The following is a 55,856-nucleotide window of genomic DNA, read 5'->3' as shown; positions in this document are numbered from 1 at the left end:
GAGCGACACACGAGGTTCGAACTCGTGACCTCAACCTTGGCAAGGTTGCGCTCTACCAACTGAGCTAGTGTCGCATTGAACGTCTTTCGTCGTTCAGGGCTGCGAATTATAAGAGCATTTTTTTGTGATGCAAGTCCTTATCAGCAAAAAAACCAACTTTTTTTTCGTTTGATGAAAAAGCACACAAAAATACGTTATTTTTCCGCCAGCTACAGCCCTAAACTTATCTTTTTAACAAATATTCGAAGATCAGATAGTAAAAATAGTCTCACGATAATATTTGAGTTCAGCAATAGACTCACGAATGTCATCCAACGCTAGATGGGTTCCTTGTTTAGAAAAACCATCAAGGACTTCCGGTTTCCAACGACGAGTCAATTCTTTTAACGTACTGACATCCACGTATCGGTAATGGAAATACTCTTCAAGTTCCGGCATATGTTTGTAGAGAAAACGTCGGTCTTGACCAATACTATTGCCACAAATCGGTGATTTTCCTTTTGGTACCCATTGCTCTAAAAACGTGATGGTTTGTTTAATGGCTTCCGCTTCATCATACTCACTGTCTTTAACGCGAGCCACCAGCCCACTTGCAGTATGGGTATTAGTGCACCAATCATCCATTTTGGCCAACTCTTCATCCGATTGGTGTATGGCGATTACTGGGCCTTCAGCAAGAATGTTTAACTCGCTGTCCGTCACTATACTGGCGATTTCGATAATTTTGTGTTGCTCAGGATCCAGTCCTGTCATCTCCAAATCAACCCAGATCAAGTTGTCATCACTGAAAGACATAATGCCCTCGTCTATTTGTTTTCTGCTAAAAGAGGTACTATACCGAAATTAAATTCAGTAACCCAAATGGTTTGATGCAAATTGCATCATTGAAATATCGTGGCGAAAAAGAAAAAACTAACCAAAGGTCAGGTGCGTCGTGTACGCAGCAACCAAAAGAAAAAACTGGCAAAGGAAGAAACGCTCCAGTGGGATGAAACCATGCTTGGTGCAGTCAAGCAGGGGCTAGTTATCACGCGTTTTGGGCAGCATGCCGACATTGAAGATCTCGAAACTAAAGAAATTCACCGCTGTAACCTAAGACGCGGCATTGAATCTTTGGTGTCTGGCGATCGCGTTAAATGGCGAGTTGGCCTTGAATCTATGCATGGTATTTCTGGCGTTGTAGAAGCTGTAGAGCCACGAACCTCAATGCTAACTAGACCTGACTACTATGACGGTCTCAAGCCCGTAGCAGCAAATGTTGACCAAATGGTGATCGTCTCTGCTGTAGTGCCAGAGTTATCTTTAAACATCATTGATCGCTATTTGATTGCCTCTGAAACATTAGAAATCGCGCCACTTGTGGTTCTAAATAAAATAGACCTACTTCCAGAGCAAGATCGCGAGACGTTTTACCAACTTTTAGATGTCTACAAGAACATCGGTTACAAAGTACTGTTGGTCAGTAAGGAAAGTGGCGAAGGCATCGAAGAGCTCGAGGCCCACCTAAAAGACAAGATCAATATTTTTGTTGGTCAATCTGGTGTCGGCAAATCAAGCTTGGTTAACGCCCTGATGCCAGAACTCGATGTAGAGGAAGGTGAAGTTTCCACTAACTCTGGTTTAGGCCAACACACCACGACAGCAGCAAGATTGTACCATTTCCCATCAGGCGGCGATCTTATCGACTCTCCAGGGGTACGTGAGTTTGGCTTGTGGCACTTGGAACCAAATGAAGTCACCGAAGCATTTGTTGAGTTCAAGCCCTATCTAGGTGGTTGTAAGTTTAGGGACTGTAAACACCTTGATGATCCTGGTTGCATTCTTCGTGAAGCGGTAGAAGAAGGTAAAATCGACCAAGTACGCTTTGATAACTACCATCGAATTATCGATAGCATGAGCGAAGGCAAAGCGAACCGACAATATTCAAGAAACAAAAAAGCCGATTTGTGATAACCCTAGAACATGGGCGAGATTAACACTCTGACCGTGTATCATTCACAAATTGCTGACATTTAGAGCGAATTACATTAGTATCTCGCGCCCTGAATTAATAACACTCAATTAATGTTGGAATAGTAAACAATGGATAAGATTAAAGTTGGACTGCAATACTGGATACCTCAGCACGGCTTGACCCGTTTGGTAGGTAAACTGGCATCAGCAAAAGCAGGCGGTCTAACAACAGCGATCATTCGTTGGTTTATCAAGCAATATAACGTCAATATGGACGAAGCTTTGCACGCAGATCCGGCTCACTTTAAAACCTTCAATGAGTTTTTTGTGCGTGAGCTGAAACCAGGAATGCGTCCAATTGCTGAAGGTGAAACGGTGATTTCCCATCCTGCAGACGCATGCGTGAGCCAATTTGGGCCAATCACAGATGGTAAGCTCATCCAAGCGAAGAACCACGACTATACCGCGCAGGAGCTACTTGGTGGCAATGCTGATTTAGCGGCTGAATTTGCTGAAGGCGAGTTTGCGACTCTCTATCTATCGCCTAGAGACTACCATCGAGTGCACATGCCATGCGATGGCACCTTGCGTCAGATGATTTATGTTCCAGGCGATCTGTTCTCTGTAAACCCATTGACAGCCGAAAATGTACCAAACCTATTCGCCCGAAATGAGCGCGTTGTGTGTATTTTCGATACTGAGTTTGGGCCAATGGCTCAAGTACTGGTTGGGGCAACAATCGTGGGCAGTATTGAGCTTATCTGGGCTGGCACAGTAACACCACCTCGCGGTAATACTGTTTACACCTGGGACTACCCTGCAGAAGGTGATAAGTCAGTCGTACTGAAGAAAGGCGAAGAAATGGGTCGCTTCAAACTGGGCTCAACGGTCATCAACTTATTTGCTAAAGACAGCATTCGCTTTGATGACAGCATGCAGAATAACGCGCCAACGGTTATGGGCACCCCATACGCTCATCAGCAAAACCAAACGGAAAGTGTGTTACAAGACGACGAATAACAAACTTAAACGGTGCCTAGGCACCGTTTTTTGTTTAGATGATATAACGATACTTCACTTTAAAATCCCGTGATAAATAGCCATTCAGGTTTTGACGCAAAGCAAAACACCTTACGAATCTTCCCTCGACTTTTCAAAACTTTAATACCAGTCTAAGACCCCAAGTAGAATATCTTTTAACCTAGGTGCAGTTTAAATATCCACCATGGTGACCGCCCCTATGCCGAAGATACATACTGGGACACTCATAAAGCTATTCATCTGCTTTTTAGTGCCGTTAGGCGTCCTGATGATGCCTATTGATTGGATTCCGATTGATGACCTCACGCTGATTCAGCACCGATTATTAGCCATCTTTTTACTTGCCGCTTTGCTATGGGTACTCGAGCCAGTACCAGTCTTTGCCACCTCAATTTTGATCATTGCGCTTGAGTTGATCATGATTTCTGACAAAGGACTTCACTTATTCCGCACGCCACCAGCAGGTCATGAACTTGGTGAACTGATGGCTTACACCGATATTTTCAGTGCTTTCTCATCACCTATTATTATTCTGTTTATGGGCGGCTTCGCGCTTGCGATCGCCGCTTCAAAATACGAACTTGATAACAACCTAGCTCGCGTACTGCTTAAACCTTTTGGACAGCAGCCTAAGTTCATTATGCTAGGGTTAATGTTGATTACGGCTGTGTTCTCAATGTTCATGTCTAATACCGCAACAACAGTCATGATGTTAGCCCTTCTTGGTCCTATCGTAGCCTCAGCACCCAAAGGTGACTTGGGTATCAAAGCTTTAGTACTTTGTATTCCGATAGCCGCCAACACCGGGGGGATTGCCACTCCGATCGGAACACCACCAAACGCTATCGCGCTGCAATATCTTACTGGTGAAAACACGATTGATTTCTTGCAATGGATGATGATGGGACTACCGTTTGTCATCGTTCAGCTCACATTAGCTTGGTTCCTACTGCAGAAACTGTTTCCATCTTCTGAAGACAAAATGGTGCTCAAACTGGAAGGCGCTTTCCAGAGAAACTGGCGGGCTATGGTTGTCTATGTCACCTTTGCCACAACGATACTACTATGGATGACCACCAAGCTTCATGGCATGAATACCTATGTAGTTTCTATCATTCCACTTGCTGTATTTACGCTAACAGGCATCATGGGTAAAGATGAACTGAAGCTCATTAACTGGGACGTACTTTGGTTAGTCGCGGGTGGTATCGCCATTGGGATTGGTTTGGATAAAACCGGACTGGCTGCAGCATTAGCGCATGCCATTGATTACGAGTCCCTCTCTCCATTTGCTGTCGTGATTACGCTGTCGATTGTCTGTTGGTTAATGGCTAACTTTATGTCCAATACCGCAACCGCAAACCTGTTAATGCCTATCGCGGCGGCAATCGGTGCATCAATGGAAAGCTTAGCCAGCATTGGCGGTTTACAAGGGTTGCTCGTGGTGGTCGCATTCTCAGCATCCCTCGGTATGATTTTGCCAGTGTCCACACCACCAAACTCCTTGGCGTACTCAACCGGGCTTATAGAAAGTAAAGACATGGCAAAAACCGGTCTTATCATTGGTGTAATCGGCCTGCTCATAGTCTATGCAGCAACGCTCATCCTCACCTGATCATAGGTGAATGAAATCCTCTTGCTTACAAGTAAGAGGATTTCATTGCAGTTTTCACCGTGCCATAGTAAAACCTAATGAATTAACAGGGATAATACACGTTAGGGATAACAATGGGATTTGAATGGCTGGCGTTGATCGCCGCTTTTTTATGGGCGGTATCTAGCATTATTTCCGTCACCCCGGCCAAGCATCTAGGATCCTTTTCCTATAGTCGCTGGCGCATGGGTTGTACCGCAATCATACTCTCCACGATGGCTGCCATTACTGGTGGCTGGTCAAGCGTAGAAGCCAGTCATATTACACCGATGATGCTCTCTGGGCTTATTGGTATCTTTATAGGCGATACCGCCCTGTTCGCCTGCCTAAACCGTATGGGACCGAGACAAGCAGGGCTACTATTTTCCTGCCACGCCGTGTTCTCGGCGGTATTAGGTTACTTCTTATTTGCAGAAACCATGACATCGTTAGAGTTGGTCGGCTCCGCTTTAGTTTTCTCCGGGGTTGCTACGGCTATTTTCTTTGGGCGACGTGGGAAGAGTAACCATAAAGCCAGCGAACTCGAAACCATCAAAGGTAATGTGTGGTTTGGTGTAGGACTTGGTATCACCGCAGCCTTATGTCAGGCTCTTGGTGGAATTATTGCCAAGCCCGTGATGCAAACTTCAGTGGACCCTGTCGCTGCCTCTGCCATACGTATGATCACCGCTTTTATCGCCCATAGCTTGTTTCTATTTACCGGGGCTCGACACGCTAAGAGCATTAACCCTATTACTTGGTCGATATTTGGTATTACGGCACTTAACGGTTTCTTAGCGATGGCGGTAGGCATGACGCTCATTCTGTTTGCATTGCAAACCGGAAATGTGGGGATGGTCGCTTTGCTTTCTTCGACCACGCCGATTATGGTGCTGCCACTACTTTGGTTGTACACCAAGCAGCGCCCCAATAAATATGCTTGGTTAGGTGCCCTATTAGCTGTCGCGGGCACCAGCATATTGGTCAGTTAAGCGCGCGGGAACGGAAACGCAACCACTTCATCAATATGTTTTGCACCAAGTGCTAACATAATGAGGCGGTCAATACCTAAAGCAACGCCAGCACATGCAGGAATGCCTGACTTTAGTGCATCTATTAAATGGTAATCAATTGGCTGCTGAGGAAGTCCCATTTGCTGACGCTTACGATTATCCTCTTCAAAGCGAGCTAATTGTTCGTTTGGGTTGTCTAGCTCATGAAAACCATTCGCTAGTTCTATGCCCTTAAAATAGACTTCAAATCTATCCGCAACACGCTCATCGTTTGGATTGACCTTAGCCAGAGCAGATTGTGAGGCAGGAAAGTCATACACGAACGCAGGAACGACTTGGCCAATCTTGGTTTCGACTCCCATGCTAAAAAGCAATTGCAATAGCGTATCTCGATCTTGTTCTTTATCCGCAATATCACTTAGCCCTAAGCTTCCAGCCGCCGTTCGGAGTTCTGGCATACTCGCTACTAGCGGACACACTCCTAAGTGGGTCATAAAAGCCTGTTGATATGTCATTCGCTCAGCGCCATCACACGCCAACACCATCCTTAACAGTTCATCCATTTCATCCATTAACTGGTGGTGGTCAAAGCCTTCGCGATACCACTCAAGCATGGTGAACTCAGGGTTGTGGTAGCGACCGCTTTCTTCATTGCGGAATGCTTTATTGATTTGATAAATAGAGCCACTGCCCGCCGCCAACAAACGCTTCATATGAAACTCAGGACTAGTCATAAAATACAGCTTACGACCATCCGCATAACCCGGCCCAACAAACTCCGTTTGGAACGTATGTAAATGGATATCTGTCACGGTCGCATGACTCATAGCGGGCGTATCCACTTCCATTACATTCCTTGATAGGAAAAAGTCTCGTATTGAATGGATTATTTGCGCTCTTTTTTTCAGCAAAGCCACAGATGCTGTGGGCTGCCACTCATTGCAAATCATAATTAAACTCATTAGCTCTGTTTATTGATAATTATACGATTGTGGAGATTTCTACTCAATAACGCGTGATTTTAATCACACATCATATAAATACTATGCTTCTCTTTGCATTTCCGGAGCAAAAACCTAACTCAATCAATTTTTTTGCCATACAGCTTATCTAATATAAAACCTTACTCTATAAAAGCTTACTTAAGCATTTAATTATAACTCGCGAGCTAACTCGCTCTCACACACTGGAGGATAACTGTGAAAACAATTACCACAGATATCGCAGTCATCGGCGCAGGCGGCGCCGGTCTTCGTACTGCCATTGCAGCAGCAGAAGCAAACCCAGAAATGGAAGTTGCTCTGATTTCTAAAGTCTACCCAATGCGTTCACATACTGTGGCCGCGGAAGGTGGTTCTGCAGCTGTAATCAAGGATGAAGATAGCCTAGATAACCACTTCAACGATACTGTTGGTGGTGGTGACTGGCTTTGTGAACAGGATGTTGTCGAATATTTCGTAGAAAATGCCACACGTGAAATGATCCAAATGGAACAATGGGGTTGCCCATGGAGCCGTAAGGAAAATGGCGAAGTTAACGTTCGTCGTTTCGGTGGTATGAAGGTTGAACGTACATGGTTTGCCGCTGATAAGACCGGCTTCCATATGCTACACACTCTGTTCCAGACTTCGATGAAGTATGAGCAAATCAAACGATTTGACGAATACTTTGTGGTTGACCTACTTGTCGTTGAAGGCGAGGTTCAAGGTCTGATTGCTATTCATATGTCTGAAGGTGAACTGGTTACCATTAAAGCCAAGTCTGTTGTGCTTGCAACAGGTGGCGCTGGCCGCGTTTATCACTGTAATACCAATGGCGGTATCGTAACAGGTGACGGCATGGCGATGGCCTATCGTCATGGTGTACCACTACGTGACATGGAGTTTGTTCAATATCACCCAACCGGTCTTCCTGGTACAGGTATCCTGATGACAGAGGGCTGTCGTGGTGAAGGTGGTATCATCGTTAACAAGAATGGTTACCGCTACCTACAAGATTACGGCATGGGTCCTGAGACGCCAGTTGGCCAGCCGAAGAACAAATATATGGAACTGGGTCCTCGTGACAAAGTTTCACAAGCATTCTGGCACGAACAGCAAAAAGGCAACACGATCAAGCATCCACTTGGTGATGTTGTGCATCTCGATCTTCGCCACCTTGGTGAAGAGTATCTACAGGAGCGTCTACCGTTTATCTGTGAGCTTGCAAAAGCTTATGTGAACGTTGACCCAGCGAAAGAGCCAATTCCAATCCGTCCTACCGTTCACTACACCATGGGTGGTATTGAAACCAATGGTCAATGTGAAACACGTATTCAAGGCCTATTTGCTGTGGGCGAATGTGCTTCTGTTGGTCTGCACGGTGCTAACCGCCTAGGCTCTAACTCTCTAGCTGAATTCGTGGTATTTGGCCGTGTTGCAGGTGAACAAGCTGTAGAGCGTGCCAAAGCGTTTAAAGGCTGGGATGACGCTGCTATCGCACAACAAGTTGAAGCTGTTGAAGCTCGTATTGCTGCACTAATGAACCAAGAAGGCGATGAAAACTGGGCTGAAATCCGCACTGAAATGGGTCACACCATGGAAGCGGGTTGCGGTATTTACCGTCAAGAAGATCTAATGCAAGCCACGCTTGATAAGATTGCTGAGCTCAAACAGCGTTATAAGAAAATCAGCATCAAAGACAAAGGTAAGGTGTTCAACACTGACCTTCTTTATGCCATTGAAGTGGGTTATGGACTTGAAGTTGCAGAAGCTATGGTTCACTCCGCTATCCTGCGTAAAGAGTCACGTGGCGCACACCAACGTTTAGATGATGGTTGTACTGAGCGTGATGATGTGAACTTCCTTAAGCACTCTCTGGCGTTCTTCCAAGAGGATAACGCGCCAAGCATCGATTACAGCGATGTGAAGATCACTAAGTCTCAACCTAAAGCGCGCTTATACGGTGAAGCAGCAGAAAAAGCTGCCGCGGCAGAAGCGAAAGCATCTCAAGATAACAGTGCGGAGGAGCAAGCATAATGTCAGCTAATCGTATTCAGAAAGTTGAGATCCTGCGTTATGACCCAGAAAAGGACTCAGAACCTTACTTCCAAACATTTGAAGTTCCGTTTGATGAGACCATGTCTGTACTTGATGCGATTGGTTACATCAAAGATCACCTAGATAAAGATCTGTCTTACCGCTGGTCTTGCCGTATGGCAATTTGTGGTTCGTGCGGCATCATGGTGAACGGAGTGCCTAAGTTAGCTTGTAAAAGCTTCCTTCGTGACCATCAAAATGGCCTGAAGATTGAGCCTTTGGCTAACTTCCCTATCGAGAAAGACCTGATTGTCGATATGACGCCGTTCATCGAGCGCCTTGAAGCTATCAAGCCATACATCATCGGTAATGATCGAAAACCAGAAGATGGTACCAACATCCAAACACCTGAGCAAATGGCGAAGTATAAGCAGTTTGCTGGCTGCATTAACTGCGGCCTCTGCTACGCGGCCTGCCCTCAGTTTGGTCTAAACCCAGAGTTCATCGGTCCAGCAGCTCTGACACTTGCTCATCGCTATAACCTTGATAGCCGTGACAATGGTGCCGCAGAGCGTATGAAGATGATCAACGGCGAAAACGGTGCTTGGGGCTGTACTTTTGTGGGCTACTGCTCTGAAGTCTGTCCGAAGAACGTTGACCCTGCAGCAGCGGTTAACCAAGGTAAAGTGGAGTCTTCTAAAGACTTCGTCATTGCAATGCTAAAACCACAGGAGGCGTAGAATGAGTAACAGAAAACCTTATGTTCGTGAAATCAAACGCACGTGGTGGAAAAACCATCCATTCTATCGCTTCTATATGTTGCGTGAAGCGACGGTACTGCCTCTTATTCTATTCACTACCTTCCTGACTTTTGGTTTGGGTGCATTAGTGAAAGGCCCTGAAGCTTGGCAAGGTTGGCTGGAGTTTATGGCAAACCCTATCGTCATCGCGATTAACATCGTGGCACTCGCAGGCAGTCTATTCCATGCTCAAACTTTCTTTAGCATGATGCCGCAAGTTATGCCGATCAAGCTGAAAGGCAAACTGGTCGAAAAGAAAACCATCGTTCTTACTCAGTGGGCAGCGGTAGCCGCTATCTCACTAGTCGTTCTCATCATTGTATAAGGAGTGAATCGTGATTAATCAAAACCCAAAACGCTCTGACGAACCAGTATGGTGGGGACTATTTGGTGCAGGTGGTACTTGGTTTGCCATGATTACACCAGTAACGGTACTTGTGCTTGGTATTCTAGTGCCAATGGGCATTATTAGCCCAGAAGCGATGAGTTATGAACGTGTCGCAGATTTTGCTACAAGCATCATTGGTGCCCTATTCATCATAGCCACATTAGCGCTTCCAATGTGGCATGCGATGCACCGCCTGCATCACGGTATGCACGATCTGAAAATCCACGCGGGCGTAGCAGGTAAAATCGCTTGCTACTTCTTTGCAGGCTTAATCAGCGCACTGTCTGTTATCTTCATCTTTATGATCTAAGCAACAGACACAAACCTCAAAGGCAGCGATATCGCTGCCTTTTTTATTGCCAGTTTTTTTGTGACTCAGCATTTAAGAAGACAAATGCTTACACGCAGAACCCAACTCTCTCTATACAATCCGCGCCGCTTGATAATAAAAAAGAGATGTAACAATGAAGAAGTCTATTTGCGCACTGCTTATTTCTAGTGCACTTTTTGGGTGTGGTTCTACCGTTAATATGACCACATCAGATGCCGTGGCAGCTCAACCAAAACTGATGCTTAAAACGGATGGTACATTTTGGGGCTTTGGTCCTGAGGGCAGTTTTGATCTTGCCGGATTGTATCAAGGTAAATACTCGCGCAGTGCTTCCACTAGCTCTTGATTCAATACCATTAATACCAAAGAAGGAGAGATGGTTGCAGAGGTGACCCGCAAGGATAACGGTAAAACTTGGACGCTCGTTTGCAGTGGTGGCGGTACCAGCGTCGACCTTGGCAGCTTCTCGTTCGGTGGTAACGGTCCCTATGTTTGTGAGATCAGCGAAAATGGTAAGTCGGTTGGTGAGTATCAAATGGCCAGAAAGTCGGAAGCCATTAGTTTGTCCACCGCTAAAAAAGAAACTGGCTTCATTCGCTTAGACAGCACCCATTTTAACGCGGAATCCATCCACGATGGTGAAGGCTTAATGATGAGTGTCGATAATCCACTTGGTTATAGTTTTAGCCGTGGTAGCGTCGAGGTCGCCGCAGCACAAATCAACGGTGCGATTACATTACAAACCTTAGCCAATCTACCTCAAGCAGAAATGGACACCTTAGCGCTTGGCACCGTAGCCAGTGCATTAAGCTGGCGACCACAAGAGTAATTCGCTTCCATTAAAAAAGGTCGCCTAAGCGACCTTTTCTTCATACAGCAAAGAGTAAGCTTACTTAACGCGGCCTACGTACTCACCTGTACGAGTATCAACTTTAATCACTTCACCGATTTGGATGAATAGCGGTACACGTACAACAGCACCTGTTGTTAGTGTTGCTGGTTTACCACCAGTACCCTGCGTATCACCTTTTAGACCTGGATCGGTTTCAGTTACTTCTAACTCAACAAAGTTAGGCGGAGTCACGGTAATTGGGTTACCATTCCAAAGAGTAATCATACAAGTGTTGTTTTCTACCAACCATTTCGCGTTATCGCCAACAGCTTTAACTTCCGCAGCGATTTGTTCGAATGTTTCGCTGTTCATAAAGTGGTAGAATTCACCATCTGTGTATAGGTAATCTAGATCGATGTCCATCACGTCAGCAACTTCAACAGTTTCGCCAGACTTGAAGGTTTTCTCTAGAACTTTACCAGACAGTAGCTTACGAATTTTTACGCGGTTGAATGCCTGACCTTTACCTGGCTTCACGTATTCGTTTTCTAGAATTACGCAAGGCTCGTTATCCAGCATTAATTTAAGGCCGCCTTTAAATTCATTCGTGCTAACAGTAGCCATTGTATCCTCTTAGTGTTCTTCGAGTTAAAATTTAATGTCGCCTATCATAACCCGAAATCTTGTTTCTGTTGAGCAAAACTGGCTCAAACAGCTATCGAATGCGATCTCAGACCCTTATGAACTGCTTAAGCAGCTAGAAATTGATGCGACTCCGTGGGAAAACGGCTTAACCGCTCGACGTCTTTTCCCGATGCGTGTTCCACAAAGCTTTGTCGATCGTATGGAAAAAGGCAACCCGTACGACCCTCTATTAAGGCAAGTTTTACCATTAAGCCAAGAGTTTGAAGTCCACAACGGTTACTCTGAAGATCCTTTAGAAGAGCAAGATGCAGCGGTGCCCGGTCTACTACACAAGTACCACAATCGCGCACTACTAATTGTCAAAGGTGGCTGTGCTGTGAATTGTCGCTACTGCTTCCGTCGTCATTTCCCCTACGAAGATAACAAAGGCGGTAAAGCTAACTGGCAAGTCGCACTCGACTATATTGCGGCTCATCCAGAGATCGACGAGATCATTTTGTCTGGCGGCGATCCACTGATGGCCAAAGATTCTGAGTTAGCATGGCTTGTTCAAAAAGCAGAATCTATTCATCATTTAAAAACACTTCGCATTCACTCCAGATTACCTGTGGTGATCCCAAAGCGCATTACAGAAGAGTTGTGTCAGCTTCTTAAACAGACTCGACTGAATACCATTTTGGTAACGCATATCAACCACGCTAATGAAGTGAATTCTGAATTCTCTGCGTCAATGGCACGTATTAAAGACACGGGCACAACATTGTTGAATCAAGGAGTACTGCTAAAAGGTGTCAATGATTCTGTTGATGCTCAGTTTGAGCTCAGTCATGCGCTGTTTTCTGTGGGTATATTGCCTTATTACCTTCACGTGTTGGATAAGGTTCAAGGCGCGGCACACTTCTTTATTAGCGATGACGACGCCAAAGCCATCATTCAAGGGCTGATTAAACGAGTGTCTGGGTATTTAGTCCCTAAACTGACGCGAGAAGAAGGCGGTAGAGCCAGCAAGACACCACTGGATTTACATCTCGAGTAACCTTTTTCGTCTCGACAAAATATTTTTGTTCGATCAGACGGTCTAATAGTCAGATACTGCGCTTTTTAGGAGGCAATGTGGAACTGACACAGTTATTCAATGCACAACTGCTCGACTTAGGGCCTTTTTCATGGCCTGCACTTGGGGCTTGTATGCTCAACGGTGCCTTAGTAGGCCTCGAACGCCAAACACGCGGAAAACCTGTTGGTATTCGTACTGCGATTCTGATTGTGTCGGGTACGTACTTGTTTATGTCCATGGCCGTATCCCTTTCTCCGAACACGCTTGATCAAGCGCGAGTATTAGGGCAAATCATTACTGGCGTTGGCTTTTTAGGTGCGGGGGTGATGATGACTCAAGACGGGAAAATTCATGGCGTAACCTCAGCGGCCGTTATCTGGGTTTTGGCAGGGTTAGGAATGATGATTGGACTCGGTCATCATAAAGAATCGATCATTCTAACCGTTTTGGCATTAACGGTCCTATTAGGCGTAGATAAGATTGAAAGCAGCTTTAAAAGCTTACGTCGCGGCGTTCATCAGACCATGCAGAATCGTAATCGAATGAGAAAATAAAAAAGCCCTGATTAATCAGGGCTTTTTTGACAAATTAGTTCAAATTACTTCGCAAAGTTGATGATTGGGAAGCACTTGAAGAAACCATTATCTGCGCAGTTGATCAGACCAATCTGAACACCGTCAATTGTGTTGGTTTTATTGAAGAAACCAAACTGGAAGTTAGATTTGTTTGAGAAGCTTGCAAGACCGATATCAGCCATTGTATAGCCTTCAGAGTAGTTGACTGCACTCCAGTTCAGACCTTTCACATCGTTAGTAACGTTAACGGCACCAAGGTTAACACCCGTTGTTGAGCCAGTATTCCAGTTGAAGATACCTAGAGAAGCACCTTTCATCTCTTGAGTTACTTTAGACGCACCGAAGAATAGACCGAAGTTCACACCTGTTGTACGTTGAGTTTCAGACATACCTAGTACAGAGAAGTCGACACCTTTTACTTCATTCACTTGACCATGAAGTACTGCTAAACGAACACCACCAACTGCATTTGCATCTGGTGCGTTAAAGCCGTTTAGTGATGAGAACATAACTGGCGTGCTGTCTGCTAACGCCATTGGTGAAGCTACCGCTGCTGCCACTGCTAGGGCTGAAATGACTTTTTTCATTATATTGTCTCCACTGACATTTTCTTGTTGTCGAATAATAAGTTTAGACGATGCTAAAAAGGACAACCATACGATTTGTCAGTGAAATGTCATATTCAGCAACATTCTCACAAATTACTTGGTTATTATTGAACCAGATACAAAAAAGCCGAAGGTTTCCCTTCGGCTTGTCAGAACATTCTGATGCGGATTACATCATACCAGGCATGCCACCCATACCGCCCATATCAGGCATTGCTGGAGCATCTTTCTGAGGAATATCTGTTACCATTGCTTCCGTTGTGATCATTAGACCAGCAACAGATGCAGCAAATTGAAGTGCAGAACGCGTTACTTTTGTTGGGTCTAGAATGCCCATCTCTAGCATATCGCCGTACTCACCCGTTGCTGCATTGTAACCGTAGCTACCTTCACCCGCTTTCACGTTGTTCGCTACTACAGACTCTTCATCACCTGCGTTTGCAGTGATTTGACGAATTGGTGCTTCCATTGCGCGAAGTGCAACGCGGATACCCACTGTTTGCTCTTCGTTGTCACCTTCAAGACCAGCAACTTTAGATGCCGCACGGATAAGTGCAACACCACCACCAGCCACTACGCCTTCTTCAACAGCAGCACGAGTAGCGTGAAGTGCGTCTTCTACTCGGTCTTTCTTCTCTTTCATTTCAACTTCAGTTGCAGCACCAACTTTGATAACAGCTACACCACCAGCAAGTTTAGCGACACGCTCTTGAAGTTTCTCTTTATCGTAGTCAGACGTTGCTTCTTCGATTTGTTGACGAATTTGTGCAACACGACCTTGAATCATCGCTTCTTCACCCGCGCCATCGATGATGGTTGAGTTTTCTTTAGTGATGGTTACACGCTTAGCTTGACCTAGATCTTCTAGCGTCACTTTCTCAAGGTCTAGACCGATTTCTTCAGAAATTACTGTACCGCCAGTTAGGATAGCGATGTCTTGAAGCATAGACTTACGACGGTCACCGAAACCAGGTGCTTTAACCGCCGCTACTTTTACGATACCACGCATGTTGTTCACAACAAGTGTTGCTAGCGCTTCGCCTTCTACGTCTTCTGCAATGATAAGCAGCGGACGAGATGCTTTAGCTACTGCTTCAAGAGTTGGTAGAAGTTCACGGATGTTCGACACTTTCTTATCGATAAGAAGAATGAACGGGCTCTCTAGATCAACGCTACCAGCTTCTTGGTTGTTGATGAAATAAGGAGATAGGTAACCACGATCGAACTGCATACCTTCTACTACGTCTAGCTCATCTTGTAGAGCCTGACCTTCTTCAACAGTAATAACGCCATCACGACCTACTTTTTCCATTGCTTCGGCAATGATGTTACCAACCGTAGAGTCAGAGTTTGCAGAGATAGTACCAACCTGAGCAATCGCTTTGGTGTCTTTACACTCAACAGACAGAGCTTTTAGCTCTTCAACCGCAGCTGCAACTGCTTTATCGATACCACGCTTAAGGTCCATTGGGTTCATGCCAGCAGCAACCGCTTTTAGGCCTTCAGAAATGATAGATTGAGCCAATACAGTAGCAGTTGTTGTACCGTCACCTGCAGCATCGTTAGCTTGAGAAGCAACTTCTTTCACCATTTGTGCGCCCATGTTCTGGAACTTGTCTTCCAGTTCAATTTCACGCGCTACAGATACACCATCTTTAGTGATGGTTGGTGCACCAAAAGATTTATCTAGAACTACGTTACGACCTTTAGGGCCAAGCGTAACTTTTACTGCGTCAGCTAGAACGTTTACACCTTCTAGCATTTTGATTCGTGCGTCGTTGCCAAACTTAACGTCTTTAGCAGCCATTGTTATTTCCTTATCTAAATTCAGTGGATAGCTTGTTTAGAGTAAAAAATTACTCAACGTCTACTTAATTATTCAACGATAGCCATGATGTCATTTTCAGACATGATCAGAACTTCTTTACCGTCGATCTTTTCTGTTTTCGTGCCGTAGCCTTCAGCAAAGATAACCGTATCACCTACTTTCACGTCCAATGGCTGTACTGTACCGTTTTCTAGAATGCGGCCTTTGCCCACAGCCAAAACAGTACCACGTGTCGATTTTTCTGCAGCAGAACCAGTTAGAACGATGCCGCCAGCAGATTTAGATTCAACTTCTTGGCGCTCAACGATAACTCGGTCGTGTAGAGGACGGATATTCATCGGTCGATTCTCCTGATTATTTTCCATTTAGCTTATTAGATAGCCTTCAAGGCCTTGTGTTGAATATGTTGGGGGCGTTTTCTACGATCCCAAGGGCAGCATGACAAAAAATTGTGACAAAAATAACGAAAATGAGCTTTGGCTAGTGAATGACCTTCCTTACCAAACCCATTCTCGCACCAACTCATCAATTGCTGTATTCTAAGCGCCTGTTTCATCAGCACTGAATGCCATGCAAGATAAACACGGCCTACTTTCCGCTCCCATCTCTACTGTCCTTAGAAACATGACTGTTCCTATGGTATTTGGCATGGTTGCAATCTTGGCATTTAACCTCGTTGATACCTTCTTTATATCGCTGCTTGGTACACAAGCACTGGCCGCTATCAGCTTTACTTTTCCGGTTACGTTTGGAGTCAATTGCATCACCATGGGTATTGGTATGGGACTCTCTACCAATATTGGGCGATTACTGGGACAAGGAAATACTCAAAACGCGGCTCGTTTTGCCACGCACGGATTACTACTCGCGGTGGTACTTGTGACCATTGCTTCAGCATTCGGGCTGCTGACCATAGAGCCACTATTTAAACTGCTTGGAGCTAGCGATGACATCATTCCATTAATCAGCGAGTACATGGTGATCTGGTATTTAACGGTACCATTGCTGGTTATTCCGATGGCGGGAAACAGTGCGATTCGAGCTACTGGTGATACCAAAACCCCCGCAAAGATCATGATGCTGTCCGGTTTCATAAATGGCGTGCTCGACCCTCTGTTGATCTTTGGCATAGGCCCTTTCCCAGAGTTGGGTATTCAAGGTGCTGCCATTGCTAGCGGCATTGCTTGGTTTGGAGCGCTGTCTGGATCACTGTTTGTGCTCATCAAACGCGAAAAGTTATTGGGTAAGCTCAAACCTACGGAAATTTGGCAAGATTGGATCGCTATATTACGCATTGGAACACCATCAGGGCTATCAACGGCCATGTCTCCGATCTCAGGTGCAATTTTAATGAAGATGCTGTCTTCTCATGGCACCGCTGCGGTCGCCGCTTATGGAGCTGCACAGCGCGTTGAGTCGATTCTAATTTTGGTTTTAATCTCGCTAAGCTCTGCACTAACGCCATTTATGTCACAGAACTTTGGCGCCAAACAGCCTGATCGAAGTTTTGCTGGCTTATTTTTGAGTATGCGGTTTTCGATCGTATTCCAGCTGTTTATCTTCGCAATGATGGTACCACTCAGCATTCCAATTTCTGCGCTGTTTTCCCAAGAACAAGCCGTAAGAGACATTCTTTGGCATTACTTACTCGTAGTACCATTCAGCTATGGATTCCAAGGGATCATCATGATGCTGGGTAGTGGTATGAATGCGTTACACGAACCGAACAAAGCCTTTATGTGGAGTGCGATGAGACTGTTTGTCTTCACCTTGCCAGCCGCGGCCCTAGGTAGCCATTATTATGATGTCGAAGGCATGTTTATTGGCGTTGCAGTCGGTAATGTTCTGGGCGGAGTATTGGCGTATCTTTATGCGCTTGGTGTGAGAAAAAAACATCTGTACCAAGCCAGTTAAAAATAAAGCCAAGGCTGATACCTTGGCTCTACGTTTTTGATTCATTTCTCAGGCTTGTTTAAATACCATCACCGCCCATAAAGGTTTGTGACTTACCGTTAAATTGCTGATCCATATCTAGTGATGGTTTATCGGTTTTCGGTTTACCGACAATCTTTGCAGGAACACCAGCAGCAGTAGTATGCGGAGGTACTGGTTGAAGTACCACAGAGCAAGAACCAATTTTGGCTCCCTTACCGACTTCAATATTACCTAGAATCTTCGCCCCAGCGCCAATCATAACGCCTTCACGGATCTTAGGATGTCGATCACCGCACTCTTTACCGGTACCGCCTAGTGTGACGTTCTGCAAGATGGAAACATCATTTTCAACGACAGCGGTTTCACCAATAACAATGCCTGTGGCGTGGTCAAGCATGATTCCTTTACCAATGCGAGCCGCAGGGTGGATGTCTACCTGACACGCAACGGATATTTGATTTTGTAAATAGGTCGCAAGAGCCATACGCCCTTGGTTCCACAGCCAATTGGCGACACGATAGCCTTGTAGTGCATGGTAGCCTTTCAGATAAAGTAGCGGCATTGAGTACATGGCAACCGCAGGATCTCGGTTCACTGTCGCACAAATGTCACAAGCAGCTGCATCAGTAATTGATGGATCAGCATTAAACGCTTGCTCAACCACTTCACGTACTGCCATTGCTGGCATTGACGCAGTCTTCAGCTTATTGGCTAAAATGTAGCTTAATGCTGCACCAAAGCTTTCGTGGTTGATTATGGTGGCATGATAGAAACTCGCAAGCATCGGCTCTTGCTCTGCTTGTTCGCGCGCTTCTCTTACAATGCACTCCCAGACATTCTTTTTTTCACAGTGTTTCATTTCTTGTCCTACGACTGGTACTCAATCACCAACAGAGCGTTATTGCTGCTCCGCTTTTTTATCCCTAGCAAGCAAATCTTGCGCTGCAAGTCTTGCGTCTTTACCTTGATACAGTACTTGATAGATTTGGTCAACAATTGGCATTTCCACACCCATGCGCTGAGATAACAACCATACCTCTTTGGTATTGCGATAACCCTCAACAACCTGACCGATCTCTGTCTGAGCCGTATCCACATCTTTACCCTGACCAAGTGCCAAACCAAAACGGCGGTTACGAGACTGGTTATCAGTACAAGTCAGTACTAGATCACCAAGACCTGCCATACCCATAAAGGTATCCGGCTTAGCACCCAAGGCAGCACCTAGACGTGTCATTTCAGCTAGACCTCGGGTAATCAACGCGGTACGTGCGTTTGCACCAAAACCGATGCCGTCCGACATACCTGCACCAATCGCAATCACGTTTTTCACCGCACCGCCCAATTGCATGCCAGTAAAGTCATCGTTGGCATAAACACGGAAGGTTTTACTACAGTGGATTTTTTCTTGAAGATCAGCCACAAACTCAGCATTTGGAGAAGCCACGGCAATCGCAGTTGGAAGTCCCGCCGCCAACTCTTTGGCAAAAGTAGGTCCAGAAAGCACTGCCAACGGATAGTCATCACCAATAATGTCATGAGCAACATCCTTCAACAGTCGACCCGTTTCAGGCTCTAGCCCCTTGGTTGCCCAGCAGATGCGGCTGTCTTGACGAAGATGAGGCTTGATGCTGTTAAGCACAATACCAAATACATGGCTCGGTACCACAACCAAAAGATCGCGACTGGCTTGAACGGCTTTGTTCAAGTCAGACTCGACAATCAACGTTTCTGGAAATTCAATCCCAGGCAAGAACTCATGATTGGCTCTGTCTGCTTCAAGCTTCGCCATGTGTTCAGGCTCGTGTCCCCAAATCACCACGTTTGCTCCGTTACGAGCAAGAGAGATCGCCAATGAGGTTCCATAAGAACCGGCACCGATAACGGTCATTGCGATTTCTTTTCCATATGCGTTATTCATAACACCACCAAATTTTCGTTATGGCTCAATGTAGTTAGTCTACTCCGTACGGAGCAAATAAAAAATGCACATCGCGATGCGCTGTGCATTTTTATTAGCTAAGTCTATTCACTTCGCTTACTCGTGCAGAAAATATGTTCTGCGAAAAAGGCTTAAGCTTCTGCTTGGCCTTCTTGTTGAGCTTGCTGTTGTAGGTAGTTCATGAACAGAGCGTCAAAGTTAACTGGCGCTAGGTTCAGTTGAGGGAACGTACCTTTCATCGTTAGGCTAGAAATAGTTTCACGAGCATATGGGAATAGGATGTTCGGGCAGAACGCGCCTAAGCAATGTGCAAGTTGACCTGCTTCCATCTGCTCAGCAGTGAAAATACCGCCTTGTTGAACTTCACATAGGAATGCTGTGTCTTCTGCGTTTTTCACAGTCACAGTTAGGCGAAGAACAACTTCATAGATGCCTTGGCCTAGTTCACGGCTTTGAGTGTCAAGATCTAGCTTAACATCTGGGTTCCAATCTTTCTGGAACATATCTGGCGAGTTTGGCGCTTCAAAAGATACGTCTTTTAGAAAGATGCGTTGGATTGCGAAGTTTTGTTGTGCTTCTTGTGGAGCTGCTTCAGCCATGATGTTTTTCCTTAAATACGTCTAAAATTGTCAAAAACGTTTATGAGTTGTCTTGCAGACTATCCGAGCCAATCTTCTATGACTAGGCGAGCCGTTAATTCCGTGGCACTTATCACATCCCTTAGTCATAACTGCCGCGAAATTACTCAAAATTCTCGATTACTTTTTGCCTTTGATCAGTGGCAGGTTCGCTTCGCTCCATGCCGTCAGACCATTTTTCAGCAAGTAAACTTTCTCAAACCCTGCTTTAGCTAGCAGATTCGCGCTCTCTTGCGCTGTTTGACCAGTCTTACATACAACAATGATTGGGTCTGATTTATGGTTTTCAAGGCTTGGGATTGAACCTGACTTAATATCAGACGGCAGCACATTTACCGAGTCAGTAATATGGCCACGCTTGAAGTCGTCTTTTGAACGAATATCAACCACTAAACCATTCTCACGGTTCATCATATGAGTCACTTGCGCAGCCGATACTTCTTTATATGCAGCATTTGCTGATTTGAAGATGTTGGCAATCAGAGCGACGAATAGTGCAACCCACACTAGTGCCATGATCATGTTTTGTTGAAAAAATTCTAAATACTCTTGCATAGCTTGCGCTCTTAATAGTTGAACATTAAATCAGTCGAGGAGTATAGCGGCTTAGTCGTGCTCTGGCGAGAGGGGAAAATGTTTCGAACAAAGAATTGAGATCCCTCTCCTCAACCCAGGCGACATTACTATTGCAGAGATAGAGAAAACCAATTAGCCAAACCTGCTAGTAAAGGCGTATTAATAGAAACAAAGGCGAGGAATCATCCAAAAATAGCGTCTATGATTACCTCACGCGGAAAACTATTAGTGGTTTCAACTGTCCAAAACTGAAAACAAGTAACGGCAATCACAAACATTATTTGATCTGCCACTACAGTTTTGGTTAAAAAGTGTAGTAAAATTACGCTAATTTGTTTTCTGTAAAGTTACTATCGATTTGACGAGGTTATAACTATGTCAGCTAAGAAGCCAATGGCTCTAGTGATTCTTGACGGTTGGGGTTACCGTGAAGACAACGCAAGCAACGCAATCAACAACGCAAAAACTCCAGTTATGGACGGCTTGTGGGCAAACAATCCACGTACACTAATTTCGGCTTCTGGCATGGACGTAGGTCTACCGGATGGTCAAATGGGTAACTCAGAAGTGGGTCACACCAATATTGGTGCTGGTCGCGTGGTATACCAAGACCTTACTCGCATCACAAAATCTATTACTGACGGTGAATTCGGTCAAAACGAAATCCTTGTTGCGGCAATGGATAAAGCTATCGCAGCAGGTAAAGCGGTTCACCTAATGGGTCTTATGTCTCCAGGTGGCGTTCACTCTCACGAAGATCACATCTACGCTGCAGTGAAAATGGCAGCAGAGCGTGGCGCAGAGAAAATCTACCTACACTGCTTCCTAGACGGTCGTGACACACCACCACGTAGCGCGGAAGGTTCACTGCAACGTTTTGACGCTCTATTTGCAGAGCTAGGCAAAGGCCGTGTAGCGTCTCTTGTTGGTCGTTACTATGCAATGGATCGTGATAACAACTGGGATCGCGTAGAAAAAGCGTACGACCTACTGACTCAAGCAGAAGGTGCCTTCACATTTGATTCTGCAGTTGCAGGTCTAGAAGCGGCTTACTCTCGTGATGAAAACGATGAATTCGTTGCACCAACAGAAATTCGTGCAGAAGGCCAAGAGTCAGCTGCTATCGTTGATGGCGATGCCGTTATCTTCATGAACTACCGTGCTGACCGTGCTCGTGAAATTACTCGTGCATTCGTACCTGCATTTGAAGGTTTCGAGCGTAAAGTCTTCCCAGCGGTTGACTTCGTTATGCTGACTCAATACGCAGCTGATATCCCACTTGCGTGTGCATTCCCACCAGCCTCTCTTGAAAACACTTACGGTGAGTGGCTATCTAAAGCAGGCAAAACTCAGCTACGTATTTCTGAGACAGAAAAGTACGCACACGTAACCTTCTTCTTTAACGGTGGTGTTGAGACCGAATTTGACGGCGAAGAGCGTCAACTTGTTGCTTCTCCAAAAGTGGCTACTTATGACCTACAACCAGAGATGAGCTCTGAAGAGCTGACTGAAAAAATGGTTGCGGCTATCAAGTCAGGTAAATACGACACTATTATCTGTAACTATCCAAACGCAGATATGGTTGGCCATACAGGCGTATACGAAGCTGCTGAGCAAGCGATTGAAGCTCTAGACGCAAGTGTAGGTAAGGTGGTTGAAGCGATTAAAGAAGTTGGCGGTCAAATGCTGATCACTGCTGACCACGGTAACGCTGAAATGATGGTGGACCCTGAGACAGGTGGTACTCACACTGCTCACACTAACCTACCAGTACCGCTGATCTACGTTGGTGATAAAGCGGTTGAGTTCAAAGAAGGTGGTAAGCTGTCTGATCTAGCTCCAACTATGCTTTCTATGACTGGCATGGAAATTCCAGCAGAAATGTCTGGCGACGTACTGGTTAAGTAATCAGCTTCGCAAAGTAATGACATAAGCTTGATAAAACGCTGGTGCATACGCATCGGCGTTTTTGTATGCTTGCACCTCTGGCCCTAAGTGTGGATATAATGGTGGTTGCGCATCTGGGCACGAACAGACTTGGTCGGTATTTTTAACGGAAGTAGAATGAAACCCAATAATAAAACGCCTTTCATCCCCTCTATATCGGCATGGATTCTTAGCATCGGGCTTGTTACCTACCCGACTCTCACTTTAGCCAACCAAAATGAACTGACTGGCGTAAAGAGCGAAATTACACGCCAACAGAAAGAACTGTCTGCGCAGCAAAAAGAGCTCGATAAATTACAAAAGTCTTTGCGTCAACAAGAAGTCGGCATTTCCAACATTGAGAAAGAGATAAAATCGACCACCGCTCAACTTGCTCAAGCTAATCGCAACCTCGATAGTTTTCATCAACAAGTCGAAGAGCTCACCGAGCAGAAAAAACAGCAGCAAAAGATCCTCGCCGAGTTGGTGCAAACCTATTACGTGACCAAGCAGAACAACTCAGCCTCGAGTGTGTTTAGTACAAATCCAGATGAAGACCGTATTAGCCAGTACTACCAATATCTTGCCAAAGCACGTGCTGAGACTTTGGAGAAATTAGCACAAACTGAACTGGAGCTGGCAGAGAGTGAACGTGCCCTTGAGCTTGAACGTAATCAAATTGCACAATTACTCGAGCAACAAAAAGACAAGCGAAACTCTCTTTCGAAAAACCAAGCCAGTCGCAAAAGTACGGTATCTAAAATCAGAAAGAGCATCTCAAGCGATAAGACCTACCTAGCTGAACTGCAACGTAATGAAACACGCTTGAAGGCGGAAATTGCCAAAGCCGCTAAGCGCAATCAAGTACCTATGGATGGTCTGGCTCGACAGAAAGGTAAGCTGCCTTGGCCGGTGAAAGGGAAAGTTCTACATAGCTTTGGGACCAAGCAAACTGGACAAGTGAACTGGAAAGGCATGGTTATTCAAGCTAATTACGGAGAATCTATAAAGTCTGTTTATTCTGGTACTGTCGTCTTCGCCGACTATCTACGCGGCTACGGACTGGTAGTACTATTGGACCATGGTAAAGGTGATATGACGCTTTATGGTTATAACCAGACATTGCTGAAAAAAGAAGGGGATAAAGTCTCCGCAGGAGAGACCATCGCACTTGCTGGTGACACGGGCGGTCAATCAAGCTCATCGCTGTATTTCGAAATCCGCCGCAACAGTAAAGTACAAAACCCAAAAAGCTGGCTAAAACGATAACGTAAAGCCAAGTGTGGGTACTTAGCGATAACACTCTTGAGCGACTTGAATCAGTCGCTCTACCTCATGCTCCGGCAACTCATTGATGCCCCCTGCCGCCTCTCGCCCACCACCTGTGGCAAACTGACTACAAACCTCAGGAGCGCCTTGCTTATTGTTCTGCGGAGCCCTGACTGAAACGGTATAACTAGCGCTTTTGCTCGAGCCGCTTCTCGGCACTAACGAAATATGAGCTTGGTCAGGCGCTTCATTCGCCAAGCGATTTATCCAAGTCCCCGACATTCTCCTCGCCGCTGGCGTTGCTGGCAGCTTTACCACTTTCAAGATGTCCGACTCAAAGACAGTTTCCGTTCCCTCTAACGCTATTTCATCACTCTCAAACGCCGATTTAAGAGTATAATACGGAGAAGAGGCGTCTTTCTGGCAATCAAACGGGTCAGGGTACGCCAATAACGCCTGATAAAGGATGACTGGGTCAAAATGCAGATCAGCTAAGCTCTCTCCATAACCGTTGTAATTCACCAAGGTTCCTAATTGCTTGAGAAAGTGTCGTTGCTCGTGCGTGAGTTTAAGCTCATTCGCTAAATGCTCAGCACTACTCAACATATTATCTCCGTAGGCCGCAGCAATCGCCCAAGTTCGATACTGGCCTTGTAATAGCTTATCTACAATCAGTGCGGTGCACGTATTGGCATCAAGGTCGATGTGCGCATCCAAAATATCGCTGTGGGGAATAGTTGATGCTTTGTGGTGATCGATATAAGTAATAGGAACATCATGATCCAAAAGCTCATCTAAGGCGTTTTGGTTTTTATCCATGGAGATGTCGAGCACTGTAACAGAGCCTGCTTCTGCGACGGGGACTCGTTGTAACAGCGCAATATCACGCTTAATCCCTGAGATCAGCTGTGTTTCTTTCGGCTGAGCTAATCGCAATTGCAGCAATGACAAAATACCATCGGCATCGCCATTAAATACATCATAGTGTGCTTTTGCTTTCATTTCGTTATCAGCCATCCCGTCGTCACTCTTCAATTAATCTGGTGTCTAAAACAACAAACCCTACTAAGATAGCAGGGTTTGTAACAAGATGAATTGGCTATATATCATGCCGTTAGAGCGAGCGACTGTCTGTCGACCCCATCATTTTCACACCATCTTCTAGTAGAGACAGCTGTTCACGACCTTTTGCCGTTGATAGTGGCTTCACGACATTGATCATGTGTAGCATGCCCTGCTGAATCACCTCTTCAGTAATTTGAGTTTTCGGCGACATCGCTGATTGGTAGCTCAGCCAACCGACCGCCATCATATGCAGAGTGGTCACCAATGACTTAAGTTCTTTCTCGTTAATCGTCAATAAATCAAGTTCAACAAAGGCTCTTAGGATATTAACTAAGTTACCCTGCAATCGTTCCTGAACCTCAATGTACTCTTCGTGCAGCTTAGGATCACGTTGCAGAATCTCTGGCAGGTTGGCGTAGAAGAAACGATATTTCCACATTAGATTAAAGATAGAATCAAGATAGTGCTTGAGGAGCGCCAAACTTTCTTGCTGACCTTGGATAGGAGTAAAACGTTCAATGAGCTCTTGCGAATACAGCGCAAAGATCTCTCTCACTATCTCTTGTTTATTGCGAAAGTGGTAATAGAGGTTACCTGGGCTAATCTCGATATGAGCAGCAATATGGTTGGTCGTCACGTTGCGCTCGCCATCTAAATTAAATAAGTCGAGGGCGGCATACACTATTTTGTCACGTGTTTTCATTCTAACTTTTCCTTTCCCTAGTTGGGGTTAGTATACGTGCTCAAGTTGTGTACGAAAAGTCATGAGACGGTGAGTCGCACTGGTTAGACCAAATGATATAAAAAAAGCACTCAAATGAGTGCTTTCGAATACGTTTGACGAATGAATTACTCTACTTCGTCCATTTTACCAAGCAGGTTACGAATACGCTCTTGCCATTGGCCGTGCTCACGTTGCATTTGCTCAGTCTTTTGAACCAATTCTTCACGGCTATTACGCAGCTCTTCCGCTTGATTTGCTAGTTGCACTTTTTCTTCTTTCAGTTCTTCAACTTCCATTTGAAGAAGCGCGATTGTGTCAACTGCAGTTTGAATTTTTGCTTCTAGTTGTTCCAGTACTTCAAAAGACATCTCGGCCTACCCTTAATTTAATTCTGTGACATGAAAAGACTTCATACTCTATATTGTCCCATTCTACTCAGCATAGAGAAGATAGACACGCCCTATATTGCAGATTTTTCACCATTCGGTCAAAAAAGCATCGCAAAATGACATAAGCTTTACCTAAAACTTGTCAAACCTTCCCTGCTATCACTTTACTCTGACCTTTCTCCCGGCACTTTCTCAATGAGTAATCATAATTTAGCGACAAGATAGCGACCAAAACCACAAAAAAGCAAACGTTTCCTTTTGGATATGCTAGAATTCGCGCCATAAATCCTTTTGTCATTTTTCATTTAATTGGAGTCAGTATGAAGCGCGATTTAGCAATGGCTTTTTCACGAGTTACCGAAGGTGCCGCCCTAGCAGGTTATAAATGGCTTGGACGTGGCGACAAGAATGCTGCGGATGGTGCCGCAGTAGAAGTCATGCGCAGCCTACTGAACAAAACCGATATCGAAGGTGAAATCGTTATTGGTGAAGGTGAGATTGATGATGCACCTATGCTGTATATCGGTGAGCAAGTTGGTATTGGTGGTGACACTGTTGATATCGCGGTTGACCCTATTGAAGGTACTCGCATGACAGCAATGGGCCAGTCGAATGCACTTGCTGTTCTAGCCGCTGGTGAAAAAGGCAGCTTCTTGAAAGCACCTGATATGTACATGGAAAAGTTGGTAGTGGGCCCGGGCGCTAAAGGGGTTATCGACCTAGACAAACCACTTTCTGAAAACTTAACCAACATTGCAGCGGCCTTAGGCAAATCTCTTGATACGCTTGTGGTTACGACACTGGCAAAGCCACGTCATGATGACGTTATCGCTGAAATGCAAGCCATGGGCGTACGTGTTTTTGCTGTGCCAGATGGTGATGTAGCCGCGTCTATTCTGACTTGTATGCCGGATAGTGAAGTAGATGTTATGTATTGCATTGGTGGCGCACCAGAAGGCGTAGTGTCTGCCGCTGTTATTCGTGCGCTAGATGGTGACATGCATGGTCGCTTACTTCCACGTCATGAAGTGAAAGGCGATAACGAAGAAAACCGTAAAGCGGGTGAACTTGAACTGGAGCGCTGCGCACAAATGGGTGTCAAAGCGAACATTGTGCTTCGCATGGAAGACATGGCGCGTAGTGACAATGTGGTGTTCTCGGCAACAGGCATTACTAAAGGTGACCTGCTTGAAGGCATCACACGTCAGGGCAATATCGCGACTAGTGAAACACTGCTTATTCGTGGCCGCTGCCGTACGATTCGCCGTATTAAATCAACGCACTATTTAGAGCGTAAAGACCCAGAGATTCGCGATATCATTTTATAATCGCCATTATTGAAATAAAGCGCTGGCTGTAGCCAGCGTTTTTTTCATCTATTATGAAGATAGTAAATAATTTGCTTTATTAACCTTATTCGCCATAATACCCCAACTATTGTTATCCATAGGCTGATTTAAGAGAAACGGACGCACTAATGAAAGCCACTGACCAGATTATTGACATCATAAAACGAGAAGGCGCGGTCACCGCTAAACAGATTGCTTCACGTTTAAACATCACCACGATGGGCGCTAGGCAACATTTGCAAGGCCTTGAAGAGGAGGGATTTCTACGTTTTGAAGATGTTAAAGTTAAAGTAGGTCGGCCGAATCGTCATTGGTCACTAACAGCCAAAGGGCATGCTCAGTTTTCAGATCGCCACAGTGATTTAACGGTTCAGTTTATTGATGCAATTGAACAAGTGTTTGGTGCTGAAGGACTCAATAAAGTATCCAAAGAGCGCGAGACGAACACCCTCACGACTTATCGTCCTCATTTTGACAGCCTTCCCGACCTACAAAGTAAAGTAGAGAAACTCACTGAACTGCGCGATAAGGATGGGTATATGGCTGAATTTCAACAGGTTGAAGATGGCTTTGTCTTAATTGAAAATCATTGCCCAATCTGTAAAGCCGCACAACGCTGTGAAACTCTCTGTCAGTCTGAGCTGAATGTCTTTCAAGCCCTCGTTGGTAACGATATTTTGGTTCAACGAGACGAACATATTGTTCAAGGTGCTCGTCGCTGCGTATATACCTTTAGCAACAGAAGCTAACTTCAATAAACAGCTCATAGTAACGTTGCTGGCTCGTCTCACTCCTGAGACTATTTACAGTTTTATTTTGTCTTTTCTCATTAACTCCTACGCTAATTATATGCATGGAGATTCTTTTGGTGAGGAACGCACATGGTAACGCCTATTACTCTGCCGTCATTCGATGAACTAGCCGCAATGGCCAAGGAGAGCCCCGAGAAGTTGAGTCGACTGCGCCACGACTTGTCCCAGCAGTTTATCTCTACCTGTTCTGATGAGATGCAGCCGCGACTGCACGCTCAACAATCTCACATTGAACGGGTTTTACAGCGCGCCAAAAATCCCATTCACGCCAATGTGTTATTACGTCAGGAATTGCATCGTCAAATTGTTAAATTCTCGCAAGCCTTAAATGGAGAAGCGTCAGAGAGCAACAAAAGCGCCGATATTTTGCCTTTCTCTAAGCCTGAAGAATGGCGCTAAACCAACAAAAAAGGGAAGCCATGCTTCCCTTTTTGATTGTTCGTCAATTTTATTGAGGCTCTCGCCCATACTGGTTTTCGCCTTCAGTGCCTTTCATAAAGCCACATTCAACTAGTATCCACAAACCACAAGCCAACGCAGCAAAGGAGATAAGACTTTGTACCATGGACGGCTGAGCTGCGGTTGCTGGATCCAATGTCGGCAGGCTCATTCGACCAAAGACCAATGGGATATTCAGCAATAGCCACCAACTCGATTTATTACGGTCATGCCAACGCTTTGCCGTAATCGCTAAATCTGGAATCAAGATAATGAGCAAGAAGATTGGCAACAAAATATGTACCAATGCTGGGAACAGTACGTTCATACCTTGAGCAAAAATCATAATGGCAAGGTAATAACAGACATTCCACATCCAGAATGTTTTGCGTCCCACACGACCTTGAAACGAAAACAGTAACGATTTAAACGACATCACATAATCTCTTTTTAATTGGTAATTTTTTGAAAGCAGCTTTTATCCATATCACGAACATTGACCGTCAAGCTCTTGATATGTCCCGCCTGCTCTCGAAGTACTTCCATTAACTTTCTCGAAAGCTCTCTTTTCTGTTCCTCAGTGCGACCTGACAAAAGTTCAAAGCTAATATGAACAAAATCTTCACTGTCTCCATACTCACCAATCAACCAATTGTGGCTACGTAAAGAGCGTGATTTCACAGAATCTTTCTCGAATAATCCACAGTTTAGCGTGACTCTGTGTAAGTCTTCCAGCAACCCCTGAACATTCAGTCTTTCGTCCGCTGTATTTGAGTACTCTAGTACAAGGTTTGGCATGGTACATCCCTATTTTTAACCATCAAGCGACAAGGTATAACAAGCTATAAGGAAAATTCCGAGAAGTATTCTATTATTCTGTTTACTGGATCACTGAGGTGAGCTTCTGGGCTTGTTTACTAGGATAAAACGTCAAAGCGATAAAGAAATGACCCCAATCATGATCTACATGAATTAATCTGTTATATTCTTTCGTAATCACGTTTATTTTTTACATTCGTTTTTTACAAACACTGATTTTGGAGAAAATCTCATGCGTCAACCTGTAGTTATGGGTAACTGGAAACTCAACGGCAGCAAAGCAATGGTAACTGAGCTGCTAACTGGCCTAAACGCTGAACTTGAAGGCGTAACTGGTGTAGACGTGGCGGTAGCTCCACCTGCACTATACATCGACCTAGCAGAGCGCGTAATCGCTGAAGGCGGCAACAAGATCATTCTTGGTGCGCAAAACACAGACCTAAACAACAGCGGTGCATTCACTGGCGACATGTCTCCAGAAATGCTTAAAGACTTTGGTGCTTCTCACATCATCATTGGTCACTCAGAGCGTCGTGAATACCACAACGAATCTGACGAGTTCATCGCTAAGAAATTTGCTTTCCTAAAAGAAAATGGCCTGAAGCCAGTTTTCTGTATCGGTGAATCTGAAGCTCAAAACGAAGCAGGCGAAACTGAAGCAGTTTGCGCACGTCAAATCAACGCAGTAATCGACGCATACGGTGTTGAAGCGCTAAACGACGCTATCATCGCATACGAGCCAATCTGGGCTATCGGTACTGGTAAAGCAGCAACAGCTGAAGATGCGCAACGCATCCACGCTTCTATCCGCGCTCTAATCGCAGAAAAAGACGCTGCAGTTGCTGAGCAAGTAATCATTCAATACGGTGGTTCTGTTAAGCCAGAGAACGCTGAAGCATACTTCTCACAACCAGACATCGACGGTGCTCTAGTTGGTGGTGCATCTCTAGATGCTAAGAGCTTCGCAGCAATCGCTAAAGCAGCGGCAGCAGCAAAAGCTAAGTAATCGCTTATCGTATTACTGAAAAACAGGCTCAATCGAGCCTGTTTTTTTTATGACTTAATTTTATTGAGGCAAATAAAAACCGCGACTTAAGCCGCGGTTTTTATCTTTAGAATCGCTGTCAGTTAGAACAACTCTTCTGCAACCTTGAATAAGTCGTCGCGAACTGGACGCTTCATGTTCTCGATCGCATCAATGATGTCATGGTGTACCAATTGCTCTTTCTGGATACCCACACAACGACCACCATGACCTTCCATTAGAAGGTGTACTGCATAGTTACCCATGCGAGACGCTAGTACGCGGTCAAACGCAGTTGGACGACCACCACGTTGGATGTGACCTAGAACCGTTGCACGAGTTTCACGACCAGTTGCAGTCTCAATTTCTTTAGCCAGCTCGTTAGCATCCATCATCAGCTCAGTCAACGCGATAATAGCGTGCTTCTTACCTTTCGCAATACCGTCTTGGATATTGTTGATAAGCTGATCTTTGTTCAAGCCAGTTTCTGGTGTGATGATGTACTCACAACCACCAGCAATCGCAGACATAAGCGTTAAGTCACCGCAATGGCGACCCATGATTTCAACGATTGAGATGCGTTGGTGAGATGAAGACGTATCACGTAGACGGTCAATCGCATCAATAACAGTGTTCAGTGCTGTTAGGTAACCAATGGTGTAGTCAGTACCTGCGATATCGTTATCGATAGTGCCTGGTAGACCAATACATGGGTAACCCATTTCAGTCAGCTTCTTCGCACCCATGTACGAACCGTCACCACCGATAACCACTAGAGCATCGATACCGTGTTTCTTAAGGTTTTCAATCGCTTTTTCGCGGACTTCCACTTCTTTAAACTCTGGGAAGCGTGCAGAACCTAAGAAAGTGCCACCACGGTTAATAACGTCAGAAACGCTTGAACGATCCAGCTTTTGGATGCGATCTTCGTACAGACCTAGGTAACCGTCGTATACGCCGTATACTTCTAAATCCGCTGACAAAGCCGTACGAACCACGCCACGTACCGCAGCATTCATACCTGGTGCATCACCACCACTTGTCAAAACACCGATTTTCTTAATCATGCTCACCCTCGATTTGGCAATCTAATTTCAATTTTGAGTGCACCGCCTGGTAGCGATACACGGAATTTGTTGTTATTGCTACGATTTTTCGATGTGTTCCCCAAAACATCACCGACGTAACTTTATTACTTATGTAAGAGTATTACAGTTTATAAGAACTATTGTGTTGATTCACATCAGAATCGCACTTTTTTATCATGAGCCTTGATAATAGACAATCGATTTTGAAGTTGCCATTCTCAATGCTTTCACAGTCACTTTTGTTTACGTATTGGTTACCAGCCCTGCTCTTTTTGCTGTTTTTCTTCCGACAGTACAACAGAGTATGGATCTTGATGGATAATGACATCCGCTTCAGGAAACTCCAGCATTAATCGCTCTTCTGCACAATCGGCAATTTTATGAGCATCAATCAGGCGCAAGTTATCATCTAACTCTAAATGCAGTTGAATAAAACGCACTGGTCCAGACATTCGTGTTCGTAGTTGGTGGACGCCGATGACACCTTCAACCTCGTTACACACTTCTCGAATTCTGACGAGTTCCTCTTCGGGAAGCTGCCTATCAAGCAATGACTGTATTGCTTCATAAGCCATCTTAACGGCGCTTACCAGTATGAAGATACCAATGCCGATGGCAAATACTGAGTCTGCTTGACCTATGCCATACCAACTCAAGGCGAGCGCGATCATAATAGCTGCGTTCATATACAAGTCAGTTTGATAGTGTAACGAGTCCGCCGCTATCGCCTGACTGCCTGTTTCGCGCACCACGTAGTTCTGAAATGCAACTAGACCAGAGGTGACCACTAGCGCAAAAAAGCTGACATAAATGCCAAGCTCAGGCGAATTCAATTCATGAGGTCTAAAGAATCGTTCAACACCGTTTAAGATAAGAAAGCAAGCGGAACCAGAAATGAACATAGCTTGTGCTAGAGCAGCTAACGACTCCGCCTTACCATGCCCAAAAGTATGTTCTTTGTCAGCAGGTTGCAGTGAGTAACGCACCACCAGCAAGTTAACCACTGATGCTGCAATATCTAGCAGTGAGTCGATCACTGACGCTAGCAGACTAACAGAACCTGTTATCCACCATGTAATCACTTTAGTAATAAGAAGGATAGTCGCGATCGTGGTAGCAGCCCATGCTGCGGTAGTCACCAACTTAGCGTAGTTGCCCTTTGTCATGCTTGCACTCGTTCCCTGTCTTGTTGCTAACACGGTATAAGTATACTGATAAATGATGACAAAAATAGAAAAAGCGTGCTGGATGTCACACCAAATGGTGACAAATATTCGGACAAGGCTCTGAAGACAGAATTCTTTAGTGCATCGTATAAACAAAAGCCCCTCTGACTAGGAAGCTCAGAGGGGCTATATATTATCGAGCCAAGATTTCGTTATGATTACTGAGCAGCACGCTTCTCCGCACGAGACTCCATTTTAGAGAAACACTTTTCCATTCGCTCTTGCTGAAGCTCTTTGAACTTCACTTTTTGCTCTGGCGTTAGAATATTAAGCATTTCATGTTGCTTCTCAAGCATTTGAACACGACGCTCTGTTTGTTGCTGTACCATTTCTGAAGCCAGAGCGTTCGCTGCATCCGCATCAAAGTTGTCAGCAAGTACTAGATCTTGCATCTTTTGTTGGCGAGCTTGCATTTCTGCTTTCTTAGCAGCAAAGTCACCCGAGAATTTCGCTTTCATGGCTTCTTTGTTTGCCTGACGAAGTTCTTTCATTTGCTCTTTCTGAGCATCCGTCAAGTCAAGTTCACGGAACATACGCTTACCATCGAAGCCACCGCACATCCCTTCACCGCCTTTACCATGATGACCACCTTTGCCACCACCGTATGCCAATGCGCTTGCTGAACCTAATGCTAGTGGAAGAACCGTTGCAGCGATAACCAGTTTTTTTGAAAATTTCATAATCTTTACCCTTATGTGATTCATACCATGGCTGCCTCTGCAGCGCTTGAGTATAGAATAGGGTCTGGTGAGTAAAGTAACGTACAGTGAGCGTAAAGAATCGTAAAGATCGCTTTTTCTGATATTTAACGCTTTATTATTACAAGGCACAGGACAAGATAGAGGTAGTTTATGGCACACATACTTATCATTGATGACGATACCGAGCTAACCAGCTTACTTAAAGACATCTTGAGCTTTGAAGGATTTGAGATCTCTGAGGCTAATGACGGAATCGCCGGATTAGAAGCAATGCATCAGGATATCGATCTGGTATTGATGGATGTCATGATGCCACGGCTCAATGGTATGGATACCCTAAAGAAACTGCGCGAAAAGTGGGAAACCCCTGTTTTGATGCTGACGGCTAAAGGTGAGGAAATAGATCGTGTTATCGGTCTAGAGCTTGGCGCCGATGACTACTTACCGAAACCGTTTAGTGATCGAGAACTGCTCGCTCGCATTAAAGCGATTCTTCGCCGCACTCAATCTAAGCCAGAATCAGCCACTGCTGATTGCCTTTCGTTCGACGACATTCAAGTTTTCCCAGGCAAACAAGAAGCTCACTGCCAAGGGCAGTTACTGGACTTAACTACTACAGAGTTTGCACTGTTACACTATTTCGTACAAAAACCAGGGGAGACCTTAACCAAAGAGTCTCTCAGTCTTGATGTGCTAGGGAAAAGGTTGTCTGCTTTCGATCGCGCCGTCGATATGCATGTCTCGAATTTACGTAAAAAACTCCCAGAAAAAGCCGATGGCAAACCACGTATCAAGACACTACGTGGACGCGGATATTTGTTGGTTAAGGAGTAATGATGAAACTGCCCAAGATAACCAGCCTTTATGGCCGTATCTTTGCCATATTCTGGTTTACCATGTTGTTGGTCCTCATTGCGGTACTTGCTTTGCCGCACCTTGATCCGCGCGTCACTAAAGAGATCTCCGGAGAGCCACTACAACAGTTATTGTCCCTAAGAGATAAAGTAGAGAAACGTTTTGAAGGACAAGCCAACCTTGGGCGCATTATCTATCAGCTTGATAAACCTGAACCTAAACATATGGGTAACCGTAAGCCACGTAGCCCAAGTATGTTTATCGTCGATCAAGAAGGTAATATTCTCAGTACGCAAAAACACCCAGATTTTAAGACCAAAATCCTCAAGAATTTTATCACCTCTGTCGACTCATTCGATACACCGATGCAGAAATTGTATGGCCGCTACATGCTCGCAGGTCCCGTTCCAATTAAGTTAGCCAACCAAGATTTTTATCTTTATATAGGCTTACGTTGGACTGAGCCGCCACCGTTCTTACTGCGAATGTTTGATAAGCCATTCCAACTGCTATTTGCCGTGATGGCGGTCAGTACCCCACTACTCTTGTGGCTCGCATGGGCACTAAGCCAACCCGCAAGAAGATTGGAGCGTGCAGCGAAGCGAGTGGCAAACGGTGAGTTCAAACAGGATCCTGAGTTGGAAAAAGGCACATCCGAGTTCAAGCAAGCAGGCAGCAGCTTTAACCAAATGGTAATGGCCGTAAATCAAATGATCTCTGGACAGCAGCGTTTATTGTCCGATATTTCTCATGAACTACGCTCGCCACTCACTCGCTTGAGAATGGCAACGGCACTCGCAACTCGTAAGCAAGGTGAAAGCCAAGAACTGTTGCGTATTGATACTGAAGCACAACGGTTAGAACAGATGATTGGCGAGCTTTTAGAGCTGTCACGCATGAACACTGACAGCCATGTAACACGCGAATCACAACCAGCTAGCAGCTTATGGGAAGAGATCTTCAGCGATGCGGAGTTTGAAGCAGAGCAAGTAGGCAAGACCTTACGCTTTACCACTATCCCAGACGTCACAGTCACTGGTAACCCCAAACTGCTCATGAGTGCTATTGAGAACATCGTAAGAAATGCCATTCGCTACGGCACAACCACTATTGATATTACCCTGTCTACTCATAAAGAGACATTGCTGATTACTGTGGAGGATGACGGTCCAGGCGTACCAGATGACGAGCTACAAGATATTTTCCGTCCTTTCTACCGCGTATCAACAGCTCGCGATAGAGATTCCGGAGGCACGGGTTTGGGACTTGCTATAACACAGAGCGCAATCTTGCAGCATAGTGGTCAGATAACAGCATCGCGAAGCCATTTAGGAGGTTTAAAGATGCATGTTGAGCTCCCGCTATAAAGTCGGCACGAAACTGACATTGTATTTATACTCAAATAGGCGCGGTATGTGGTAGCCTCGACGTCTTGCTCAAACACAGAATAAAGAGAACTCAGCCGATGAAAATCTTCAGCAACTTTGAAAGTGGCAATATCCAAGTAGTCAAAGCCGATGACAAAGATGATATCCAAGTTAAAATCGTCAACGACAATCAGTCAGAATTTTATCAGTGGTTTCACTTTCGCTTGGAGTCAACACCTGAGCTAGCACACACTATTAAGATCATAGACTTAGCTAAGTCAGCCTATCCAGAGGGCTGGAAGGGATACGATATTGTCGCGTCCTACGATCGTGAGGAGTGGTTCCGTATTCCTTGTGACTTTGACGGTGACACCTTGAGCTGTAGCTTCCTTCCAGAGAGAAGTTCAATGTACTTCGCTTACTTTGCTCCCTACAGCTACGATCGCCATCTCGACTTATTACACATGGCTCAAAACGAACACCACTGTACCCTTGAAACTCTAGGCCATACTCTTGATGGTAACGATATGTCGTTGCTAACGTTTGGTGAGCCCGAAGAAGGTAAGAAGAACATTTGGATCATTGCACGCCAGCATCCAGGTGAGTCTATGGCGGAATGGTTTATTGAAGGCCTAATTCAGCGTCTTGTTGATGACAGCGACACCGCCGCTCAAGCCTTACTTGAGCAAGCCGTTGTGTATGTGGTACCAAATATGAACCCTGATGGCAGCATTCGCGGCCACCTTAGAACCAATGCAGTGGGCGTGAACCTTAACCGTGAATGGCAAACGCCTTCTATGGAACAGAGTCCTGAAGTCTATCTAGTACGTGAACGTATGCTGCAAACCGGTGTGGATATGTTCCTTGATATTCACGGTGACGAAGCAATTCCATACAACTTTGCTGCTGGCTCTGAAGGGATCCCATCTTATGATGAGCGCTTAGCATCACTGGAATCAGCGTTCAAACAGGCACTACTGACTATCACACCTGAGTTCCAAGACGACTATGGCTATGATAAGGACGAACCGGGTAAGGCTAACCTAACGGTTGGCTCTAATTGGGTTGCAGAGCAATTTAAGTGCTTGTCTTACACCATTGAAATGCCATTTAAGGATAACAACAACTATCCAGATCCTTTCTACGGTTGGTCACCAGAACGAAGTATTATGTTTGGTCGTGATATGTTGGCAGCGACATTAGCGGTCACTGATAAGCTGTAATCTGGGAACGAACATCGTTTTTTTGTTCTCTCGTCATTACCTATTTACATATGCATGTGCAAGCAGGAATTTTCTTAAGGTCGAGTGATCGCTTTAGGTAGATCCCTGCCTGCGCAGGGATGACGCGATTATCAAGGTGACGTTATGCTTCGGGATGACGTCATTATTGTAATTAGTCGCCTCACGTTCTCATCACTTCGGGTATACTCATCTCATTATTTTATTTGAGTCGACACCCTATATGTTTGATATTGCCCTTTACGAGCCTGAAATTGCTCCAAACACCGGAAATATTATCCGACTTTGTGCCAACTGTGGCGCGAACCTACACCTAATCGAGCCGCTTGGTTTTGATTTAGAAGAGAAGAAAGTGCGTCGCGCCGGTCTCGACTATCATGATCTAGCTCGCGTCAAACGTCATAAAGACTACGCCGCCTTTATCGCTTACCTTGAAGAGAACAATCCGAACTACCGCTTGTTTGCTTGCACCACAAAAACCACCGGCCATCACACGGATGCGAAGTACCAGCAAGGTGATGTATTGCTATTTGGACCAGAGACTCGCGGCCTGCCCGCAGAAGTGATTGAAAGTCTACCAATGGAGCAACGCATTCGCATTCCGATGATGCCAGATGCGCGCAGTTTAAACCTATCCAATGCGGTGGCGATTATTGCCTATGAAGCGTGGCGACAGTTTGGTTTTGAAGGGGCGGTTTAAGCCCTTTTTAGCGAGAGCGTTAACCGAGCCTGAAATTCAGGCAATAAAAAACCCAGCACTAGGCTGGGTTTTCAATACATAACAAGAAGAAACCTATCAATTACTTGATTTTAGCTTCTTTGTACATAACGTGTTGGCGAACAACTGGATCAAACTTTTTGATCTCAAATTTGCCTGGCATGTTACGCTTGTTCTTGTCAGTTGTGTAGAAGTGACCAGTACCAGCAGATGATACTAGACGAATTTTCTCACGAATGCCTTTAGCCATTGCTTAATTCCTCTTATACGTTCTCGCCACGAGCACGGATATCAACAAGAACAGCATCGATGCCTTTCTTATCAATAATACGCATACCCTTAGCGGTCAGACGTAGTTTAACAAAGCGTTTTTCGCTTTCTACCCAGAAACGATGAGTTTGTAGGTTCGGCAGAAAACGACGCTTGGTAGCATTTCGTGCGTGTGAACGGTTGTTACCCGTTACAGGACGCTTACCAGTTACTTGGCATACTCGGGACATGAATGTCTTCTCCAAATCGTTTCAGCTCGATATCAACCTTGGTGGCCGAACCTCAATTATAAGAGGCCATAACCATTATGGAGTACCCATACAAGGCTATCAAAGGTCGCGCATTATACTAACTTGACATGCATTGCTCAAGACCCGAACAGATCCTTTTTTAAGGATTTGCTGATCTTTTTCACTTTGAGCTGATGTTGGTTGATAATTTAGTGCGCGAATCATAGCAGAAAATCACCAAAACAAAAGCTCTGTATCACAGTTATTACAATAAAATGTACTTTCTTCTATTTAGGCCGTTAAATCCAGCCTCTTTCTGCAAAAGAGACGACTTCCCCATCTCCAACGACAAAATGGTCCAAAACTCGAATATCGACTAAACCGAGTGCATCAGATAACCGTCTAGTGATACGCCTATCGGCTTGGCTGGGCTCTGCCACTCCCGAAGGATGATTATGAGCAAGGATTAAAGCCGCTGCATTATGATGCAGAGCGCGCTTTACCACTTCCCTAGGATAAACAGACGCAGCATCTATCGTACCTTCAAACATTATTTCATCGGCAATGACACGATTCTGGTTGTCTAAGAACAGAACATAGAAAGCTTCTCTATGCCTATCTCGCAGCACACTCATTAAATAGTGTTTAGTCTGCTCTGGACTATTTAAACTATCTCCTCGCTGTATGGTCTCACATAAATAGCGCTGACTCATTTCCAACACAGCTTGCAACTGAACGTATTTTGCTAGCCCCAACCCCTTACGCTGACAAAATGCCTCCTGACTAGCAGTAAACAGAGCTCTTAAGGAACCAAAATCTGACAACAAAGCATCTGCCAGTTGCACTACATTCATGCCTTTTGTTCCAGTACGCAGAAAAATGGCAAGCAGCTCAGCATCACTCAGAGCATGACTGCCTCTATGTAGCAGCTTCTCTCGAGGTAATGATTCACTAGGGAGATGTTTTAGAACCATGATGGATAGTTAAAGTAGAACTTCGGTCTCTGCTTTATTACTTAATTAGCAATAAATAGACAGGAGGCAACAAGTAAGCTGCGAATGAATACTCGTTAGTATGTAACTGCGAGGTTTATCGAACAGCAGTTTTGCAGGTAAGCCCCTTGAAAGTGGCGGGACATCAACGCATTTGGTATCTTAGCCGCAGAAAAATTTAAGGAGCTGGTTATGCAAACATTAGCTGGAAAGAAAATACTATTGGGCATTAGCGGTGGTATCGCAGCCTACAAATGTGCAGAGCTAACGCGTCGACTCATCGAGCGCGGCGCAGAAGTGCAAGTCGTCATGACGAAAGCGGCCAAAGAGTTCATTACCCCTCTCACCATGCAAGCCGTCTCCGGCAGACCAGTCTCCGATAGTTTACTCGACCCCGCTGCCGAAGCTTCCATGGGTCATATTGAATTAGCTAAGTGGGCTGACCTTGTTCTTCTAGCCCCAGCGACTGCCGACCTTATTGCTAGAATATCAGCGGGCATGGGGAATGACTTACTGTCGACGCTGGTTCTGGCTACCGACGCTCCTGTTGCCGTATCACCGGCAATGAATCAACAAATGTACCTTAACGTAGCGACCCAAGAAAACATCGCCACACTCGCGCGTCGAGAAATGATGATCTGGGGACCCGCTGCTGGTGAACAAGCCTGTGGTGACGTTGGTCCAGGACGCATGCTTGAGCCAATGCAATTGGTCGAGAAATGTGAGCAGTTCTTTGGTCCTAAGCCATTGTCGGGCAAGTCGGTTGTGATCACCGCAGGCCCAACTCGTGAGGCTATCGATCCTGTCCGTTATATTTCTAACCACAGCTCTGGAAAAATGGGCTTCGCTTTGGCTCAAGCGGCACAGCAGCTCGGAGCTGAGGTTACGTTGATTTCAGGTCCAGTTTCTCTCCAAACGCCAAATGGAGTAAAACGCATTAACGTTGTCAGTGCCGAAGAGATGCATCAAGCGGCTATGGCCAATGCCACCCATCACGATATTTTCATTGGCTGCGCCGCTGTAGCCGACTATCGCCCTGTCGATATTGCCGCTCAAAAAATCAAGAAAACTGCAGATAACGATGATATGCATATCTCTATGGTGAAGAATCCTGACATCATTGCCTCAGTGGCTTCGTTATCAGCATCACGTCCTTTTACTGTAGGTTTTGCCGCTGAGACACAAGATGTCGAGGCATACGCCTTAGATAAGCTACAACGTAAGAATCTGGATATGATTTGTGCAAATGATGTATCTATCGCTGGTCAAGGCTTTAACAGTGACTCAAATGCGATTACCGTATATTGGCAAGGCGGTAGCAAGTCATTAGGCAGCGCAATGAAAACTGAGTTAAGTCACGCCATTTTGGAAGCTATCTCAGAGCAGCTAGCATAAATCTAATGAGACAAGGTGGCACAGGCTGTTTGTGTTACTCATAGGCAAACTGCTTATCACAGAGTGCCTTTCCGTTAATGTACTCTCCAAAACAGAGATTGTTACACAGTTCAACCATTTACCACGTTGAACTGTGTAGTTATAAGCCGCTTAGGTACACTAACAGATCTACTTATGGGCGATATCGTGCTGAAATTGGCATGCAGTAATCAAAAGGAAAAGGATTTATGTCCGCTACGAAAAAGTCGAATAGAAAAGAGGAAATCCTTCAAGCACTCGCTCAAATGCTTGAGTCTAATGAAGGAACATCTCGCATCACCACCGCAAAGCTTGCCAAGCAAGTTGGGGTGTCTGAAGCAGCCCTCTATCGTCATTTTCCCAGCAAAGCCCGTATGTTCGAAGGGCTTATCGAGTTTATTGAAGAATCTTTAATGTCTCGAATTAACCGCATTCTCGATGAAGAAAAAGACACACTGACACGTATTCGTCTGGTACTTCAATTGATACTCGTTTTCTCCGAACGCAACCCAGGATTAAGTCGCATTCTTTCTGGTCATGCTCTAATGTTTGAGAATGAACGATTACGCGACCGAATTAATCAGCTTTATGAAAGAATTGAGACATCTTTGCGTCAAATCCTTCGTGAGCGCAAAATTCGCGAAGGTAAAAGCTTCCCTGTTGATGATAAAATTCTAGCAGCACAACTGCTTGGTCAAGTTGAAGGTAGCTTAAACCGCTTTGTTCGCTCTGACTTTAAATACACGCCAACGTCCACATTTGATGAATACTGGGCGTTACTCAAACTACAATTGCAGTAAACCGAATGAAAACAGATAAAAAGCCAGACTTTACCTTGTCGTTACTTCATCCTAAATATTGGGGAGTATGGTTCGGGTTTGGTCTACTGGCGCTGATTGTAAATTTGCTTCCTTATTCACTCCTCTTCAAGTTAGGCCGAGGTTTGGGCAAATTTGGGATGCGCTATGGCAAGAAAAGAGCGAAAGTCGCTCGGCGAAACCTTGAGCTCGCTTTTCCTGAGATGAATGAGCAAGAGCTTGATCGTTTTGTTGAAGAGAACTTTAAAAACTCCGGTATGGCTCTGATTGAAACAGGAATTACTTGGTTTTGGCCAACATGGCGCTTCAAGCGTATTTTGGTTGCAAAAGATATCAGTGCACTTGAAAAGCATGAAGCTGAAGGTAAAGGTGTACTGCTGTGTTGTGTACATGCGTTAAATCTCGAAATTACCGCTCGAGCTTTCGCAGTATTAGGGCTTCCTGGTTACGGAGCTTATCGTCCTCACAGTAACCCTGCGTATGAGTTCATTCAATACCGTGGAAGAACACGTAATGGTAATAAACTGATCTATCGAACTGACCTAAAATCGATGATCCGCGTTATGCGTCAAGGCCATCGTTTGTTCTATTTACCTGATCAGGATTATGGTCACAATAAGTCAGTGTTTGTTCCACTATTTGCGGTCAAAGACGCCTGCACAACAACAGGAACCAGTATTCTAGCTTACACCAGTAAGTGTGCCATTGTTCCTGGGTCAGGGTTTAGAACTAGCGAAGGCAAATATGAAATCATCGCGGCTGAATCCATAGAAGGCGACTACCCTAAGAAAGATGAGACTGCCGCAGCCGCTTACATGAATAAGTATGTTGAGCAAATTATCCTACGTGCGCCAGAGCAATGGTTGTGGATGCACAAACGGTTCAAATCGCTGCCAGATAAAACTCTTACAGACTCAAGGTATCAATAAGCTCAAAGGTAATGAATGAGTAATCAACAACACGTAGATAAGAACCTCTACAATCCTACATTCCAATGGGCATTCTTACACCCAAAACACTGGGGAACTTGGCTCGGTATTCTCTTTGCTGTTTTACTGGCTTTTGTACCCGCTAAACCACGCGATAAATTTGCCCGATACATCTCTGGTATTATCGTCGGCAAAAATGGTCGTGTAGTCAGGCGTACTCGCCTCAATCTACAAAAGTGTTTTCCAGAAAAGTCCGAGCAAGAGATCCAGCATATTGTCGAAGAGACGTTTGCTAAAGCAGGTCAATACTTGTTGGGGTATTCAGAGTTTTTGATTCGCTCAACTAAACACAACCAGCAGCGTGGCGTTATGATCGGTGAAGAAAATCTGATGCCTTTATTAGATGCTGGTGAGAATGTGATTATCTTAGCACCACACGCATGGGCTGTTGATTACCCGGCGGTGATGCTCGCTGCGCAAGGTTACAAAGTCGCAACGATCATGAAGCCACAAAACAACCCTATTGGTGACTGGCTGATGCATGTTCAGCGTATGCAATATGGTGGTCGTATCTTTGCTCGTAGTGCTGGAGTGAAACCATTCGTGCGCTCTATCAAAGATGGGTATATCGGATATTGGCTGCCTGATGAGGACCATGGCCCACAAAACTCAGTATTTGTGCCTTTCTTTGCCACAGAAAAAGCCACATTAAAAGGCTTTGGCAAAATGTCTAGATTATCGCGAGCAAAAGTAGTGCCCGTCCTGCCTGCCTATAACGACAAAACCAGCAAATACGAAGTGCATATTCTGCCTGCTATCGATAACTTCCCTACGGGTGATGAAGAGCAAGATGCACGAGCGATGAATAAAGCGATTGAAGATTTGCTACGAGATAAACCTGAACAGTATATGTGGAACTTATACCTTCTCGAAACCCAACGTGATGGTGTTCGTATCTACGACAATATCTAGTCACCAAGCATCAATCAAAAACAAAAGCGCTTGCCTCGGCAAGCGCTTTTGTTTGAATACAAGACACAAGATTACTGCTGACAATGGGAGCAAAAAAACGTGTTTCTCTGCCCGATTTTCATTTGTTCTATTGGTTCTCCGCACTGATGGCAAGGTTCGTTAGCTCGTCCATAGACTTGCAACTCTTGAGCAAAGTATCCTGGCTTACCATCCGATTGAGAAAAATCTTTTAACGTCGTACCACCTTGAGTGATCGCTTGTGCTAAAACACGCTTTATTTCTGAAACGAGTAACTGCCACTGAGTCAAAGTCACTTTATAAGCAGGTGTTGTTGGGTGTATTCCAGCGCTAAACAATGACTCACAAGCGTATATATTGCCTACCCCCACAACATTGGCGTTGTTCATAATGAAGGTTTTTACCGCCACACGTTTGTTTCTTGCTTTCTCCGACATCCAATCGGCACAAAACTCTTCAGTCAATGGCTCAGGACCACAGTTCGCTAGGAGTTCATGAGATTCTCCAGGCGCACACCAAAGCCAAGCTCCAAAGCGACGTGGATCGTTGTAACGCATCACTTTACCGTTACTCAAAACCAAATCAACGTGATCGTGTTTCTCCGCTTCAGGTGGGTTCTCAAGAACACGTAAACTTCCCGACATACCAAGGTGAACAATTGCCGTTCCTTTGTCAGTGTCTATCAGCAAATATTTAGCTCGACGACGAATCGACGTGATCGCTTGCCCATGTAACTGATGAATTTCTTGTGGGATCAACCAGCGCAATTGTCTTTGGCGTACCACAATTTCTTTAATGGTCTCATCCAATAAGTGTGGACTGATCCCAAGACGAGACACTTCTACTTCAGGTAACTCTGGCATAAGAGCCCTTTATTGATTGGATTCGGTAGGTATTAGACTACTGGCTTCAAAGCTGACTGCAACCCAATTTTCATCGTAGGTATTCAGCAGCCAGAATTTTTCAAGCTGATAGGCCGTAATACGTTGAGGCTCTTCTTTCTCTTGATACCACACCTCGACCGTCATTGGGTTTTCCAATACAGGTTTTAGTTTGGCGTAGGTCTTCTCATCTACAGGTGTCCCCTGAATGGCTCGCCAACGCTGAATGACACTAGCTGCGTCTGACGTCCATTTTTCAGGAATGGCATGCCAAGTCTCGTCATCAAGATAAAACTGTATGCCTGCGTAGTTGATTTCAATTGGACTGGCATTTGGATCTAGCACCAACCCAGTTAAAACCTGAGGCTCGACATCTTGCTCAATAAGATACTGCTTAATGAGATTTGGCGCCGCCATCAACAACATAAACGCCGAGATGGCGATAATTAATATGTTGTTCCAACGACGCTTGGTGAGCTTGAAACGTTTGAATATCACGTTAGTTTAACTTATTACGATCATCGTCATCCTTACGCTCGTATTCACCTTCAAAAGTATTGCCATCTTGGTGCTTGTCGAAAGGATTTTGTTGGAAAGGATCATGACCTTGGAAGCCGCCTTGGTGAAACCCTCCGTTAGACATGGTTTTCACTACCATTTTACTCATCAAATATTTCGCTATCGCCGCACGCGGTGCCGGTAATAGGACTAACATGCCAAGTGCATCCGTCATAAAGCCAGGGGTAAGCAATAGGACACCCGATACCGCTAGCATGACACCTTCAACAATTTGTTGTGCAGGCATTTCACCTTGCTGAAGTCGCGTTTGCACCGACATTAGCGTTTGCAAACCTTGGCTTCTTACTAAAGACGCACCCACAAAAGCCGTTAGTAAAACTAACCCGATTGTTGGCCACAATCCTAGGAAACCACCGACTTGAATAAACAACCCAATTTCGATAATTGGTACAAAAATAAACAGTAATAATAATATCGGAAACACAACGTCCTCCTTGGTTTGATGTCAGTTTACGCTGACCTAGAACCAAACCACAAATAAAATGCTCAGTTTCACCTGCTTAAAGCACAGATTTAGTTTTACAAAGTATAAATTTGAACAATAAATTCATGAATTTTTTTGATGGTTATCGCATCTCCGACTCGTTACGCAACGTTGTGCAAACTTTCGGTGAAAAAGGTGATCTGGATACTATTTTTATGTGCTACTTTGAGTAATATGTACCCCATAAGTCAGGACGTAATAACTAGCCAATTATTCTGGCGAATGGATTCTTAAAACAGATTTGGCAAATATACTGTAATCAACGCAGAACAATAATCTAAGGATCCAAAATATGGCTACAACCACACACGCTAATCCTGTAGCAACTCAAGCCACTCGTATTGAAGAAGATCTATTAGGCCAACGTCATGTCCCGGCGGATGCTTATTATGGCATTCACACGCTGCGCGCTATCGAAAACTTTAATATCTCCAACGTTACCATTTCTGATGTACCCGACTTTGTTCGCGGTATGGTAATGACCAAGAAAGCAGCCGCATTAGCCAACAGAGAACTAGGCGTCATTCCAAAAGACATCGCGCAATTCATCATTCAAGCATGTGATGTTATTTTGGAAACTGGCAAGTGCATGGACCAATTCCCATCTGACGTGTTCCAAGGCGGCGCAGGCACTTCTGTCAACATGAACACCAACGAAGTCATTGCTAACGTTGCGCTAGAGCTGATGGGTAAAGAAAAGGGTCAATATGAGTTCATCAACCCTAATGACCATGTAAATAAGAGCCAGTCTACCAACTGTGCGTACCCAACAGGGTTCCGCATCGCGGTTTACAACAGTGTTCGTAAACTCATTGATGCTATCGAGTATCTAAAAGGTTCATTTGAAGACAAGAGCCAAGAGTTCTCTACGATTCTAAAAATGGGCCGTACCCAGCTACAAGATGCCGTTCCTATGACTGTGGGCCAAGAATTCCATGCTTGGGCTGTCACTTTGAACGAAGAAATTCGTAACCTAGACTACACCTCCAAGTTACTGCTTGAAGTAAACCTAGGCGCAACAGCCATCGGTACAGGCCTAAACGCTGCTGAAGGTTATCAAGAGTTAGCCGTTAAACACCTAACTGAAGTCACAGGACTAGAATGTGTTCCAGCTGAAGATTTGATTGAAGCAACGTCAGACTGTGGCGCTTACGTAATGACACACGGCGCTCTAAAACGTTTGGCGGTTAAGCTATCTAAGATCTGTAATGATCTTCGTTTGTTGTCTTCAGGCCCACGTACAGGCTTGAACGAGCTGAACCTACCTGAGCTTCAAGCTGGTTCATCCATTATGCCAGCTAAAGTAAACCCTGTAGTGCCTGAGGTGGTTAACCAAGTGTGCTTCAAAGTACTTGGTAATGACAACACTATCTCATTTGCAGCAGAGGGTGGACAGCTTCAGCTTAACGTGATGGAGCCAGTCATTGCACAAAGCATGTTTGAGTCTCTCGATATTCTGAAGAATGCCTGCATTAACCTTCGTGATAAATGTGTAGATGGCATCACCGTTAATAAAGAAATCTGTGAGGGCTATGTCTTTAACTCTATTGGTATTGTGACTTACCTCAATCCTTATATTGGTCACCACGAAGGCGACATTGTGGGTAAGATTTGTGCTGAAACTGGTAAGAGTGTTCGTGAAGTAGTGCTTGAGAGAGGGCTACTTTCAGAAGAAGAGCTCGATGACATATTCTCAGTAGACAATCTGATGAAACCTCAGTATAAAGCGAAACGCTACGAGTAATACTGCAGTTAAGGCTCTCCTTTTGGGGAGCCTTTTTAGTTGTTACTTTGCCAAATTAAAGACTTTATAAAATTCAAATAACACGACATAAACAAATATCTTCCGTCATTTACACAAATGACCCAAAGATATAATGCGAGGAATTGCTATGGTTGCTATAGAACTGGCCGTCGTACTGCTATTTATCTATTTAGGTGCACGTATAGGCGGTATTGGAATTGGTTTAGCGGGTGGTGCGGGTGTTATTGCCCTATCTTTAGTCTTAGGCGTACCGACAAGCCAAGCTTACATCCCGGTGGATGTTATTCTAATTATCATGTCGGTCATTACTGCGATTGCCGCAATGCAAGTTGCTGGTGGCATGGACTGGTTAGTACAAGTTGCTGAAGATTTTCTTCGCAAACATCCAGAAAGGATTACCTTTTACGCTCCAATTGTAACTTTCTTGATGACACTCATGGCTGGTACAGGTCATACCGCGTTCTCTACACTACCTGTAATTGCCGAAGTGGCAAAAGGTCAGGGCGTTCGTCCATCTCGCCCGCTTTCAATCGCCGTTGTCGCTTCCCAAATCGCAATTACAGCGTCTCCAATCTCAGCCGCAGTTGTCGCTTTTGCAGCTATGCTAGCGCCAATGGGCGTTGATTACTTAACACTTCTTGCGGTTTGTATCCCAACCACCTTTATCGCTTGTATGGTCGGTGCGTTTGTTGCCAACTTTATGGGTAGCGAGCTTAAAGATGATCCGGTTTATCAAGAGCGCTTGGCTCAAGGTCTTATCAAACTAAACACTGCTCAAAAACGTGAGATCCTACCGACAGCGAAGAAAGCAACCTACATCTTCCTAGGTGCGATTGCCTTCGTTGTTTGTTACGCAGCGGCTATCTCTGGCTCTATTGGTTTGATTGAAGACCCTGCACTTGGACGTAACGAAGCAATTATGACGGTGATGTTAGCAGCGGCAGCCATCATCACGCTAACCACTAAGATCGATGCGTCTAAAATTCCTTCAGCAGCCACCTTCCGCTCGGGCATGACAGCATGTGTGTGCGTACTAGGTGTTGCATGGTTAGGCTCAACATTCGTTAACGCACACGTGGACGGCATCAAAGAATTTGCAGGCGCGCTACTTGCTGACTACCCATGGATGCTAGCCCTAGTACTGTTCTTTGCTTCTATGCTGCTTTATTCTCAAGGTGCAACGACAGTTGCACTTATGCCAGCAGCATTGGCGATTGGAGTTGCTCCTCTCACAGCGGTTGCCTCATTTGCAGCGGTTAGTGCACTATTCGTTCTTCCAACGTACCCAACCTTATTGGCGGCGGTAGAAATGGATGACACAGGTTCAACGAGAATCGGTAATCTAGTCTTTAACCACCCATTCTTCATTCCTGGTGTTGCAACTATCGCAACAGCAGTCGCACTAGGCTTTGCCTTTGGCGGCATTTTGATTGGCTAACCTTAGGCTATTCTAAAAAATGAGAGCTGCGTTGATACGCGGCTCTTTTTTTGTCTGAGTTGAAACAAAACAGCCTATCTTCCTGTCCTAAGTTAATATAACCTCAACTTATTCACGATCGCGTTTACTTGGCTTGTATGTACCGAATATTGTCTCCGTTCATCTTACTTTTCGCTATTGCCTTCTCTACCCCGAGCTGGGCGCTATTTGGCAACTCCAATAATGCACCAGCTTTCGCTCCAAATACCGCCAATACTTTTGTCCCTGTTGATGAAGCTTTCCCTATGAACTTCTACCAACAAGGTAATAAAGTGTTCATCGATTGGCAGGTCAAAGAGGACTATTACCTCTATCAAGAGCGCATTGCAATCAGTGGTGAAAATGTCGCTATTGGCAGCATCAAGATGGAAGACGGAACACCGTATAAAGATGAATTTTTTGGTGACGTCAATATATACACAGAACCCCTTTTTGTCGAAGTACCATTGAGTCAATATCAGACTGGAGCCAAGCTCATTGTGCAGTACCAAGGCTGTGCAAAAGCAGGCTTCTGTTATCCACCAGAAACACGTGTCATAGACATCAGTCCATTCGACTTTGACAGTGCAACTCCTCTCGATAACGCGAATGTCGTTAAAACAACAGCTGCGGATACTGCTAACGCCACACCCTCGAAAACTCGAGATAGTGAACTGACTGATAAACTGGCTCAAAACTGGTGGACACCTGCATTATTTTTACTATTAGGCATAGGGCTCGCATTCACGCCTTGTGTGCTACCTATGTACCCTATCCTAACCAGCATTGTATTGGGCGGTGGTAAACGCAGCCATAAACAAGCACTGGTATTATCTCTCGTATATGTACAAGGTATGGCGTTAACTTACACACTACTGGGACTAGTCGTCGCCTCTGCTGGTATGCAGTTTCAAGCCGCGATGCAGCATCCGTATGTGTTGATCGGCCTCAGTACTTTGTTTGTCGCGTTATCATTATCTATGTTTGGTTTGTATACCCTACAGCTCCCAAGCGGACTGCAAACTTGGCTCAATAATCTCAGCAATAAGCAGCAAGGTGGCAACTTATTTGGTGTTTTCGCCATGGGAGCTATCTCAGGTTTAGTCTGTTCTCCTTGTACTACGGCTCCGTTATCAGGAGCGTTGTTGTATGTAGCACAAAGTGGAGATTTACTGACTGGCGGTATTGCGCTTTATGCTCTTGCCCTAGGTATGGGTATCCCTCTTATGGCTGCCGCGGTATTTGGAAATAAACTGCTGCCTAAAGCGGGTAATTGGATGGAACGAGTTAAAATACTGTTTGGTTTTGTCTTACTCGCAGCGCCAATCTTTCTACTTGAAAGACTACTGCCTGAGTTTTGGAGTACCGTGCTTTGGTCAGTACTGGGCATCTCTGCCTTTGGTTGGCTTTATCATCAGAAAAACGCACTGCCCTTCGGCGGTTGGAAACAAAGCTGTGTTGGGATACTGGCCATCCTAGGTTTATTTGCTTCAGCACAACCTTTGTTGAACCATTGGTTTGGCTCCACCAGCAATAATGTGAGCAGCGAAGTCACTGTCAGTTTTATTCAGATTAGTAATGTGCAAGAGCTCAATGCGGAACTCACCAAAGCAAAACAAGCCGGAAAACCCGTTATGCTGGACTTCTATGCCGACTGGTGTGTGGCGTGTAAAGAGTTCGAGAAGTACACCTTCCATGATGCCTCGGTTGAGCCCGTGTTGTCTCAGTTTGTGTTACTTCAAGCCGACGTCACTAAAAACCAACCTCAAGATATTGAGTTGCTTAAACAGATGGATGTGCTTGGACTCCCTACGATTGAATTTTGGGATGCAAAAGGCAATGCGGTGTCCAGCGCTCGTCTTACAGGCTTTGTTCCTGCTGAAGATTTTTTGCAACATCTTCGTAAAAACCAGCTGATTGCTACTTTGAGCCCATGATAGACAATAAAAATTCGATTCTCATCAGAGTTTTGCATTGATTCATTTGTTCAAAGAGCCGTCTGAATTAATAATATAAATTAACACTTTCGTAAAAAGTTGAGATGTTATGGAACCCAGCTACACCATTATTATCGCTGATGATCACCCACTCTTTAGGAATGCACTTTTCCAATCAGTGCACATGGCGATAAGTGGTGCCAATCTATTAGAAGCTGATTCCTTGGATTCGCTACTTGGATTGCTTGCCAAGAATGATGAACCAGATTTGATCTTGCTTGATCTTAAAATGCCAGGAGCCAATGGCATGTCCGGACTGATTCACCTACGAGCTGACTATCCGGATATTCCGGTCGTCGTTATCTCTGCTAGTGAAGAGCCCAGTATCGTGTCTCAAGCTAAAACGCATGGCGCTTTTGGTTTTATTCCTAAATCCAGTGACATGCGTGAACTGATTAATGCTTTGAATCAGGTGTTGAACGGAGAACCTTATTTCCCTGCTGAGCTTTTGATTGATAGTGCTGAGAACAACGACCTTGCGGAAAAGCTGGCGACACTTACTCCACAACAATACAAAGTATTAGGCATGTTGTCTGATGGTTTACTGAACAAGCAAATTGCTTATGATTTGAATGTCTCTGAAGCTACAATCAAAGCACATATGACGGCGATATTTAGAAAACTTGGTGTAAAGAATCGTACTCAAGCGGTGATTCTATTGCAGCAAATGGAATCCGACAGCTAGCTCTTTCCGCTCCTCAACTCGCTTCACTACTCCCTTTAGAGCTAGTTACTATGCGCTCTGAAGGGGATTTCATGCAGTATTTGCAATAAATTCCTACCTCATTCAACTACTTTTATTTCCAATCTTATCGATAAACGTTAGACCTTTGGCTAATTTAACATCAAATTAACATCACACTTTTCATACCGAAATTCAGCAAAGCTTTGTTTTGTATATGCTTAATCATTTTCTTCTGTCGACTAAAGTTGCACTGAGTTATCGCCTTTAGCCTGCTACCTTATAAAACGTAACAATACGTTAACACCACACAGAAGGAGAAGGCCATGGCGTTCGAATCATCAGAACAAGCTCAAGCCTATTGGAAGGAAAATCTAGGAATCATGGGATCCCTATTAGCCGTTTGGTTCATCGTATCTTACGGCGCAGGAATCCTGTTTGTTGACGCACTTAACGCTATTCAGTTTGGCGGATTTAAACTGGGCTTCTGGTTTGCACAACAAGGTTCAATCTACACCTTTGTTGCACTGATTTTTGTTTATGTCGCTCGCATGAACGCTCTCGACAAGAAATATAACGTACAGGAAGACTAAGAGGCACACTAATGGATATTCAAACTTGGACGTTTATTCTTGTTGGTATTACCTTCGCGCTCTATATCGGTATCGCGATTTGGGCACGCGCAGGTTCAACAAGTGAATTTTATGTCGCTGGCGGTGGTGTTCACCCTGTAGCGAACGGTATGGCTACGGCAGCTGACTGGATGTCGGCCGCATCATTTATCTCAATGGCAGGTATTATCTCATTCATCGGTTACGATGGTGCGGTGTATCTAATGGGTTGGACAGGTGGTTATGTTCTACTTGCTCTATGTCTAGCACCATACCTACGTAAGTTCGGCAAATTTACCGTGCCTGACTTTATCGGTGATCGTTACTACTCTAAAACGGCACGTATGGTAGCAGTATTCTGCGCAATTTTCGTTTCTTTCACTTACGTGGCTGGACAGATGCGTGGCGTTGGTGTTGTATTCTCTCGATTCCTAGAGGTAGATATTAACCTTGGTATCGTTATCGGTATGGCGATCGTCTTCTTCTACGCGGTAATGGGTGGGATGAAAGGCATCACGTATACTCAGGTGGCGCAATACTGTGTGTTAATCTTTGCATTCTTAGTACCAGCCGTGTTTACTTCACTCATGATGACAGGCTCAGTCTTCCCACAAGTGGGCTTTGGCTCAACTATCTCGGGCTCTGAAACCTACTTACTTGATAAACTTGATGGCTTGACTCAAGAGCTTGGCTTTACCGCTTATACTGATGGCTCGAAGAGTATGGTCGACGTCTTCTTTATCTGTGCAGCTCTAATGGTCGGTACTGCGGGTCTACCTCACGTTATTATTCGCTTTTTCACAGTACCTCGCGTAAAAGATGCACGTATCTCAGCAGGTTGGGCACTTGTCTTTATCTCGCTACTTTATACCACTGCGCCTGCAGTAGCAGCCTTCGCTCGCGTTAACATGATTGACACAATCAACGGTCCAGACATGAAAGGTGTCGCAGCAGCTGAAGCACCAAGCTGGTACAAAAACTGGGAAAGCACTGGTCTAGTAGGTTGGGAAGATAAGAACGGTGACGGCAGAATGTTCTACTCAGGCGACGAACGCAATGAGATGAAAATTAACCGTGACATCATCGTACTGGCTTCTCCAGAGCTTGCTCAATTACCAAACTGGGTAGTTGCATTGCTGGCTGCTGGTGGTCTTGCCGCCGCACTTTCTACCGCAGCAGGTCTACTGCTTGTTATCTCAACAGCCGTCTCGCACGACTTGCTCAAGAAAGGGTTTAAGCCCGACATGACCGATAAGCAAGAATTGATGTATGCCCGGATAGGCGCCGCACTCGCCGTAATAGGTGCAGGTTACCTAGGTATCAACCCACCAGGGTTCGTAGCTCAGGTAGTAGCATTCGCCTTCGGCTTAGCAGCGGCTTCCTTCTTCCCTGCGATTATCCTAGGTATCTTCTATAAGAAGATGAATAAAGAAGGTGCGATCGCAGGTATGCTTTCAGGTATCTTGTTCACTGCGGCTTACATCATCTACTTCAAGTTTATAAACCCAGCAGCAAATACACCAGATAATTGGTTATTTGGAATCAGCCCAGAAGGTATCGGTACTCTAGGTATGTGTTTGAACTTCACGGTTTCTATCATCGTTAACAAGTTCACCGCTGAAGTGCCGAAAGAAGTACAAGATATGGTTGAGTCAATCCGCTATCCGAAAGGTGCGGGCGCAGCACACGACCACTAATATAGCGCTAAAACGCTAAAACTAAAAAGCCACCGCAATTGCGGTGGCTTTCTCGTTCAACGCCGAACTTATGAGCGCTCTTTATAAGAGTAATCGACATCGATCACCGCACGATACATGACGTTGCCGCTATTCTCAGCGAACTCCTCGACAGTAACTTGAGCATCTTGGACCTCAATAGAATTACGCAGAAGGTCATTTTCGTTGACACGAAGCTTATACACTAAATCGGTAGAAGGGGTAGATTTCAAATCGTTTACCATTTTGAAGCCAGCTTCATACGCTTGCTCTTTAGTGTTAAAACCTTCTGTACGGAAATCGGCATCACCTACCAAACTCGTAGTAGTTGCCATAGCGGCAGTAGACATAACTAATGATGCTGTAATAAATGCTAGTTTTTTCATGATTTCACCTCATTGTTTCCTTTTGGGGATATCCCCTCACCGTACATACAAATATGTTGGTGTTAAGCCAAGTACTTCAACGGACTCCAACTTACTTACGGTGCATACTTACTAAAAGTTAAGCAACCCAACAGTAGTGACAATACAACGCAAAATGATGTGTATTATCATTAGCAAAATAGTTTGCTACTGTTTCTACGGTCAGATAACCAATTCAGATTAACGTATCTCGATATATAAAGACCGTCGTGATATTAACTATCTTTCGCGTCATATTGATAATTTACGTCAACAATAGCACGGTATTTAATAACACCTTGTTTTTCCGCAAATTCCTGAACCACAATTTCTGTGTCATTTAGTTCAATACTATTAAATCCCGTATCATGGCCATTGAGTTTTAACTCGTGAGCAAGTTCGCCATGTGGCATTGCTTTTAGGTCTTTAACTAGGTCGTACCCAGCTTCATAAGCTTGTTGCTTCGAGTCGAAAGCTGATGTTCTAATTTCCGTATTGCCTAAGTCGCTTCCTGCGAACACACTTCCAGAAACTAAAACTAATGATGTGATGGTTAGTAGTTTTTTCATGTATTCACCTTTTTATTGTTGGCTGACTCTCTGTGAGTGGTGTCTAGATTACCGAGTCATTTGTAAAGAGTCTGTCAACGAAGGTAAAGACAACAACATATTTAGTAAAGACATAGAAAAAGAGAAAACATAACCATAACAATTACATTTTCTCTGACATTTTATTGACTTAATATAGCCCTCAACTTTAATGGTTTGACAGGTTTAGCAATAAACTTGAATCCATTCGACTTAATGCCTTCAAGCATTGAGTCTGTTCTATCGGCACTAATAATAACGCCATTAAATGAATCACCGATACGTAACCTAAACTGTTGAAGCACTTCCAGCCCAGTACGTCCATTGTCTAACCGGTAATCCGATAGAATGACATCAGGCTCCCACCCCTCTTCTAAGTGCTTAAGACTAGCAACCAGATCCAATGCGGTACGAACATCACAACCCCACCGAGCTAGTAAGGTTTGCATCCCGACTAAAATGTCGGGTTCGTTATCCACGCATAGCACTTTGAGATGACTTAGCCCCGCATCTGGCGCCAATTTGGCTTTGTCGGCAGCAGGAGCCACTTCAGTCGCCACATCCAGAGTTATCGAGAAGACGCTTCCTCTATCCGGCCACGAGCGCATCGATATCTGGTGATTAAGCACTCTTGCAATACCACGTGATATCGCAAGCCCTAGCCCAAGGCCTTGATCTGCGCGTGCTTGATCTACCCGAGTAAACTCATTAAAAATCTCTTTTTGCTTGTCTTCAGGAATACCAATGCCATCATCCCAGACATCAATTCTTACTCGCCCGTTAACTCTTCTTGCACCTAACAGCACCTTACCTTCTGGGTTATAACGAAACGCATTAGTGAGGAAGTTCTGTAACACGCGGCGCAGCAATTTTGGATCAGACTTTACGATGAGCGAGGAAGAGACGACCGAGAAATCGATCTGTTGACCAATAGAGATAGCACTAAATTCCGCTTTCAGGTTGTTAAAGACTTCCGACAGTTGAAACCCGCGCACGTTAGTCTGCAACTTCCCAGATTCAAGGCGTGAAATATCCAGCAAATCGCCAATCAACTCCTCTGCGGCTCCCAATGCACTCTCGATATGAGAAGAGAGTTGGCGTGTTTCATCATCCTTGCTTGCCTCCGATAAAGAAGAGGCAAATAAACGAGCTGCATTTAGCGGCTGCATTAAGTCATGGCTCACCGCAGCTAGAAAACGCATTTTTGATTGCGATTCTGATTCCGACTTT

58 protein-coding genes, 1 tRNA gene and 1 pseudogene (1 of these 60 only partly in view) are annotated in these 55,856 nt (G+C 44.9%); 32 read left to right on the top strand and 28 right to left on the bottom strand.

The features are described from left to right. Nucleotide 1: 1 nt before the first annotated feature. Nucleotides 2-74: transfer RNA gene (locus tag MMA19_RS22795), tRNA-Gly, on the bottom strand. A 175-nt stretch (nt 75-249) separates the two neighbouring features. Further along, on the bottom strand, nt 250-795 hold the full coding sequence (gene orn, locus MMA19_RS22790; RefSeq protein WP_006075671.1) for an oligoribonuclease: 546 nt from the start codon (nt 793-795) through the stop codon (nt 250-252). Nucleotides 796-894: 99 nt separating this feature from the next. On the opposite strand from orn, the gene rsgA reads away from it, so the two are divergent. The 4 genes from rsgA (at nt 895) to MMA19_RS22770 (ending at nt 5,619) form a co-directional block, all read left to right on the top strand. After that, the gene (rsgA, locus tag MMA19_RS22785; RefSeq protein WP_240207301.1) at nt 895-1,950 is read left to right on the top strand and encodes a small ribosomal subunit biogenesis GTPase RsgA; all 1,056 of its coding nucleotides are present in this window, start codon (nt 895-897) and stop codon (nt 1,948-1,950) included. 132 nt (nt 1,951-2,082) lie between these two features. Next, complete coding sequence (gene asd / locus MMA19_RS22780; RefSeq protein WP_031494866.1) at nt 2,083-2,973, top strand: archaetidylserine decarboxylase; 891 nt, start codon at nt 2,083-2,085, stop codon at nt 2,971-2,973. Between the two features lie 220 nt (nt 2,974-3,193). After that, on the top strand, nt 3,194-4,609 hold the full coding sequence (locus tag MMA19_RS22775; protein ID WP_063604349.1) for an SLC13 family permease: 1,416 nt from the start codon (nt 3,194-3,196) through the stop codon (nt 4,607-4,609). A gap of 113 nt (nt 4,610-4,722) precedes the next feature. Next, on the top strand, nt 4,723-5,619 hold the full coding sequence (locus MMA19_RS22770) for a DMT family transporter (RefSeq protein ID WP_038223789.1): 897 nt from the start codon (nt 4,723-4,725) through the stop codon (nt 5,617-5,619). On the opposite strand, the gene epmA is transcribed toward MMA19_RS22770, so the two are convergent. Next, complete coding sequence (gene epmA, locus MMA19_RS22765; protein ID WP_240207304.1) at nt 5,616-6,587, bottom strand: elongation factor P--(R)-beta-lysine ligase; 972 nt, start codon at nt 6,585-6,587, stop codon at nt 5,616-5,618. The two genes, MMA19_RS22770 and epmA, sit on opposite strands and share 4 nt — an antisense overlap. A 252-nt stretch (nt 6,588-6,839) precedes the next feature. Here epmA and frdA point away from each other — a divergent pair, with 252 nt between their 5' ends. The 5 genes and pseudogenes from frdA (at nt 6,840) to MMA19_RS22740 (ending at nt 11,005) form a co-directional block, all read left to right on the top strand. Continuing rightward, nucleotides 6,840-8,657 carry a fumarate reductase (quinol) flavoprotein subunit gene (gene frdA / locus MMA19_RS22760; RefSeq protein ID WP_006075450.1) on the top strand — a complete coding sequence of 606 codons (1,818 nt, stop codon included), beginning with the start codon at nt 6,840-6,842 and terminating at the stop codon, nt 8,655-8,657. Next, a complete protein-coding gene (locus MMA19_RS22755; RefSeq protein WP_006075449.1) occupies nt 8,657-9,397 on the top strand; it encodes a succinate dehydrogenase/fumarate reductase iron-sulfur subunit in 741 nt (246 codons plus the stop codon). Before frdA ends, MMA19_RS22755 begins: the two co-directional genes overlap by 1 nt. Nucleotide 9,398: 1 nt before the next feature. Next, nucleotides 9,399-9,782: a fumarate reductase subunit FrdC gene (gene frdC, locus MMA19_RS22750; RefSeq protein WP_240207300.1), complete on the top strand. Its 384-nt coding sequence runs from the start codon at nt 9,399-9,401 to the stop codon at nt 9,780-9,782. A gap of 10 nt (nt 9,783-9,792) precedes the next feature. Beyond that, complete coding sequence (frdD, locus tag MMA19_RS22745) at nt 9,793-10,155, top strand: fumarate reductase subunit FrdD (RefSeq protein ID WP_006075447.1); 363 nt, start codon at nt 9,793-9,795, stop codon at nt 10,153-10,155. A gap of 154 nt (nt 10,156-10,309) precedes the next feature. Further along, nucleotides 10,310-11,005, top strand: a pseudogene (locus MMA19_RS22740) (hypothetical protein). Nucleotides 11,006-11,065: 60 nt separating this feature from the next. Here the strand turns inward: MMA19_RS22740 and efp are convergent. Then, on the bottom strand, nt 11,066-11,632 hold the full coding sequence (gene efp, locus MMA19_RS22735) for an elongation factor P (RefSeq protein ID WP_006075445.1): 567 nt from the start codon (nt 11,630-11,632) through the stop codon (nt 11,066-11,068). A 34-nt stretch (nt 11,633-11,666) separates the two neighbouring features. Between efp and epmB the strand changes: the two genes are divergently transcribed. Next, a complete protein-coding gene (gene epmB / locus MMA19_RS22730; protein ID WP_062461776.1) occupies nt 11,667-12,689 on the top strand; it encodes an EF-P beta-lysylation protein EpmB in 1,023 nt (340 codons plus the stop codon). A gap of 152 nt (nt 12,690-12,841) precedes the next feature. Next, entirely contained in the window at nt 12,842-13,264 is a 423-nt protein-coding gene (locus tag MMA19_RS22725; RefSeq protein WP_081836363.1) for an MgtC/SapB family protein, read from the top strand. A gap of 44 nt (nt 13,265-13,308) precedes the next feature. Here the strand turns inward: MMA19_RS22725 and MMA19_RS22720 are convergent, their stop codons facing one another. The 3 genes from MMA19_RS22720 to MMA19_RS22710 all read right to left on the bottom strand — a co-directional run bounded on the left by MMA19_RS22720 (nt 13,309) and on the right by MMA19_RS22710 (nt 16,059). Further along, complete coding sequence (locus tag MMA19_RS22720) at nt 13,309-13,872, bottom strand: hypothetical protein (RefSeq protein WP_006075442.1); 564 nt, start codon at nt 13,870-13,872, stop codon at nt 13,309-13,311. Between the two features lie 190 nt (nt 13,873-14,062). Beyond that, nucleotides 14,063-15,700: a chaperonin GroEL gene (groL, locus tag MMA19_RS22715; RefSeq protein ID WP_038223798.1), complete on the bottom strand. Its 1,638-nt coding sequence runs from the start codon at nt 15,698-15,700 to the stop codon at nt 14,063-14,065. 68 nt (nt 15,701-15,768) lie between these two features. Next, nucleotides 15,769-16,059, bottom strand: a complete 291-nt coding sequence (locus MMA19_RS22710; RefSeq protein WP_031493033.1) for a co-chaperone GroES — start codon at nt 16,057-16,059, stop codon at nt 15,769-15,771. A 232-nt stretch (nt 16,060-16,291) separates the two neighbouring features. Here MMA19_RS22710 and MMA19_RS22705 point away from each other — a divergent pair, with 232 nt between their 5' ends. Then, complete coding sequence (locus MMA19_RS22705) at nt 16,292-17,635, top strand: MATE family efflux transporter (protein WP_038223800.1); 1,344 nt, start codon at nt 16,292-16,294, stop codon at nt 17,633-17,635. A gap of 58 nt (nt 17,636-17,693) precedes the next feature. On the opposite strand, the gene cysE is transcribed toward MMA19_RS22705, so the two are convergent. The 4 genes from cysE to MMA19_RS22685 all read right to left on the bottom strand — a co-directional run bounded on the left by cysE (nt 17,694) and on the right by MMA19_RS22685 (nt 20,791). Continuing rightward, nucleotides 17,694-18,515, bottom strand: coding sequence for a serine O-acetyltransferase (cysE, locus tag MMA19_RS22700; RefSeq protein ID WP_038223802.1), 822 nt, complete (start codon nt 18,513-18,515; stop codon nt 17,694-17,696). Between the two features lie 39 nt (nt 18,516-18,554). Beyond that, nucleotides 18,555-19,577 carry an NAD(P)H-dependent glycerol-3-phosphate dehydrogenase gene (gene gpsA, locus MMA19_RS22695; protein WP_062461770.1) on the bottom strand — a complete coding sequence of 341 codons (1,023 nt, stop codon included), beginning with the start codon at nt 19,575-19,577 and terminating at the stop codon, nt 18,555-18,557. A 152-nt stretch (nt 19,578-19,729) separates the two neighbouring features. Beyond that, nucleotides 19,730-20,197: a protein-export chaperone SecB gene (gene secB, locus MMA19_RS22690; RefSeq protein ID WP_031493038.1), complete on the bottom strand. Its 468-nt coding sequence runs from the start codon at nt 20,195-20,197 to the stop codon at nt 19,730-19,732. Nucleotides 20,198-20,356: 159 nt separating this feature from the next. Further along, nucleotides 20,357-20,791 (bottom strand): rhodanese-like domain-containing protein, encoded by a 435-nt coding sequence (locus MMA19_RS22685; protein ID WP_031493039.1) that lies wholly within the window; start codon nt 20,789-20,791, stop codon nt 20,357-20,359. A gap of 396 nt (nt 20,792-21,187) precedes the next feature. Between MMA19_RS22685 and gpmM the strand changes: the two genes are divergently transcribed. Both gpmM and MMA19_RS22675 read left to right on the top strand, forming a co-directional pair. Continuing rightward, entirely contained in the window at nt 21,188-22,720 is a 1,533-nt protein-coding gene (gene gpmM, locus MMA19_RS22680) for a 2,3-bisphosphoglycerate-independent phosphoglycerate mutase (protein WP_240207299.1), read from the top strand. A 156-nt stretch (nt 22,721-22,876) separates the two neighbouring features. Next, the gene (locus tag MMA19_RS22675) at nt 22,877-24,007 is read left to right on the top strand and encodes a murein hydrolase activator EnvC (RefSeq protein WP_240207298.1); all 1,131 of its coding nucleotides are present in this window, start codon (nt 22,877-22,879) and stop codon (nt 24,005-24,007) included. 21 nt (nt 24,008-24,028) lie between these two features. On the opposite strand, the gene MMA19_RS22670 is transcribed toward MMA19_RS22675, so the two are convergent. The 3 genes from MMA19_RS22670 to zapB form a co-directional block, all read right to left on the bottom strand. Continuing rightward, complete coding sequence (locus MMA19_RS22670; protein WP_240207297.1) at nt 24,029-25,024, bottom strand: DHH family phosphoesterase; 996 nt, start codon at nt 25,022-25,024, stop codon at nt 24,029-24,031. A gap of 97 nt (nt 25,025-25,121) precedes the next feature. After that, nucleotides 25,122-25,775: a TetR/AcrR family transcriptional regulator gene (locus MMA19_RS22665; RefSeq protein ID WP_006075488.1), complete on the bottom strand. Its 654-nt coding sequence runs from the start codon at nt 25,773-25,775 to the stop codon at nt 25,122-25,124. 146 nt (nt 25,776-25,921) lie between these two features. Continuing rightward, on the bottom strand, nt 25,922-26,164 hold the full coding sequence (gene zapB, locus MMA19_RS22660) for a cell division protein ZapB (protein ID WP_006075487.1): 243 nt from the start codon (nt 26,162-26,164) through the stop codon (nt 25,922-25,924). A gap of 341 nt (nt 26,165-26,505) precedes the next feature. Here zapB and glpX point away from each other — a divergent pair, with 341 nt between their 5' ends. The 3 genes from glpX to MMA19_RS22645 all read left to right on the top strand — a co-directional run bounded on the left by glpX (nt 26,506) and on the right by MMA19_RS22645 (nt 28,745). After that, nucleotides 26,506-27,513: a class II fructose-bisphosphatase gene (gene glpX, locus MMA19_RS22655; protein WP_240207296.1), complete on the top strand. Its 1,008-nt coding sequence runs from the start codon at nt 26,506-26,508 to the stop codon at nt 27,511-27,513. Between the two features lie 149 nt (nt 27,514-27,662). Next, nucleotides 27,663-28,283 (top strand): metalloregulator ArsR/SmtB family transcription factor, encoded by a 621-nt coding sequence (locus tag MMA19_RS22650; RefSeq protein WP_088876582.1) that lies wholly within the window; start codon nt 27,663-27,665, stop codon nt 28,281-28,283. Between the two features lie 132 nt (nt 28,284-28,415). Beyond that, nucleotides 28,416-28,745, top strand: coding sequence for a DUF3135 domain-containing protein (locus MMA19_RS22645; protein ID WP_006075484.1), 330 nt, complete (start codon nt 28,416-28,418; stop codon nt 28,743-28,745). 49 nt (nt 28,746-28,794) lie between these two features. Here MMA19_RS22645 and MMA19_RS22640 read toward each other — a convergent pair whose 3' ends face one another. After that, complete coding sequence (locus MMA19_RS22640; RefSeq protein ID WP_038223344.1) at nt 28,795-29,220, bottom strand: DUF805 domain-containing protein; 426 nt, start codon at nt 29,218-29,220, stop codon at nt 28,795-28,797. A 14-nt stretch (nt 29,221-29,234) separates the two neighbouring features. Then, entirely contained in the window at nt 29,235-29,582 is a 348-nt protein-coding gene (locus MMA19_RS22635; RefSeq protein ID WP_038223817.1) for a 5-carboxymethyl-2-hydroxymuconate Delta-isomerase, read from the bottom strand. A 253-nt stretch (nt 29,583-29,835) separates the two neighbouring features. On the opposite strand from MMA19_RS22635, the gene tpiA reads away from it, so the two are divergent. Then, on the top strand, nt 29,836-30,609 hold the full coding sequence (gene tpiA, locus MMA19_RS22630; RefSeq protein WP_006075481.1) for a triose-phosphate isomerase: 774 nt from the start codon (nt 29,836-29,838) through the stop codon (nt 30,607-30,609). 122 nt (nt 30,610-30,731) lie between these two features. Here tpiA and pfkA read toward each other — a convergent pair whose 3' ends face one another. From pfkA to MMA19_RS22615, 3 genes are all read right to left on the bottom strand, one after another. Further along, nucleotides 30,732-31,694 (bottom strand): 6-phosphofructokinase, encoded by a 963-nt coding sequence (gene pfkA / locus MMA19_RS22625; RefSeq protein WP_062461752.1) that lies wholly within the window; start codon nt 31,692-31,694, stop codon nt 30,732-30,734. Nucleotides 31,695-31,969: 275 nt separating this feature from the next. Further along, nucleotides 31,970-32,881, bottom strand: a complete 912-nt coding sequence (fieF, locus tag MMA19_RS22620; protein ID WP_240207295.1) for a CDF family cation-efflux transporter FieF — start codon at nt 32,879-32,881, stop codon at nt 31,970-31,972. Nucleotides 32,882-33,099: 218 nt separating this feature from the next. Further along, the gene (locus MMA19_RS22615) at nt 33,100-33,621 is read right to left on the bottom strand and encodes a CpxP family protein (protein ID WP_107307343.1); all 522 of its coding nucleotides are present in this window, start codon (nt 33,619-33,621) and stop codon (nt 33,100-33,102) included. Nucleotides 33,622-33,792: 171 nt separating this feature from the next. On the opposite strand from MMA19_RS22615, the gene MMA19_RS22610 reads away from it, so the two are divergent. The 4 genes from MMA19_RS22610 (at nt 33,793) to trmL (ending at nt 37,805) form a co-directional block, all read left to right on the top strand. Then, nucleotides 33,793-34,476: a response regulator gene (locus tag MMA19_RS22610; RefSeq protein WP_124940532.1), complete on the top strand. Its 684-nt coding sequence runs from the start codon at nt 33,793-33,795 to the stop codon at nt 34,474-34,476. A 2-nt stretch (nt 34,477-34,478) separates the two neighbouring features. Next, on the top strand, nt 34,479-35,864 hold the full coding sequence (gene cpxA / locus MMA19_RS22605) for an envelope stress sensor histidine kinase CpxA (RefSeq protein ID WP_031493995.1): 1,386 nt from the start codon (nt 34,479-34,481) through the stop codon (nt 35,862-35,864). Between the two features lie 98 nt (nt 35,865-35,962). Beyond that, nucleotides 35,963-37,087 (top strand): M14-type cytosolic carboxypeptidase, encoded by a 1,125-nt coding sequence (locus tag MMA19_RS22600; protein ID WP_240207294.1) that lies wholly within the window; start codon nt 35,963-35,965, stop codon nt 37,085-37,087. A gap of 241 nt (nt 37,088-37,328) precedes the next feature. Next, nucleotides 37,329-37,805: a tRNA (uridine(34)/cytosine(34)/5-carboxymethylaminomethyluridine(34)-2'-O)-methyltransferase TrmL gene (gene trmL / locus MMA19_RS22595; protein ID WP_006075767.1), complete on the top strand. Its 477-nt coding sequence runs from the start codon at nt 37,329-37,331 to the stop codon at nt 37,803-37,805. Between the two features lie 100 nt (nt 37,806-37,905). On the opposite strand, the gene rpmG is transcribed toward trmL, so the two are convergent. The 3 genes from rpmG to radC all read right to left on the bottom strand — a co-directional run bounded on the left by rpmG (nt 37,906) and on the right by radC (nt 39,297). Then, entirely contained in the window at nt 37,906-38,073 is a 168-nt protein-coding gene (rpmG, locus tag MMA19_RS22590) for a 50S ribosomal protein L33 (protein ID WP_002535344.1), read from the bottom strand. Nucleotides 38,074-38,086: 13 nt separating this feature from the next. Continuing rightward, entirely contained in the window at nt 38,087-38,323 is a 237-nt protein-coding gene (gene rpmB / locus MMA19_RS22585; RefSeq protein WP_004728407.1) for a 50S ribosomal protein L28, read from the bottom strand. A 299-nt stretch (nt 38,324-38,622) separates the two neighbouring features. Further along, a complete protein-coding gene (gene radC / locus MMA19_RS22580) occupies nt 38,623-39,297 on the bottom strand; it encodes a DNA repair protein RadC (protein WP_240207293.1) in 675 nt (224 codons plus the stop codon). Nucleotides 39,298-39,507: 210 nt separating this feature from the next. On the opposite strand from radC, the gene coaBC reads away from it, so the two are divergent. The 4 genes from coaBC (at nt 39,508) to lpxM (ending at nt 43,447) form a co-directional block, all read left to right on the top strand. Continuing rightward, on the top strand, nt 39,508-40,710 hold the full coding sequence (gene coaBC / locus MMA19_RS22575; RefSeq protein WP_124940529.1) for a bifunctional phosphopantothenoylcysteine decarboxylase/phosphopantothenate--cysteine ligase CoaBC: 1,203 nt from the start codon (nt 39,508-39,510) through the stop codon (nt 40,708-40,710). A gap of 227 nt (nt 40,711-40,937) precedes the next feature. Then, the gene (slmA, locus tag MMA19_RS22570) at nt 40,938-41,528 is read left to right on the top strand and encodes a nucleoid occlusion factor SlmA (protein ID WP_006075426.1); all 591 of its coding nucleotides are present in this window, start codon (nt 40,938-40,940) and stop codon (nt 41,526-41,528) included. A gap of 5 nt (nt 41,529-41,533) precedes the next feature. Then, the gene (locus tag MMA19_RS22565; RefSeq protein WP_031496960.1) at nt 41,534-42,475 is read left to right on the top strand and encodes a Kdo(2)-lipid IV(A) acyltransferase; all 942 of its coding nucleotides are present in this window, start codon (nt 41,534-41,536) and stop codon (nt 42,473-42,475) included. Nucleotides 42,476-42,490: 15 nt separating this feature from the next. Beyond that, nucleotides 42,491-43,447, top strand: coding sequence for a lauroyl-Kdo(2)-lipid IV(A) myristoyltransferase (gene lpxM / locus MMA19_RS22560; protein WP_031496962.1), 957 nt, complete (start codon nt 42,491-42,493; stop codon nt 43,445-43,447). Nucleotides 43,448-43,518: 71 nt separating this feature from the next. Here the strand turns inward: lpxM and mutM are convergent, their stop codons facing one another. Genes mutM through MMA19_RS22545 form a run of 3 tightly spaced genes read right to left on the bottom strand, consistent with a single transcriptional unit; the run spans nt 43,519 to nt 45,349 of the window. Further along, entirely contained in the window at nt 43,519-44,328 is an 810-nt protein-coding gene (mutM, locus tag MMA19_RS22555) for a bifunctional DNA-formamidopyrimidine glycosylase/DNA-(apurinic or apyrimidinic site) lyase (RefSeq protein WP_006075423.1), read from the bottom strand. Between the two features lie 9 nt (nt 44,329-44,337). After that, on the bottom strand, nt 44,338-44,844 hold the full coding sequence (locus tag MMA19_RS22550; RefSeq protein WP_051647213.1) for a hypothetical protein: 507 nt from the start codon (nt 44,842-44,844) through the stop codon (nt 44,338-44,340). A gap of 1 nt (nt 44,845) precedes the next feature. Beyond that, nucleotides 44,846-45,349, bottom strand: a complete 504-nt coding sequence (locus tag MMA19_RS22545) for an FxsA family protein (RefSeq protein WP_031493359.1) — start codon at nt 45,347-45,349, stop codon at nt 44,846-44,848. Nucleotides 45,350-45,701: 352 nt separating this feature from the next. Between MMA19_RS22545 and aspA the strand changes: the two genes are divergently transcribed. The 6 genes from aspA to MMA19_RS22515 all read left to right on the top strand — a co-directional run bounded on the left by aspA (nt 45,702) and on the right by MMA19_RS22515 (nt 53,617). Beyond that, entirely contained in the window at nt 45,702-47,153 is a 1,452-nt protein-coding gene (aspA, locus tag MMA19_RS22540; protein WP_006075419.1) for an aspartate ammonia-lyase, read from the top strand. Nucleotides 47,154-47,301: 148 nt separating this feature from the next. Further along, entirely contained in the window at nt 47,302-48,612 is a 1,311-nt protein-coding gene (locus tag MMA19_RS22535) for an anaerobic C4-dicarboxylate transporter (RefSeq protein ID WP_038223846.1), read from the top strand. Nucleotides 48,613-48,749: 137 nt separating this feature from the next. Next, entirely contained in the window at nt 48,750-50,567 is a 1,818-nt protein-coding gene (locus MMA19_RS22530) for a protein-disulfide reductase DsbD (RefSeq protein WP_240207292.1), read from the top strand. A gap of 109 nt (nt 50,568-50,676) precedes the next feature. Then, nucleotides 50,677-51,312, top strand: a complete 636-nt coding sequence (locus tag MMA19_RS22525; RefSeq protein ID WP_038223850.1) for a response regulator transcription factor — start codon at nt 50,677-50,679, stop codon at nt 51,310-51,312. Nucleotides 51,313-51,635: 323 nt separating this feature from the next. Further along, the gene (locus tag MMA19_RS22520) at nt 51,636-51,902 is read left to right on the top strand and encodes a DUF4212 domain-containing protein (protein WP_006075415.1); all 267 of its coding nucleotides are present in this window, start codon (nt 51,636-51,638) and stop codon (nt 51,900-51,902) included. Between the two features lie 11 nt (nt 51,903-51,913). Then, nucleotides 51,914-53,617: a sodium:solute symporter family protein gene (locus tag MMA19_RS22515; protein WP_240207291.1), complete on the top strand. Its 1,704-nt coding sequence runs from the start codon at nt 51,914-51,916 to the stop codon at nt 53,615-53,617. Between the two features lie 68 nt (nt 53,618-53,685). Here the strand turns inward: MMA19_RS22515 and MMA19_RS22510 are convergent, their stop codons facing one another. The 3 genes from MMA19_RS22510 to MMA19_RS22500 all read right to left on the bottom strand — a co-directional run. Further along, nucleotides 53,686-54,021: a DUF3316 domain-containing protein gene (locus MMA19_RS22510; protein ID WP_031493356.1), complete on the bottom strand. Its 336-nt coding sequence runs from the start codon at nt 54,019-54,021 to the stop codon at nt 53,686-53,688. 254 nt (nt 54,022-54,275) lie between these two features. Then, the gene (locus tag MMA19_RS22505; protein WP_031493355.1) at nt 54,276-54,608 is read right to left on the bottom strand and encodes a DUF3316 domain-containing protein; all 333 of its coding nucleotides are present in this window, start codon (nt 54,606-54,608) and stop codon (nt 54,276-54,278) included. Nucleotides 54,609-54,769: 161 nt separating this feature from the next. Next, nucleotides 54,770-55,856, bottom strand: the end of a protein-coding gene (locus MMA19_RS22500; RefSeq protein ID WP_124940526.1) for a PAS-domain containing protein. It continues 2,339 nt past the right edge of the window; the window shows 1,087 of its 3,426 coding nt (coding positions 2,340-3,426); its start codon lies beyond the right edge, outside the window; its stop codon occupies nt 54,770-54,772.

Source organism: Vibrio sp. CyArs1, assembly GCF_022432925.1.
Lineage (GTDB): Bacteria > Pseudomonadota > Gammaproteobacteria > Enterobacterales > Vibrionaceae > Vibrio > Vibrio mediterranei.
This window is presented reverse-complemented; position numbering and strand designations above follow the sequence as displayed.

What these genes read in the sequence shown, in the direction of transcription:
- lpxM (WP_031496962.1), top strand. Translation starts at nt 42,491, where the DNA reads ATGAGTAATCAACAACACGTAGATAAGAACCTCTACAATCCTACATTC.
- MMA19_RS22685 (WP_031493039.1), bottom strand. Translation starts at nt 20,791, where the DNA reads ATGCAAGAGTATTTAGAATTTTTTCAACAAAACATGATCATGGCACTA.
- MMA19_RS22610 (WP_124940532.1), top strand. Translation starts at nt 33,793, where the DNA reads ATGGCACACATACTTATCATTGATGACGATACCGAGCTAACCAGCTTA.
- MMA19_RS22665 (WP_006075488.1), bottom strand. Translation starts at nt 25,775, where the DNA reads ATGAAAACACGTGACAAAATAGTGTATGCCGCCCTCGACTTATTTAAT.
- MMA19_RS22755 (WP_006075449.1), top strand. Translation starts at nt 8,657, where the DNA reads ATGTCAGCTAATCGTATTCAGAAAGTTGAGATCCTGCGTTATGACCCA.
- groL (WP_038223798.1), bottom strand. Translation starts at nt 15,700, where the DNA reads ATGGCTGCTAAAGACGTTAAGTTTGGCAACGACGCACGAATCAAAATG.
- MMA19_RS22705 (WP_038223800.1), top strand. Translation starts at nt 16,292, where the DNA reads ATGCAAGATAAACACGGCCTACTTTCCGCTCCCATCTCTACTGTCCTT.
- MMA19_RS22635 (WP_038223817.1), bottom strand. Translation starts at nt 29,582, where the DNA reads ATGCCAAACCTTGTACTAGAGTACTCAAATACAGCGGACGAAAGACTG.
- MMA19_RS22725 (WP_081836363.1), top strand. Translation starts at nt 12,842, where the DNA reads ATGCTCAACGGTGCCTTAGTAGGCCTCGAACGCCAAACACGCGGAAAA.
- asd (WP_031494866.1), top strand. Translation starts at nt 2,083, where the DNA reads ATGGATAAGATTAAAGTTGGACTGCAATACTGGATACCTCAGCACGGC.
- zapB (WP_006075487.1), bottom strand. Translation starts at nt 26,164, where the DNA reads ATGTCTTTTGAAGTACTGGAACAACTAGAAGCAAAAATTCAAACTGCA.
- aspA (WP_006075419.1), top strand. Translation starts at nt 45,702, where the DNA reads ATGGCTACAACCACACACGCTAATCCTGTAGCAACTCAAGCCACTCGT.
- MMA19_RS22530 (WP_240207292.1), top strand. Translation starts at nt 48,750, where the DNA reads ATGTACCGAATATTGTCTCCGTTCATCTTACTTTTCGCTATTGCCTTC.
- MMA19_RS22710 (WP_031493033.1), bottom strand. Translation starts at nt 16,059, where the DNA reads ATGAATATCCGTCCTCTACACGACCGAGTTATCGTTGAGCGCCAAGAA.
- epmB (WP_062461776.1), top strand. Translation starts at nt 11,667, where the DNA reads ATGTCGCCTATCATAACCCGAAATCTTGTTTCTGTTGAGCAAAACTGG.
- efp (WP_006075445.1), bottom strand. Translation starts at nt 11,632, where the DNA reads ATGGCTACTGTTAGCACGAATGAATTTAAAGGCGGCCTTAAATTAATG.
- MMA19_RS22675 (WP_240207298.1), top strand. Translation starts at nt 22,877, where the DNA reads ATGAAACCCAATAATAAAACGCCTTTCATCCCCTCTATATCGGCATGG.
- gpmM (WP_240207299.1), top strand. Translation starts at nt 21,188, where the DNA reads ATGTCAGCTAAGAAGCCAATGGCTCTAGTGATTCTTGACGGTTGGGGT.
- MMA19_RS22615 (WP_107307343.1), bottom strand. Translation starts at nt 33,621, where the DNA reads ATGAAATTTTCAAAAAAACTGGTTATCGCTGCAACGGTTCTTCCACTA.
- MMA19_RS22770 (WP_038223789.1), top strand. Translation starts at nt 4,723, where the DNA reads ATGGGATTTGAATGGCTGGCGTTGATCGCCGCTTTTTTATGGGCGGTA.
- mutM (WP_006075423.1), bottom strand. Translation starts at nt 44,328, where the DNA reads ATGCCAGAGTTACCTGAAGTAGAAGTGTCTCGTCTTGGGATCAGTCCA.
- MMA19_RS22650 (WP_088876582.1), top strand. Translation starts at nt 27,663, where the DNA reads ATGAAAGCCACTGACCAGATTATTGACATCATAAAACGAGAAGGCGCG.
- MMA19_RS22645 (WP_006075484.1), top strand. Translation starts at nt 28,416, where the DNA reads ATGGTAACGCCTATTACTCTGCCGTCATTCGATGAACTAGCCGCAATG.
- cpxA (WP_031493995.1), top strand. Translation starts at nt 34,479, where the DNA reads ATGAAACTGCCCAAGATAACCAGCCTTTATGGCCGTATCTTTGCCATA.
- radC (WP_240207293.1), bottom strand. Translation starts at nt 39,297, where the DNA reads ATGGTTCTAAAACATCTCCCTAGTGAATCATTACCTCGAGAGAAGCTG.
- MMA19_RS22640 (WP_038223344.1), bottom strand. Translation starts at nt 29,220, where the DNA reads ATGTCGTTTAAATCGTTACTGTTTTCGTTTCAAGGTCGTGTGGGACGC.
- slmA (WP_006075426.1), top strand. Translation starts at nt 40,938, where the DNA reads ATGTCCGCTACGAAAAAGTCGAATAGAAAAGAGGAAATCCTTCAAGCA.
- coaBC (WP_124940529.1), top strand. Translation starts at nt 39,508, where the DNA reads ATGCAAACATTAGCTGGAAAGAAAATACTATTGGGCATTAGCGGTGGT.
- MMA19_RS22775 (WP_063604349.1), top strand. Translation starts at nt 3,194, where the DNA reads ATGCCGAAGATACATACTGGGACACTCATAAAGCTATTCATCTGCTTT.
- MMA19_RS22505 (WP_031493355.1), bottom strand. Translation starts at nt 54,608, where the DNA reads ATGAAAAAACTACTAACCATCACATCATTAGTTTTAGTTTCTGGAAGT.
- MMA19_RS22600 (WP_240207294.1), top strand. Translation starts at nt 35,963, where the DNA reads ATGAAAATCTTCAGCAACTTTGAAAGTGGCAATATCCAAGTAGTCAAA.
- rpmB (WP_004728407.1), bottom strand. Translation starts at nt 38,323, where the DNA reads ATGTCCCGAGTATGCCAAGTAACTGGTAAGCGTCCTGTAACGGGTAAC.
- MMA19_RS22525 (WP_038223850.1), top strand. Translation starts at nt 50,677, where the DNA reads ATGGAACCCAGCTACACCATTATTATCGCTGATGATCACCCACTCTTT.
- MMA19_RS22535 (WP_038223846.1), top strand. Translation starts at nt 47,302, where the DNA reads ATGGTTGCTATAGAACTGGCCGTCGTACTGCTATTTATCTATTTAGGT.
- gpsA (WP_062461770.1), bottom strand. Translation starts at nt 19,577, where the DNA reads ATGAATAACGCATATGGAAAAGAAATCGCAATGACCGTTATCGGTGCC.
- glpX (WP_240207296.1), top strand. Translation starts at nt 26,506, where the DNA reads ATGAAGCGCGATTTAGCAATGGCTTTTTCACGAGTTACCGAAGGTGCC.
- MMA19_RS22670 (WP_240207297.1), bottom strand. Translation starts at nt 25,024, where the DNA reads ATGGCTGATAACGAAATGAAAGCAAAAGCACACTATGATGTATTTAAT.
- trmL (WP_006075767.1), top strand. Translation starts at nt 37,329, where the DNA reads ATGTTTGATATTGCCCTTTACGAGCCTGAAATTGCTCCAAACACCGGA.
- cysE (WP_038223802.1), bottom strand. Translation starts at nt 18,515, where the DNA reads ATGAAACACTGTGAAAAAAAGAATGTCTGGGAGTGCATTGTAAGAGAA.
- frdC (WP_240207300.1), top strand. Translation starts at nt 9,399, where the DNA reads ATGAGTAACAGAAAACCTTATGTTCGTGAAATCAAACGCACGTGGTGG.
- pfkA (WP_062461752.1), bottom strand. Translation starts at nt 31,694, where the DNA reads ATGATTAAGAAAATCGGTGTTTTGACAAGTGGTGGTGATGCACCAGGT.
- orn (WP_006075671.1), bottom strand. Translation starts at nt 795, where the DNA reads ATGTCTTTCAGTGATGACAACTTGATCTGGGTTGATTTGGAGATGACA.
- tpiA (WP_006075481.1), top strand. Translation starts at nt 29,836, where the DNA reads ATGCGTCAACCTGTAGTTATGGGTAACTGGAAACTCAACGGCAGCAAA.
- rpmG (WP_002535344.1), bottom strand. Translation starts at nt 38,073, where the DNA reads ATGGCTAAAGGCATTCGTGAGAAAATTCGTCTAGTATCATCTGCTGGT.
- fieF (WP_240207295.1), bottom strand. Translation starts at nt 32,881, where the DNA reads ATGACAAAGGGCAACTACGCTAAGTTGGTGACTACCGCAGCATGGGCT.
- MMA19_RS22720 (WP_006075442.1), bottom strand. Translation starts at nt 13,872, where the DNA reads ATGAAAAAAGTCATTTCAGCCCTAGCAGTGGCAGCAGCGGTAGCTTCA.
- MMA19_RS22515 (WP_240207291.1), top strand. Translation starts at nt 51,914, where the DNA reads ATGGATATTCAAACTTGGACGTTTATTCTTGTTGGTATTACCTTCGCG.
- MMA19_RS22510 (WP_031493356.1), bottom strand. Translation starts at nt 54,021, where the DNA reads ATGAAAAAACTAGCATTTATTACAGCATCATTAGTTATGTCTACTGCC.
- MMA19_RS22565 (WP_031496960.1), top strand. Translation starts at nt 41,534, where the DNA reads ATGAAAACAGATAAAAAGCCAGACTTTACCTTGTCGTTACTTCATCCT.
- secB (WP_031493038.1), bottom strand. Translation starts at nt 20,197, where the DNA reads ATGGCTGAAGCAGCTCCACAAGAAGCACAACAAAACTTCGCAATCCAA.
- MMA19_RS22520 (WP_006075415.1), top strand. Translation starts at nt 51,636, where the DNA reads ATGGCGTTCGAATCATCAGAACAAGCTCAAGCCTATTGGAAGGAAAAT.